Here is a 57,671-nt window from a genome sequence, read left to right as displayed (position 1 = left end):
TGGCCGCATTCGACCATGCGTTTGGCTTTCTCAAGTACGATATTGGCTACTCTTACGTGATTGTCAGCAGGTTCGTCAAAGGTTGAAGAAATCACTTCAGCATTGACGCTCCTCTTCATATCGGTTACCTCTTCCGGACGCTCATCTACCAGTAAAACGATCATATAACATTCCGGATGATTGGCTGAAATGGCATTGGCAATATCCTTGAGCAGGAAGGTCTTTCCTGTTTTAGGTTGTGCGACGATGAGCCCTCTCTGACCCTTACCTATTGGCGTGAAAAGGTCTATCATCCGATTGCCATAATCTTTACCGGATCGATTGATCAATTTGAACTTTTCATTGGGAAATAGAGGAGTCAAAAAGTCGAACGGAATCCGATCTCGGATCATACTAGGATCAAGGCCGTTAATTTTTGACACTTTGAGCAATGCGAAATACTTCTCACCTTCTTTTGGAGGCCGAACAGCACCTTGTACAGTATCTCCGGTTTTCAAGCCAAAAAGTTTGATTTGCGAAGGAGAAACATAAACATCATCCGGTGATGACAAATAATTATAATCTCCGCTGCGGAGGAATCCATATCCTTCTTGCATCATTTCCAGAACTCCCAGTCCCTCAACCAGGCCTTCAAGGTCTACATTAAACAGCGGCACAGCCGGTTTGGCTTCTACTTGTTGCTTGGCTTCCAGTGGTCCTGAAATATCGTTGACAGGTTCGAAAACCTCTTGTTCCTGATTCTGTCTTTTATGATGCTGAACACGCCCTTTTCTTTCATGAATTCTAGGCTTATCAGCTTGATCAGACTCCATTGCCGAATCCTGCGATTCAGTTTCGACAACCGTTTTCTCAACAGCTGGCTCCTTCTCTACCGGACTGCTCTTGTCAAATCGCACCGGTTTTTCTTTGCGTACATGTTTTGGCTGTTTAACATCTTCAGCGGTTTGTTTTTGAGTTTCATCAACCGGGAACAACTCTTTCTTGGTCTCTGCTTGAGCGATCTGAGGTTTTTGTTCCTTGTGATTTGGCTTTTTAGCTACAGGTGCGCTATTGTCTTGCTCTATAACACGTGGTTGTCCAGTCAGGTGGCTGCCTCCTATTTTTTCGGGGGCAGATTTGCGCACGGTTCTTTTCCTTCGGTTGCGCAGATTATTTTCATTTTCCAAAAGCTCGTATTCAGGTTCTGCATCGGCGTCAGAGCCATTGTCAGCATCAGATTTTTTCCCTCCTGCCAAGGCTTGTTGGTCCAGGATTCTGTAGATCAAATCTTGTTTGGAAAGCTTTTGTAAATGTGTTATTCCCAGTTTTTGGGCTATGTCTTTTAGCTCAGGTACAAGCATGTCGTTGAGCTGCAAAATATCATACATAGAGATAATGGATAATCAGATTAGAATTAACAAAAATAGATGGCGAATTCGGTTTTAATGAAATTGCAAATAGATATAAGAAATGAAATATATGTTGTGAAAAGCTCGAGGAGTTGTTAAATCGAAAGAATTCCTCCAACCCTGCAAAGATAAATCTTTTTAATCATATCTCGTCAAGTTTTTTTTCGAAAAAAATGTAGATCTTGCTGTAAAATTGCCGAAAATTTGAGATTATGGTGGAGATGAGAATTTTCAGAAATGAAAAAGACAGAATTGTCACGGGATATCAAAAGAGAAATCTCAGCGATGCTCAGCTGATGAAAGTTGATGAAATATTGACTCTTGACCAATATAGGAAGGAGACACAAAGCTCTTTGGATAACCAACTGGCTTTGATCAACAAACTCTCTAAAGAAGTGGGAGAATACATGAAAAAAGGAGACCAGAGCGGTGGGAACAAGATCAGAGAAGAAGTCCTCAGGTTAAAAGAAGAAGCCAAAATTTCAGAAAGTTCGCTAGCGACAATAGAAGCCAAGATAGAAGATATCTTGCTTCAGCTGCCCAATGTACCACATGAAACTGTGCCGTTTGGAAAAACTGCAGAAGAAAATGAGGTCTTCCGGTATGGATCCATCGCTGCTAAAGATGCAGAAGAGAGCTCATTGCCACACTGGGAATTGGCCAAAAAATATCAATTGTTCGATATGGAGCTTGGTGTCAAAATTACAGGAAGCGGATTCATCTTATATCGTGGTCAAGGCGCCAGACTTCAACGCGCTTTGATCAATTTCTTCCTTGATGAGGCCAATCGGGCAGGCTATGAAGAGATTCAAACTCCCCTGATGGTCAACGAAGCTTCTGGTAGGGCAACCGGGCAAATTCCGGACAAAGAGGGCCAAATGTACTATGTTGAAAAGGATGACCTTTACTTGATCCCAACAGCGGAAGTGCCTGTCACCAATATATATAGAGACGTATTGCTGCGCGAAGACCAACTGCCCATTAAAATGTGTGGTTATACGCCCTGTTTCAGAAGAGAGGCAGGATCATACGGCGCCCACGTCAAAGGTCTCAATCGCGTACACCAATTTGACAAAGTTGAAATCGTGAGGATAGAACATCCTGAGAACTCATACAAAGCCCTACATGGCATGTTGGAACATGTGGCAATGCTTTTGGAAAAGCTGGAATTGCCTTATCGGATACTGCGTTTGTGCGGAGGAGATATGGGATTTGCTTCCGCATTGACCTATGACTTCGAGGTGTATTCCAATGCCCAAAAAAGATGGTTGGAAGTTAGCTCTGTATCCAATTTTGAAACTTTTCAGTCCAATAGAATGAAATTAAGATTCAAAAATGAAAATGGTCAATCAGTTTTGGCGCATACACTCAATGGAAGTGCACTTGCCTTAGCGAGGATAGTTGCAGGTCTCTTGGAAAATCACCAGACTGAGGATGGCATACATATTCCTAAAGCATTACAAGCTTACTTTGGCGCAGAAAAAATTCAATAAAAAATAAACTATTTTTCTCAAAATCGAATTATAAGGTGAAAACTATACGACATGGTACTTAATGCAGATTATATGATTTATTATGGCATCACAATAGTGATGTCGGTTATTGGAATGTTCATTAGTGGAAGATTGCAGAGTAAGTTTAAACACTACTCGACCGTTGGTCTTAGAAATGGAATGAGCGGAAAGGAAATTGCCGAACACATGCTGAGCTATTATAATATACACGATGTACAGGTAGTTCAAGGCCAAGGTTTCCTGTCTGATCATTATAATCCAAGCAACAAGACAGTAAACCTAAGTCCTGACGTTTTCAATGGGAGATCTGTCGCAGCTTCAGCTGTTGCTGCACACGAGTGCGGTCACGCTGTGCAACATGCTACGGCTTATACCATGCTGACATTGAGATCACGCATTGTACCAGTAGTACAAGTAGCCTCAATGGCTCAACAATTTTTATTGATGGCTGCGTTTATGCTCGCAAATACTTTTCCAAGTTTATTGCTTATCACCATCATCGCATTTATGATCACCACCGCATTTAGCGTGATCACCTTGCCTGTAGAATTTGATGCCAGCAAACGAGCATTGGTGTGGTTAGAACAATCAGGTACAACCACAACTGCTGAGCATGAAGGAGCAAAAGATGCTTTGAAATGGGCCGCAATGACTTACGTTTCAGCAGCTCTCTCATCATTGGTAATGCTGATATTTCTTATCTTGCGCTATGTAGGTTTAAACAGAGAGTAATTGTACTAAAGAAATTCACTGGAAAAAAATTAAAATTCAGTACCCATTTATAAAAACTATTCCTGTATGTCGGCAGAACTCGATGCACTGATTAAAAAAGCAAAAGATGACTTTGAAAAAAGCCTGGAGCATTTGCATAAAGAACTACATAAAGTAAGAACAGGTAAGGCCTCTACGTCAATGTTGGAGGGCATCATGGTACCTTACTATGGCTCCCCTGTACCCATTCAGCAAGTGGCCAATATCTCACTCGGCGATACAAAAACCATCATCATACAGCCCTGGGAAAAAAAGATCATTGGTGACATCGAAAAGGCCATCTTTGAATCCAACATTGGACTGACTCCTCAAAATGATGGAGAAATGATCCGATTATTGATACCACCACTTACTGAGGAAAGACGTAAAGAATTTGTAAAGCAGGTCAAACACTACGGAGAAGAAGCTAAAGTAGGAATTCGGTCCATCAGACATAAAATATTGGAGTCCATAAAGAAGGAACAAAAAAATGGATTGGCTGAAGATATCGCTAAGCGTAAAGAAACTGATCTGCAAAATCAGGTGAACGACTATATTTCAAAAATTGAAAAAATAGTTGAACAAAAAGACAAGGAATTGATGACAATTTAAAGTCAACAATAATAATTATCGGCTTTGGTTTTCGTATAAAATTACCCGATGGCGTTCATCACATATGAGTAATTTTTGTCCCATGATAGCAAATGATTGAATAGGCTCTTGTGAATGAAAAATGGCAATAGCTTCATGCTTTTTCAGGTCCCATACAAAGATGTTGATCCCATTGCTCAGATATATGTCATTTCTATCCGTCGTGATCAGTTTTATTTCATGATTTGAATATTCTCCTACTAGATTTAAAAATGAATCAAATATCATCAAACCTTTTCCGGGTATAAGCAAAAAATAATTTTGTTGGCACTGCAATAATTTTACACCTCCTAGATATGTATCTGTGCGTTCAAAGAAAATCGATTGTGATACAATAGGTTCAACTGGTGAAATCTGTTCGATGTGAATTCTCGAATCTTTGAAATACATCAATTCACCACCGGTGTTCACTCCAACCACATCAGACTGAGACATTTCACCGATATTTCTTTCGGTCAACACCGCCAAAAATTTATCCAAAAATTGTATCCTCGAAGCTTCTGGATAATAAATCAATATTTTATAAGGATTGGATGCATCGATAAAAGTGTTTTTTGAAAAATCTCTATTGGTATGGACCACGAGTGGATTGCTCAATTGGTCAACAATACTCAATTTCTTTTCCTTTGCAGAAAATACAAAAATCCGGGATAACTGGTCCATAAAGACCTGGTCTGCCGAGATATGTATTGTGTCTTTAAAGCGCCAACTGTCCTGAATAATTTGAGCTTGCAATGAATTGCTGAAACTAAAGCAAATCCACAGCGATGAATTGATAAATATGTGAATGAAATTCATACGAAATTTAAGAATATATTTTGCCCATCTCATTCTTATAAAATTGAATTTCCATATGATCTCCATCAAAAACTCCAAAGGATCTGAAACTCATCCAGTCTCCCAGATTTATATACCTGCATCTTCCATTGTCCAGAAGGTAATTTATTGGGAGATGTCTGTGACCAAAAACAAAATAATCGACCTCAAGCGTCTGTGATTTTCTCTCAGCGTATTGAATCAGCCATTCTTTATCAGGACCTAAAAAAATCTCTTCATGCGATTGAGCTGCCCTACTCTTATGAGAGAAAAATCCAGCTAATCGTATCCCGATATCGGGATGCAACCAGCGATATGCATACTGGGATAAAGGTGAGCGAAAAAGTCTTTTTAATCGTTTATAACCTTTATCTCCAGGTCCCAATCCATCTCCGTGTCCGATGTAAAATTTTTTTCCAAGCAGCTGAAACACCTGAGGATCAGAATAAATTTTCATTTCAAATTCCTCTTCAAAATAATCTAATAACCAAAGATCGTGATTGCCTTTGAAGTAATGTAGATTTACTCCTTTATCTGCAAGCTTCCTCAGTTTTGAAAACAATAAGGAATATCCTTTAGGAATTACGGTTTTATATTCAAACCAAAAGTCGAAAACATCTCCCAACAAAAATAAATCTGAGGCGTCATCTGCGATTTCATCCATCCAAGCTGCAACATCCTTTTCTCTTTGTTTCGATGTACCAGCAGCATTCACGCCAAGATGAAAATCGGAAGCAAAATATATTTTTTTCAAAAAGTTTTATTTTGCTTCTACAAATCTCGGATCTGTCTCCATGACATGTCCGCAAGATTTACATGTTCTAAACTCTTCAGAATTATAATATTCCTTAAACCTCGGAATAAAATCTTTCTCTATATCCTTGAGAGGAAAAAAGTATTGATGAAGTGGCTCATTGCACTTTTCACAAAACCACATCAATCCATCCGTATCTTGTGGTCTTCTCTTCGCTTCGATAACCAAACCTATCGTATTAGCAGGTCTGATCGGCGAGTGGGGAGTGCGTGAAGGCAACAAAAAAATCTCACCCTCTTTGATCGGCACATCAACGGGTTTTCCATCTTCTTGTATTCGAACGGTAATGTCTCCTTCTATTTGATAAAACCATTCCTCTGTTTCATTGTAATGGTAGTCTTTTCGAGCATTGGGACCTGCAACGATCATCACGATGAAGTCATCAGCTTCCTGAAACAGATTCCTGTTTCCTACAGGAGGTTTCAACTCACTGCGGTGCTCTTCTATCCATTTATGGATATTGAAAGGACGTCGAATTGCCATGTTCAAAATTTTGTACTAAGGTAAGACAATGCCTCTAAATTTCAAATAAGTCTAACGGACATAAAACATTAGTCCCTTGAGATAACTTCCTTCCGGGTGGAACAAACTGACAGGGTGGTCTTGTCCTTGAGACATTTTTCTCAGCAATAATAAATCTCTCCCACTTTCTATCCCGGCAGCAACACAAGTGTGATAAAAAATATCTTCAGTCACTACTTGTGAACAAGAGAAACTCATAAGAATACCACCTCTTTTTATAAGTTGCATTGCCATCAAATTCAATCGTTTATAAGCCTGAATCGCCTGATGCCGATGTTCCTTGTTCTTGGCAAATGCCGGCGGATCTAGAATGATGATATCAAAATAATCTTTTGGCACCTCTTTCCAGAAATCATTGATCTGCATGTGTTTGACTTGGTGTTGGTTTTCATTCTGGAGGTTGAGTTTTATATTCATTCCTAGCATTTCAATAGCCTTGGCAGAAGCGTCGACGGACCAAACTTCTGAGGCCCCGGCATTTCCTGCATAAATGCTGAATCCTCCGGTATAACAAAAGGTGTTGAGGACACGCTTATTTTCGGCTATTTGTGCTAACAACTGTCTATTTTCTCTTTGATCCAGAAACAAGCCGGTCTTTTGACTTTCAAGAATATTTACCTGAAACCTATGACCATTTTCGATCACTTCCAGATAGGTTTTATCTCCGTATAATATCCCATCTCGGACATCTTTAGCAAAATCAGCAGGCAAGCAATCTTTTGACTTCAATATAATATGATGAATAACATCACCTCCCGAAATTTGGAGTAAAGCAGCTTGAATGTGCTGTAGATTTTTGAACATTCCGATAGTATGGCACTGGACCACTGCTAGGTCTGAATAAATATCCACGATCAACCCCGGCAATCCGTCAGCTTCACCATGTATGAGCCTAAAACAGTTCGTTACCTTAGAAACGGTCAATCCCAGAGTTTGACGAAGATTCCAGGCAGCATTGAACTTATCTTCCCAAATGGATTCCTGATATGCTTCAGGACCAAACGAGATCATTTTGACAGCTATGCTCCCTTTGTGGAAGTGTCCATACCCGAGTTGTTGCTTATGTTCATCCAAAACTGTAACCCAATCTCCATCCTGCAAATCTGGATCTCGCCAATGGATCGCGCCACTAAAGATCCAAGGATGCCTTCGCAGGATGGGTTCGAGTTTTTTTCTATGTATCACGGCAGATTTCATGCTCATTATTGGATATAATTCACAAAGATTAAGCTAAATCTACAAACTCAGGCAATGAACTTCATCAAGCAAATATTATTTGTAATCTACACTCTATTAGATGATGTTTAAGAATCCGAATCCTTTGGTTTACCATTGGATTTCTTTGGATTGAGGACATCTTTAGTTGCGTCTTCTACATCTTTTGTAGCAGTAGAAAGCTCATCAAACTTTGATTTTCTTGCATCCGGTCGGGGTGTTTCTAAACCTGTAGAAATTCCATTGAAAGTAAATCCCTTTTGATCCGTATCTACAAGAATTTTATTGTCCTTGACCACCTGACCTGCTAACATGATCTTGGCAAGTTCATTGACGATCTCCTTCTGAATGACTCTTTTTAAGGGTCTTGCCCCAAACTGAGGCTCGTAACCCAAATCAGCCAGCAAGCTCAAAGCACTTTCACTGAATTCTAAATCAATTCCTTGATTGAGCAAATTCTTCTTCAATGATTTTAACTGTAAGGATGCAATTTTCTTGATTTCCATCTTGGTCAGAGGCAAAAACATGATCTTATCATCGATCCTGTTCAGGAATTCCGGCCTCAAGCTTTCTTTTAACTTTTCGAATACCTCTACTTTGGTGGTTTCTATTATTTCTGTACGATGTTTGTCTCCCAAAGCATCCAGATCCTCGAAATTCTCGAGTATAATTTCTGAGCCCATATTGGATGTCATGATGATGATGGTGTTCTTAAAATTTGCCACCCTACCCTTATTATCCGTCAGATGTCCATCGTCCAATACTTGCAATAGAATATTGAAAGTATCCGGATGAGCCTTCTCAATCTCGTCGAGCAAGATAATCGAATAAGGTTTCATCCTGACCGCCTCGGTGAGCTGTCCGCCTTCGTCATAACCCACGTATCCGGGAGGAGCTCCCACAAGTTTAGAAACCGAGTGTGACTCCATAAATTCACTCATGTCGATACGTGTCATTGATTTTTCATCATCAAAGAGAACTTCTGCCAATGCTTTGGCTAATTCGGTCTTTCCCACACCGGTGGGCCCTAGAAAGATAAAAGAACCGATTGGTTTGTTCGGGTCTTGAAGTCCTGCTCTGGATCGTCGCACTGCATCCGAGACTGCCCGAATTGCTTCTTCTTGTCCTATGACTCTTTTTGCTAATTCATCCTCAATGTGGAGAAGCTTGTCCTTCTCAGTTTGCATCATTTTTTGCAAAGGAATACCAGTCCACTTGCTTACCACGGCGGCAATGTCATTGGCGGTTACTGTCTCAGAGGTAAATCTACTTCCTTCTGGTAAAGCAGCTAGTTTGGCTTCGGCTTCTTTGAGTAAGTTTTCCTGCTCTTTGGCATCACCATATCTCAATTTTGCTACGAGACCGAAATCAGATTCCCTTTCAGCCTTCTCTGCTGCAATATTGATCTCATCCAACTTCTTCTTGATGGACTGGATACGATCGACGATTTCCTTTTCAGTTTTCCAGGCAGCTTTGAGTGAATCCAGATTCTGTTTAGTATTTGCAAGATTTTCTTCGATTAACTTGACTTTCAGATTATCTTTTTCACGCATTACAGCTTCTCTTTCTATTTCCAGCTGTCGAACTCTTCGGTCTAACTCATCAATCTTTTCCGGAACGCTATCGAGTTCTAGTCGAAGTTTTGCGGCCGCTTCATCTATCAAGTCAATAGCCTTGTCCGGCAATTGACGATCAGTAATATATCGATGTGACAATTCTGCCGCTGCTATCAAAGCTTCATCTTGAATTGCTATTTTGTGGTAGACTTCATATTTATCCTGAACTCCTCGCAATATCGAAATCGTATCTTCAACACTTGGCTCATCAATCATCACAGGTTGAAATCTCCTTACAAGAGCTTTGTCATTTTCAAAATACTTTTGATATTCATCCAAAGTTGTAGCGCCAATTGTATGGAGTTCACCTCTCGCCAATGCCGGTTTTAAAATGTTGGCTGCATCAATGCTACCACTTCCTCCTCCTGCGCCGATCAATGAGTGAATCTCGTCAATAAAAAGGATGATTTTACCATTAGATTCATTGACCTCTCTGACTACTGCTTTGAGGCGCTCTTCAAACTCGCCTTTGTACTTCGCTCCAGCGATCAATGCTGCCAAATCAAGAGAGAATATTCTCTTGTCCTTCAGATTTTCAGGAACGTCATTTTTTACAATCCTCCAGGCAATTCCTTCAATGATTGCAGTCTTACCTACACCGGCTTCCCCAATTAAAATTGGATTATTCTTCTTCCTTCTTGACAAAATATGGAGTATTCGTCTGATTTCTTCATCACGACCTACAATGGGATCCAACTTGCCACTTTCAGCTGCAAGATTGAGATTGACTGCATATTTGTTGAGCGCGTTGAACTGTTCATCCCCTGAAGCATCGCTCACTTTTTTTCCTTTCCTCAATTCTACAATCGCTTGCTTGACACCTTCAGCTGTAATTTGATTGGACTTGAATATTTTCGTAGTCTGGTCATTCACTTTAAAAAGTGCTAGTAGCATGATCTCAAGAGAAATGTACTCATCACCCATTTCGCTCATTAAGTTCTTGGCATGGATGAGGATCTGATTGGAGTCATTGGAAAGGTATTGTTTTCCTCCAGCAACATCAGATTTCACAGTTGGTAAACTTCTGATTGCTGTTTCCAATTCATGTGATATTTTTCTTGTATTTGCACCCATTTTGGAGAAAATAAACTCCACCAATTTTTCGTCGGTCTCAATGATTGCCTTTGCAAGATGCAGAGGTTCTATTACTTGTTGAGACAAACCGGTTGCAATCTGCTGGGCTTTCAGAATTGCATCTTGGGCTTTTATAGTAAAATTTTCGTATGTCATAATCTAATTTTTGTCCATATGCATCAAAAGCTAAACCATTGCAAGAATACGGACAGATTGTCAGAATAGAATGAATGAGCCTGACATTGTTTACAAAAATTCAATGTCCAACTGTCAAACTTTCAAGTTTGAAGAAAGATCGAAAACATTTCATGTGAATTCAATTCAGGTTCGAATCTTGCGGTATCTTTCGATTCCAAATGGATTCATTAACTCAGATCGTACTTGGAGCTGCTTGCGGCGAACTTGCAGCAGGAAAAAAAATAGGGAATCGCGCCTTATTGTGGGGAGCTATCGGTGGGACAATTCCGGATCTGGATGTGCTCAGCAATTTTTTTATGGAACCAATGGATGCACTGGCGTTTCATAGAGGACCCACTCACTCACTTCTTTTCAATATTCTAGTTCCCTTACAGCTTGCCTGGCTCGTTAGTCAACTGTATCGTACCAGCATGATCCATCAGAAATGGTACAAAATTACCGCAATAAGTTTAGGAAGTATTTTTGTCTTGGCAATCAGTGGATTTTTCAATTTTATTTTACATTTTTTATTAAAAGAATACTCTTGGCCTATTATCGCAATCGTGATTATAGGACTAATATTTTGGTTAACGAGATTGGGAAAGCAATTTCTGAATGAAACCGATAATGATATCCCTAGAATGAATTATTTATCCTGGTATGTATTATTTTTATTGTCAATGGTGACTCATCCATTGTTAGACAATTTTACAACATTCGGGACTCAACTTTTTTGGCCATTCAGCCATCATAGATTTACTCTTTCCAATATCTCAATAGTTGACCCTATTTATACACTGCCATTTTTAGGAACAGTTATTGCTTGTTCACTGCTGGATCGAAATTCTCAAAAAAGAAAAATTTTAAACTGGGCAGGTTTAGTTTGGAGTAGTCTATATTTATGTCTAACATTTATAAATAAAAATGCTGTAGATAGATTATTTGAAAAAAGCTTATCAGCTCAAAAGATTCCGGTCGAAAAATACCTCACATCTCCGATGATATTGAACAATGCGCTTTGGTATTGCATTGCTAAAAGTAACGATCTGTATTATTATGGATATTATTCACTTTTTGATCAGCAAGATACTTTAATACCTTTAAAAGTTACAGTGAAAAATCAATTTCAATGGCCAATTCAACCCGGCGAAAAAAACCTACAAACATTGAGTTGGTTTTCGGACAATTATTATAATATTATCCCCCTTCAGAATGACACCATTCAATTTAATGATTTGAGATATGGCAATTTTAAATTCTCATATGACAATAAAAACGATTATGGATTTCATTTTAAGTTATTATCTCAAGGCAATGGTAATTATAAAATGTTAAATGAATCTCCCAGGCCGAATATTACGGATGAAGATTTAAATAATTATTGGTTAAGAATTCTAGGTAGAATTCAAAATCAATAAGAATGGTTTCACTAAACAGTCTAAAATCAAATTTTAAAGTTAAAGATCGATTAAGCAAGCAAAAGTCTGCAAAAACCGAGTTACAAGAATCTGCACTTATAAAATAATAAATTAATTCCAGTATTCTACTTTGACTTCAACAAACTTATTTGTCTTAACGATGTCGTTAGATCGAATTGTAAAACCTGTGGTCGAAATTTACTAAAATATTTCTCCGTTAAAATGGCATTTATGCTTGATCATATTCTTCTCAATAAAAGGCAAATTTAATTTTGTCCATTCTATTGTTTGAGTCAGTCCGGAATCTAAGTCTACTTCTGCTTTAAATCCCAGTTTCTCTTCTGATTTTGAAGTACTTCCAAATCTCTTTCCACTATTATCCCAACTTCTTTTTGGCAACTGTTCAAAAGCCGAATGGCTTCCCGTTAGTTTCAAAATTTTTTCTGCAAGATCTTTGATTGTGGTTTCTACTCCTGAGGCAATATTGTATGTTTCGCCTGCATCACCTCTAAGGGCACATGCTATCAAACCGCGGCAAATATCATCGACATAAATAAAATCTCTGGAAGCTATTCCTCCATTTTCAAGACTGATCGGAATGCCCTTCAGTGCTTTAAAAACAAATGTAGGAGTTACATTCCTCCAGACAGTAGCAGGAGTTCCCCTCCATCTCCCGGCACCGAGTACTTCGCCCGGTCCATACACATTTTGAAATCTTGCCCGAACAGTGGGTACTTGATGCTGATGATAATAATATACACAATAAAATTCGCCTACAATTTTTGAAATAGAATATGGACTATCATGCTTTATATTCGTCATTTCTACTTCTTGAGTGGCGCTAGCTGTGTCAAACGTTTTTTGTGCTACAGAACAACCTGCTGAAGAGTACACCAGCTTTTTGAGTTTTTTGAAATTTTTTACATGCTCTAAAAGTTTAAGTGTAGTGAGTGTGTTGTTCTCATGATCTACCAGCGGATTCGCAATAGATGATTGATTACCATGAAAAGTGGACAGATGGAAAATATAATCTATGTCATCTTCCAATGTACTTAGAACTGAATCTTCAGATATAGATCCAATGCGAAGCTCTACTTGGGGTACTTGGATTACATTCTCCTTTTCAGCAGACAACAAATTGTCAATCGCAATTACCTGCGATGCTCCGGCATCAACCAAATGTCGCACCAGATTTGCTCCTACAAATCCAGCCCCACCTACTACAACTATTTTAGAACCTTTGATACTCATAATTATTTTTTGTCATCCATTTGCTTCAGATGAGTGAAGGTTTGGGTGATGCCATTTACCTTGTACCAATCGATAGCTTGTTGAATTCCATCCTCCAACTTGGTCATTGCTTTCCAATTAAAATCTTGCTCGGTCTTACTTGGATCAATTAAAATGGTAAATACATCATCAACTCCCCGAGGCCTTACTTCTACATCTTCGTCGAGCTTAATACTTAAAGCTTTTAATGTTGCATCAAACAACTCTTTGATAGAATAATCGCTACCTGTTGAAATATGATAATAACCTTTAGTGCCTTGACCAGATAGGGATTTCAATACTACCTCAACTAGATCTTTAACAAAGATGAAATCTCTTCTGGTATCCATGACAAAACACTTTTTACCTTCAGTCAATCTGTGAAAGAAAGTTGGCAAAGGTCCACTCAGGTTTCTCGGCCCGTAAGCATTGGCTAATCGGAATGATTGGAAGTCTAATCCCGATAATTCAATGTATTGCTCACCACCGGTTTTTGAAATTGCATAGCTGCTGCCAGCACCTTCACTTTTGCCTGAATAAAAAGGATGACCAAGCGTAATAGGCTGTTCAATGGGGCTTAAGCCGTAGCACAAAGATGTTTGGAAATATACTATTCTGCTTACACCTAAGCGTTTGCTCGCACGAACGATGTTTATAGTACCTAGAATATTGGACATAGTATCTTCTTCCCAAGCGTCTGGATCTTTGTAAGAAGCTGCAGCATGAACTACTTTGTCGGGACCAAACTCATCAAAGCATTTATTGACCAATTCAATATCTGCAATAGTACCTTCTACAACTTTGAGATTTGGGTGAGGTTTGTTGTTGTCTCTTCTACCTGTCTGATAATTATCAATGACCAGCACATGATGTCCCTGTGCCAATAAAGCATCGGCGATATGCGAACCCACAAAACCCGCTCCACCAGTGATCAATACTTTCATATTATATTTTATTTTATTTTGATTAATTTAATGAAAACCTTTGTCCATAAATTCCTGATGCCACAACTCTAAGCACAGGAATCCCCATAAGTTCCTCCCAAATTTTGACTCCGAAGCAATTTTACTAAGTACTTTGTCATTATTGACAAACTCTCTTTGTCTGGCTTTTGTTGAATGAAATGTATCCTGAATAAATTCGGCAACAACACCTTTTTTCGACCATTCGACCAAAGGAGTTGGGAAACCCATCTTGTCTTTTCTATTCAAAATTTCCTGAGGAATGTATTTTCGAATGACTTGTTTGAAAATATGCTTCATATCTCCATTTTCAAACTTAATATTCGAAGGAATAGTTGCAGTCAACTCCACCAAGGCGTGGTCCAGTAAAGGCACTCTGGATTCTAAGCCATTTGCCATGCTCATCCTGTCTTCTACTTGCAATAATGCAGGCAACAATGTTTTGAAATCAAAGTGAGTCATGAGATCAAAATAAGACTGCTTGCCTACGTTTGCACCATGAAATATCTGAGAAAATGTCTCGTATGGAGAATAGTCTCCCAGAAGCTCCCAATGGATTGCATCGCCGAGATGCGGAGCCCGATTGATTAAACGAAAATATCTCTTGTCCATTTCTTCAAATAAGCCATCGCTCCAAAATTCTTTCAGCATAGGCTTATAATTTCTCAAAGAAACGAGGTTGGGAATTATTGATTCATAGGTTACAATATATTTTCCGCTTCCTTGCGATCCTTCTATTGCCGCTTTGATACATTGTTCGAAGTATGCAATCAGGTATCTTGTATAGCCTCCAAATATCTCATCACCACCTTGACCCCCTAAAACCACTTTTCGGTGCTTTGCAGCTAACTTGGATACCATAAATTGCGGGAAAGATCCGGGTCCTGCAACAGGATAATCCAAATGATAAATGACATCTCGGATATGGTTGACGAAGTCGTATTCTGTGATATCAATCTGATGTAATGGAAAACCTTTGTTCTCACAGAGCAACTGAGCATAGCGGCTCTCATCATAATCCTGACTAAATCCGAATTTACCCGTGAATCCCATAAAATCTCCGCCCTGAATATTGGATGCGATAGACGCAACCGCACTGGAATCCAATCCACCGCTGACATAAGCTCCTACCGGCACATCACTCCTCAGATGAAATTGAATGGAATCTTCCAACAATCTACTCAGTCTGTCTTCAAAGTACTCTTCAGTATGGTGAAAATCTGTGTGATAATGTACCTCCCAATATTTCTCGATCTTCATATCGAACTGATTGATCTCGAGACGATGAGCCGGCAGCAACTCAAAGATATCTTTGAAAAGAGTTTTACCGGCCAAAGGAAATTGAAAGGCCAGGTAATCTTTGAATCCTTCTCTATTCATCTCCACCTTAGGAAAAAAAGGTAGCAAAGCTTTACACTCAGATGCAAAAAGGAATCTGTCTTTTGATTTAGAGTAATAAAATGGTTTGATTCCGAACCTGTCTCGTGCAGCAAATAAGGTCTGGTTGAGTTCATCCCAAATAACGAAAGCAAACATTCCTCTCAATTTCAGTACACAATCCTTACCCCACTTACGAAATGCAGCTAAGATCACTTCAGTGTCTGATTTAGTGCGAAACACGAACTCAGTAGAAAGTTCATTTCTGAGTTCAATGTAATTATAAATTTCTCCGTTGTAAGTGATGCTGAGATGACCATCTGATGTATGCATAGGTTGCTTACCGGCCTCCGTAGTTTCAATAATAGATAAGCGTTTGTGAGCCAGACCAATGCGATTTTTGCCTCCAAGCCAAAACCCATCCCCATCTGGTCCTCTGTGACGGATCAGCTCATTCATCCGAACCAAATCTCTTTGCATCTGGCCAGAGTCCTGATTTTGCTCACGATAAAGAAAACCGGCTATTCCACACATAAATCAAATCCTTTCAAAACGACGCAAAGATGCGAAATATTTGACTTTTTTATATAAAAAAAAATTTAATATGATAATAACAATGGGAGTTTAAAACTTGAAATTTACTGTTTTCGAACTGGAATATAAGCTAATACATACTTCTCAAATAGCTGATTGAACTCCATTGAAATATTTGCTTTGTACACTAGGAAAACAAAACCAATTGCTACAAAAGCACCCTTTACTAAAAGATCCAATAAAGGATAACCAGTTGAGGGGATGGCAAATCCCAAAACAGAAGTCAATCCAGCTATCAAAAAAATAGTGATTATCTTCCGAGAAAAAGGATGTAAACCGAATTTTAAATAAATAAACACCGACTTTGTAACATTATAAATTGTAGTCGACAAAAATGTAGAAAAAGCTGCTCCTGTAATCCCATATCGTGGAATTAAATAAAAATTCAATCCAATGTTTATTGTTCCCAGAAGCAAAAGAAAGATAAAATCAAAGCGGTAATATTTTGAAAACCCTATGATAGTACCATTGATACTGGTGGCTCCATCCACCACTCTAGCCATAATCAGGAAGGTAAGTACACTTGCAACACCATTTAGTTTTTCACTATTGACCATCAACTCTCTCAGAGGCAGAAAACAAACAAAAAGCCCTGAAGCCAAAAATAAAGTTGGCAATAATATGGCTATACTCGACTTCTTATAATTTTTTTCTAATTCGTACAAATTGTTTTCTGCAAGGTTTTTGGAAATATTAGGAAGCATTGCATTAAGTATCATCGCTCCAGGAACATAACAACTTGCTGCCATAAAAACACCTAATGAGTATTTTCCTGTAGCCTGAGTCCCTAAAAAATTGGTCACCATCAGTGTATCAATTTGCAAAGCAAACAAAGCACCTAAACTTCCAAATATTACAAAAACAGAATACTGTAATATTTGCCTAAATCTGTGACCCTCCGGTATTGTAATTTTATGGCGCCAAAATAAATGACCCAATTTTTTAACATACCAAAGTATAATGCAAAACTGAACCAGAGAAAATCCGACCAACAGATAAAAAAATCCATGGACATCTATCCAATTATTGAGTACCAACAGAAAAAAAACAGGTAATACTATTTTCAATAAATTGGAAACTGCCAATGGAAAAGCAACCCTGTGAAAATTCAGGCAATAATTGCTCAAAATAGCAGATAATGAAAGCAATAATGTCAGAGGTACAATATAAATTAAATAGGATTCAACTCCTTGTTGTTTCGCTTCATAATAAGAAATTAACCAGGGTTGAAATATGAAAAATAAAACTATAAAAATCAGATTTCCAAGAAGACATAATATGAGTGCCAGACTTAAAAGGCCTCCATGTCCTCTCTCTTGATTTTGGAAAACCGGAAAATACCTCACTGCTATAGATCCTGCACCCAAACTGGTAAATGGTGTCAACAGTATGGCAATACCGATAATAAAATTGTACAAACCATACAATTCCAGATCTTTTGGATAAACAAATAGAACTGAAAAGATGCTTACCGCCAATCCAACATAATTGACAATACTTCCTTTAATACTTTGCCTTACAACTACACCCATATATCATTAACAGGTCAAAGATAACCCCAATATGCCAACAAAAATCCTCACATTGCAACACAATATAAAAGTGCAGGAACTTGTGATCACAATACCCATACCCGAATCATATACTATCAAATCAAAGCAAGGTGGAGTTTGAAGATCTTATTTAACGATGAATAACTTCTTGGTGCTAGTCCCTAAACGCAGAAAATACATCCCGGGAATCCAGTTGCTTGTTTCAATTTTTTGTGAACCTTTGATGCGGAATTTACTGCAGGCATTGCCAAACAGGTCTGATATTTCCAATTCTTGTTCTATGGTCTCCTTTGTTTGGATGACTACCCATTGTTTTGCCGGATTTGGAAAAACTTTCCAATCTGATTGTGAAGCGAAATCTCCTGTAGCACTTGGGTCGTTGGATTTGTCGAATGTTGCTTTCTGAACTACAAAAGCTCCAGTTCCATTTGGTAATCTAGCAAAAGCAAGGTCGGTTTGCTGTTCACCAAAACTCATTTCATCTACAATGTGTAATGTACTATCCAACAGATAAAGATTCTCTCCACTTGCAGATAATTTGAAATTTGCGTGAAATCCATTCTGCTTTCCGTCTTCATCTGCCCAAACAATCAAGTATTCCTTTGCATGTAATATTGTACCATCCGGAATTCTATATTTTTCAAAATTATCAGAATTATCAGATAAGTACCAACCGCTGAGATCTACATCTTGATCAGATTTATTATAAAGTTCAATCCAATCATCAAACTCTCCATCTTGATCTGCGACTACACTTTCATTTGAAGCCATGATTTCATTCATGACTATATTGTCGACTTGTGATTCAGCTGTCCTCACTCTATAAATGTAAACATCATGTTCAGCTCCTACTGGGTTGAATGAAACTGTTCCTGCAGAATTTGCAGACGCAGCTTCGATATAATATCTGACAAACGCTCCTTCTCCAAATGCAGGAATAAAAGCTGAGTAAATCCCATCTCCGGCAATTGCATCTCCATCGATTCCTTTATCATTCATAGTTATCCTCTCGAAATATCCATCCAATCCCTCTGCAAAGTATAATTTTACATTTCCAACACCTTGCGCATTGGAAACGGCAGCTGTTACAAGTACTTGTTCGTCAGATTTGGGTGAATTGTTTTCCAAACTACCGGAAAAATGTTTTACTTCAGTTATGTTCGGACCGGTCATCTGAAATTCTGAATTAGAATTGTACAAACTTTTTCTACTAGCGGCATAATTTTTCAACTCGGTTGCACCTGATTTAAATTGAGCATATGTATAAAATTTTTTCGAGTCCACATTTACAAAAGAATCAATCAATGAATTAAACTTGTCTATTCTCGATGCAAACGTCGCCGGATTATAATACTCATTGACCAAAACTCTTGCATGAGCAAGATATCTTTGTCTCAGTTCTGGTATTTTAAATAATCTAGATGCCAGTGGAAATTTCGTATCATTTTCTTTGAGAAAAAGCGACCATGTAGCTGAATTACCTGACATGCAACTATTTCCATCATACTCCACAGGTACCAATCGTCCTGTTTCTTTATCCCAATAGACGTAATAATCCATCCCGCCTTTGTTGATGTAAGAATCATCATCTCCAAATAATATTTCACTCCCTACAAACCATAAGGCGCGATCGATGTCCATTACCTTCCTTAAGGTATCATAAACACTGGTGAGATCAGGTACATTAAGAGCTTGTGCTGCCACCATAAGATCTTGCCAAGGGTAAGACCCTTTACTTGATTTCAACGTATAGTTTGGTTTGTATAAGCTTGTATCTGTACCTAGAAAATTCAAAGAAGAGGTTCCTGCTCCAAACGGATTTTGACCGCCACCACCTATACCTGAAACCCTTTCGGCTCTCCAGCGTGTACCTTCGTCACTGAGGAACCATTCTTCAATAAAATCTCCATTTAAACCCTGAACTAGAGCATACGATCCCCAATAAACTCCATTGATATACAATGCAGCGAAAGCTCCTCTTGCTGCAGGTATGTGTTCTCGGATAAAGCTGAGATAAGTTATCTCTCGTATCATTGAAGGATCCTCGAAGCAATTGTTTAAATTGAAAGTCTCATAACCTTGATGGTCCTGATTAGGACGAAATGCATCCATTGATATATTGAAAGATTTCTTCTGAGAGCTTCCTGCTTTTGAGTAAGAAGTCTGTCCTTTAAATCTGACACCAACACTGTCATAACTGACACCGTCAATTGTCAATTTTGCAACAATGTCTTTTTTACTTTGATAATTATTTGTCAACTGATTCCAATAGTCAGATTGACTAAATGTGAGTTCAAATTTATGTACATAATTATCTTCAAACACATTTTTTGATGCTACTCCACCAGTTTTCAGTCTCGTGTGATCATCATTGAAATTCATAAAATAAGGTAGATTCTGAGCGACCATTTTGAGATGCCCAAAAAACAATAAGGTCGAAATAGTAAATATTTTGATTTTCATAAAACTTGGAAAATATATTCTAAATTATTTGAGTAAAGTCACTTCGCCAGAAAATTCCAAACTGACGTCATCCAAAAAAACAACCTCAGCCCGCCATACAAACACAGCAGGATTTAATTTCTCACCCCGGAATGTCCCATCCCAACCTTGTCCATAGACATTTGGAATCAGCTCTTTTCCGGAATAAATTAATTCACCCCACCTGGAATAAACTTCAAGTTTTTTAATTGATTTTACTTCATTACTTCCGACCAAAGTAAAATAATCATTGACAAGATCCCCATTTGGACTAAAGACATTTGGTGCCCATACGCCTCTATTTGTTATAACTTTGATAAAAACTATTAGGGAATCCGGACAACCATCTTTACTTGTGGTATTTAAGGTGTATTTGGAATCTTTTAAAGGTTTAGCAATAGGATAAGGACAGTCGGCACAGGAAAGCCAATCAGGTGGAGTCCAATTGAGGTTCTTCAATTGACCTGAATAATAGAGGTCCAATAGTACAGAATCACCTAAACCAATTTCATAATATTCTTTTCCTGATAAATTATTCTTCTCCGGAGCAATTAAATCAATTCGTTTAGTGCTTAAACATCCAATACTATCGCGGACATAAACGGTATATTTCCCATCGGACAGGGAGTCAAATTTAACCTTGTCACTATAAGTCCGGCCATCAATTGAAAATTGATATTGCGGGATACCACCAGAAATTGAACTTAAGCTGATGGTTCCAGATGATTCATTATAACAATCCGGATTGTTTAATGCTGTTTGAAATTGTATTGGTTCGGGTTGCTTTATGCTAAAATCAAGAATCAATTCACATTGATTCTGATCTTGCACTTTTACAGTATAACTTCCAATGTCAAGATTTGAAATTCTATTTGAATTCCATCCATTGTTCCAAACGTATTTATAATTCGGAGTACCACCATTTGCATTCACTTCTATAAAAGCATTTGCATCTCCATTACAACGGATTTGATAAACGCTATCACCGGATATTTTGGATTGGACCTGAAGTGGTAATGGCTGTTTTACTTCAGTATAAATGACTTTCTCATTGCCATAGCTATCTTTAATATTAATTTGATACATTCCTGCCGGCAATTTATTGATTACAACAGAATCGTTTAAATTTTGGATAATTCCTTGTTGTATTAACAAATTTCCCGGAAAAGTGCTTAGCATGTAAACGAATGGCGCATTCCCCAAGTCAATTTTAATAATTACTGATCCGTTCTGATCATTAAAACATTTGATATGATTCACATCCACCACCGCAGGAATATTACATAAAATGGTTTTGATGTGAACAATTACAATACTATCACAATTTTGATAACTTATTAAGTTGTCAACATAATCGCCAGCTTTAAAATATGCAGATTGATTGACCCACAATGTATCCCCTTCACAGAGTGTATAATTTGCTTCAGCTCGAGAGTCAGGAATCATCTTCACATTGACCGTCAATATACTATCACAATTTTTATATGATTTCAATTTTTGGCTGAAAGTTCCTACAGAATTATATGGAATACCATTCACCCAATTAGTATCTCCCTCACACAGGGTGAGTTCATTTGAGCCAAAAGATTTGGAAATTGCAGAAATTTCAATATAAACTGTACTATCACATAATTGGCTGGAAAGATACTTTTGTGTATAGATACCAGCAGCACTATAAAACTGATTGCCCACAAGCAAACTGTCTCCTTCGCAAACATCAAATTGAAGTGTAGATTTGGATTCCGGAATCAATCTTAAATTAAGATCAATGATGCTGTCACAACCTACATTGTTCTTCAAATTTACTTTATACTTTCCACTGGTACAAAATATCGAATCCCCAACTTGCATACAATCTCCTGTGCAAATTTGTCTGTCCAGATGTATTGAGTCACCCTGAAGCAAAATTACATTCTTGCATGTCACAGCTGCTGTATCACAAACATTGGATGCTTGTACACAAAGTGTAAAATCAGCTTTTGGTTGGACATTAACGGATAGTGCATTAGCCAAAGGTTTACCATCAAGGGTCCATTTATAAAAAATACCACCTATCACAGGCGTAGTAGTGTACTTTACAACATCGGAATTACAAATTGTATCAGGGCCCAGAATAGGTCCACTTTGATCGAGCGGCCATACCGCAGTTGTCCCATCCAAAACATCTATTTTGTAGCTACAGACATCATCCATGTTCCCATCCATGACAACATAATAATATTGCCCGATGACCAGAGGTTTTGTCATTTTCAAAATGGTACTTGTGTTTTCAGCCACGTCTCCATCACAATTTGAAATTTTTGTAAAATTTTTGCAATCAGAACTCTCAAATATTCCAATTTCAAGACCTGCACCGGTCCTACATTTAAATACTGAAAATTTCAAAGTCAAATTTGTAGAACCTGCCATAAATGCAATCCACTGGGCATTGTGTTTTACAGTAGTACAAAAATCGATTGGTAATTGTCCTACTCCGCCGTCTCCCGTTTTGCCTGTAAAGCCGTTAATATCGCAGATAAGACATGCCTGTAAACAAGTTGGAGTCATGGTCTCAGGCTTTTGGCAAATCATGGGTTGTGCAGAAAGCTGAACTAGTGTCAAAAAGAAAATAAATAGTCCCGATATTTTCATTTCCAGGAATTAACCAGATTAAGTTCAGAAATAGGAAGTAATTATTTATTCACAATTACACACCTATCAATGATCACGTCACCCAGTATTCCTGTGACTAATCCCTTCAATATAATAGATGAACCGGCTTGGTAATTTCCGCTTAACTGCTCCTTTTTATCTAGCGTACAAGAGACTGAGGAAATGGGATTTCCTGAATCTAAGAAAATAATCGTCTGCTCCCCCTCTTTCTTTATCTCTGAAATTGTCCCTTCTATTTGAGTGACTAGCATTTTGTCAGCTGTGCCAACATACTTGATCATGGCGTTTTCTTCACTATTTGTGAATTCTTCTACCAATGATGCAGCATTGACTTTCATGTTGGGTTCGCCTAAAGTAGCATGGGGTTTATTGTACTGATAATACATATAAATTCCAGCACCAATAAAAGCCAAAATGAGTAGATATAAGATTTTTCTAAGCATATCCGGAGAATTTACATAAAGTTAAGACTCCTGACATTGATTTGTACTATAAAAACCCGAATTAATTTGGAATTTCTTCCAAATCAAAAAATATACCCAGATTAAATCGTGGAAGCAAAATCATCAAATACTACCGGAATCCATTTATACACTATATACGCGAAGGTATCTACCATCTGTACTGAGTGTAGTTTTATAGATGGTCAAACCTTTACGACCATTGCTATTTAATCCATTGCCTGCAAGATCAAATTGCGCTCCATGTGCAGTGCAATAAAACTGGTCTCCACTTGAATCATACAAAACTTCCTTTCTTTGTTCATGCGAACATATCACCGTCGCTGCAACGTAATCACCATTGATGGTTTTTGCCACTACACAACTGTTCGTCACTAAATACTCACCGTTTGTTTTCAGTTTTGCATTTGCCGGAAGGTCCAGATCAAGAGTAAAATCTATTGGGCCAATCACTTCCTTTGCACAGGATTGAAAACAACTTGTTGTCAGCACAAATGCTGCACCTATCCCAATTCTTTGGAGAAAATCTTTTCTTGTCATTTGTTGTGTATGATTAGTTTTTGTCTTTGCGATTTACCAGAGTAAATACTCTGGAGACATTGAATCCAAATCGGATTCCTGAATCTGTCCACTTCCCAGTAGTTTCAGTGACAAATCCATATTCAGACATGGATGTTGAATTTGTAAAATGCAATTGAAATATGTGTCCACCAGTTTCTATATCAATGCCCACTGAGAGTGAATTTTTATAATCCGGTGCAAGCTGGTCGGGTAAAACGTATATATATTCTCCTGTTAATGCCAGCCTTCTTGTAAGTCTTAATCTACCTCCAATACCGCAGGCAAATACATCAAATTTTTCTTGATCTGTAAGCACTACGTTTCGTCTGACATGAGTAGGAACCAATTCCAAACTGAGCCAATCAGAAAACTTACGCCCAATAATCAGCTGATTACAATAAGCGAGCCTTGTAGCCTTTGAATACCTTGGATCCGTAAACTTAATGGTCTTTACAGCCGCACTAGTCAATAATGCAAGGGTAACTGGCATATTTACCTTTCCCTTACTCTGCTTTAATAATTTATACTTAATAAATCCATCATAAGCTTTATCGACGCTATTTCTATTGAAACCAACACAAAGCCTATCAGTTATACCGTAATCCAATCCAATCCTTTGTGTAGCAGCATCAATACCAAACAAATCATAAAATCCTTGATCAATAGTCCCAAATCTATGAGAGATTTTAAAATCTAAAACTCCGCCTGCTGTATTTTCCAGCGAATGCAAATTGATGACTCTATTTGTTTTGAAGCTCGCCGTAGCATAGTCAGTCTCTGAATCCAATAAAAGATCTGCATCAGACTGAGTATCTTGACACTTTGCTTCATAACTGAATAATACGCAAAAAATTAACAGGCTTGATAAAAAACGGGACAGTAGGTTCATATGGTTTGAATTATTTGACTAACGGCTCTAAATCAGTTTTGATTTGAAGTGAAACTGTTTTGTTGACTTTATCATTTACAAGGCTTGGAATTTTAATTCCGTAATCGTCCAGCGAAATGTTAAATGAACATTCCGCTTTTACGATCTTTCCTGACTTGATTGTAAGTTTAGCAGGAGCTGTAATATTTTTACTAATACCATGAATTGTGAGATCCCCTTTGACTTTTACTTCTGTTACACCTTCTTTGTTGATATCGAATCCACTTCCAGTTTCAAAAGTACCTTTAAAAACACCCTTAGGAAACTTATCGGACTCCATATAATTTTCATTAAAATGTTCCTCCATTAATGCTTTGTCAAAATGGAAGGTTTTTACCAACATGGACACATCTATTTTCTTGGCAGCTAGATCAACAATGGTAGCTGCTTTTGCTGTACTACCGGAAATTTTTTCAGGAGAAGTTTTGGTAGTTGCGTCGAAAACAATATTTGTATTCTTAGAATAAAACTTGGTGGCCTGAGCATCCAATTTAATCTGAGCAATCAAGAAAAGGCCAAAAAATAAAAGCGAAATGGTTTTCATTATTTTTTTTACCTAATAACATGTAAAGCTATTCACTTATGATTTTAACAAAGCTAATTCTTTGTTAAAATTACAGAATACTTCTCAACAGGGTAGACTTCCCTAACTTATTTTTGACTTCAAACAATACTACTCCTGAAGGGATAGCTTCTAGTTTGAATACAAAGTCAATTTGGTGGTCTGCTTTTTCATATTTTAAAAGCTTTCCATTCAAATCCAAAGCTCTTATTTCATCGATGCCTTCAGCATCAGTTATTTTATAAGCCCCTTGTCCCAAACTGCAAACCGCAGCTTTTTTGGAATTTGAAAGATCACTAGATGCAGTGGTTGTTTTGAGTACAACTTTTTTCTTTCCGACTAAAGCATTGTCTCCTCTTTCTCCATTCACTCCGTTAGCTGCGAGGCTTACGAAATAAAACACTATAGAATCTGCCTGAGTTACTGTTGCAGGAGACGTCCAGTTAAAAGTCCATGAGGAGCTACCAGAGGACAGTCTAACAGCATTTGATTGTCTGATATACTGTTTGCCCAACAGATTTCCGATGTTGCTTCCGGATCCGGCGGTTAAATTTCCAGCTTTTTTAATAGCACCATCCAAGACTGTGAGTTCAAAACCGGAGGTGACAGCATTGCTCTTTTGTGTTAGGGTAATGGCATAACTGGTACTCGGCAAAACCGTATCCGGTACACCTGAAATAGAAACTGTGCCCACAAAAGCTCCTCCACTATGACAACCCGCACTTTCACATGTGGTTTCCCCGGGAGCCCCTGTTCGTCCAAGGTCCGGATTTCTTGGCTCCGGGACGCCTTGAATAAAAGCAAAAGCTACTAAAAATAAGAGTCCAAGCGTTATGTGTTTTGAGATCATATTTTTAAATTTTGGCAGCAAAGGTAATCAGAAAGAATATTTTTCATTAATATGTTTTCTTCATATAATTTTCATGTAAAGTCAAGGCGAGTGTGCCTGTACTCAATTTTTTGAAAGATTTTAAAAATATGTAATGCTCAGGCAGCATTTTAAATCTTTTAGAATATTTATATTGAAAAAGTTGTCGTCAACAGTTTTATTGTTAGGAACTTGGTCTGTTCAATGCAGATATACAATGACTTGTTTCTTCTAAAATTTGGAAGCAGGAATTGTGAAAGATCATTATTGTGGCATTTAAACCGGAAAGCAGAGTGGGATGAAAGAGCTTCAGCAATTCTTGCTCCCACTCATTTTTTTAATCATGGATCAAGACCTAGACTCTTCAAATATCATTTGCATTTTTACCATAATTTCTCTAAATACATACTCCCACCCATTCCAATCTTCAGCCCAGTCAAATGAACTATTGTGCCAAATTATGTGAGCGTGACCTTTAAATTTTTTTACCTGTTCAAAGGCCAATGTCGCAGTATCAATCGCCTCTCCCGGATCCAATTTTAAATAATCTTTCAAGGTCCGATCCATCAAACAAAAAGGTATAATCCAAAGCTCTGATACCCTTTCCTGTCTTACATCATACCACTTGTGAATCCTGCAAGTTCCTGTACGAAAACCAATTTGATCCGCAAATCCCATAGAATAGTCTCGCTCTATTCCAGCTCCCTCTAAAAACCTGTAGGAATCGGGCAGTTTAAGTCGCAAATAATGGAACCTATTTGAGATAATTTTAGACCTGGTTATAGATGCCAATTTGTTGATTTGTGCTTTTAACAGCTCATTTGATTCCAGATAGTCGTATGATGGATGGACACCGACCAAGTGTTGTTCTGAAAGGGTTTTGATTAAAGTATCAAACTGTTCCAATGTACTGTACACAGGTCCGTCGTACTTGTTTGTTTTTCCCGCCAGCACAAAATAAATTAGCCGATTATACTCAAAGTTCCACTGCTTTATGTCTGAATATACATCGTAAGGATCTTTTGAACTTCCTGTCAGGTAAAACAATCTTTGAACCCATTTCTTCATCCTGAGAATCAGAAAATCACGAAAAAAACCAGCAAATATTTTCCAGGAAGCTTTTCCTCTGTATTTCCATGCATTGTCGATATCAATACCCACAGACCAAGATTTCTGTTCGGGTTTTCTGGACAATTTAAATCCAAATTTTAAGGCCATCGCATTTGCCCATTCATCCACCCATTCATCCACAAGAGGTTTAACAGGCTTCCATTCCCGACTTAGTAAGGAATTTGACCATAGAAATCTACCATGTTGATCTTTTATAATTGAAGTATATTCTTCTACCCTTGCTAGCATCCAAAATACCGCTGCAGGTAAATCAAACTGCCCGCCACCGAATCTTAAGATTTGTGAATCTCCTACCTGCTGTAAAGAAGGGAGGGGCCATCTTTCCGGAGTTAAGTCCAAAACTTTGGTTTGATTCCAAACAATGGATTGTGAAGGGAAATGATCAAGATTATTATGATAAACTACGAAGACCTCATTGATATTGTTATCCGAAGTCTTCTCAGCAAATTCAAAAACTAGCTCATCAAAGCAGGATTCAATAAAACCGACTACAAACTTCAGTCTGGAGCTGTTGGCTTTATCTGTTATAATGATGACTTTAGGCATAAACTTCAAAAATAAGTCCATAGTACCATTATTTGAGCTTAAATTTGGACTTGTGAGTAAATTTCGATACACATACCTTATTCAATCATTCATCCTCGTTGCGACTTCAGTGGTGCTTAGTTCCAAGGTGCATTCTCAGGTTGAGATACAAACTGTAAGAAAAGGTGTAATCTTTAAAAAAGAATACGCGGCAGAATTTGGAATGCACACGAATGGATATTTGCTGTCATATACCCAGTCTCGAATCCGCAATTATTACAGTACGAATGGAATGTTTGCCACATTCAGTTACGTCAGAGATCCTCGAGAATCGAAGAATGAAAGCCAGGTGGGAAGCAATCATGGTGAGTTCCGTAACTACACTTACGGCAAACAAAATTCATTTTTTGCTCTGCGAACAGGTCTTTTTGGATTGCGGTATTTTTCTGAAAAAGCTAGAGATCGTGGTGTCGCAGTAGCACTTGTCTGGCGTTACGGCATGTCAGCAGGTATCCTCAAACCTTATTATTTAAAAATTCTGGACAACCATGACGGTGAGAATCTTCAGGTACTTGTCAGGTATGAGGAAGATAATAAAGACGAATTTTGGATCCGGACCATATATTAGGAAAGGGTAGTTTTTTCAAAGGCATAACCGAGTTGAGCATAATCCCGGGTGCTTATGGCCAGCTTGGCTTGCGAATTGATCCAGGAGCTTATGAAAAATATGTCAGGTCATTGGAAATAGGGATCCAATCAGATCTGTATATCAAAAAAGTACCCATTTTGGTCACAGAAAAAAACAAGTCATTTTTTCTCAACTTTTACCTCAGTCTCCAGTTAGGAAAAAGGCGCTAATTCAATTAAATGTTAGATCTTCCTATTGTCAATCAAACTCAAGATACCAGGGCCAAAAAGCCTGAATGGTTGCGTGTAAAGTTACCAATAGGTGAAAACTATCGGCATGTCAGAGCTTTGGTTGACCAATATAAACTACATACGATTTGCCAAAGTGGCAATTGTCCAAATATGGGAGAATGCTGGGGGGCCGGAACTGCCACCTTTATGATACTTGGTAACATATGTACAAGATCTTGTGGGTTTTGTGCAGTAAAAACAGGCAGACCCAATGAATACGATGAAGATGAACCGAAACGGGTAGCTCAAGCCATTCGCTTGATGCAGGTAAAACATGCAGTGATCACTTCAGTCAATCGAGATGAGCTTGCTGACAAGGGAGCTGAAATCTGGTATCAAACTGTAAGAGAAATCAAAACTTCATCACCTGCGACAACGATTGAAACGCTCATTCCTGATGTAAAAGCTCAATGGTCTGCTTTGGTCCGGATGATAGAAGCCGGGCAAGAGGTTGTATCCCACAATATGGAAACTGTAGAGGAGCTATATCGCATGGTCAGACCCCAAGCCAAATACAATAGAAGTCTAGAACAAATCAAAAGAACCAAAGAGTTTGGCAAGCGCACAAAATCTGGTATTATGCTTGGTATCGGTGAAACCAAAGACCAAGTTTATAAAGCTATGGATGATCTGGCTGAGCATAGATGCGATGTGCTGACTTTGGGCCAATATCTTCAACCAACAAAAAATCATCTTCCGGTTATTGAGTTTATCCATCCGGATCTTTTTCTACACTACAAGGAAGAAGGCCTCAAGAGAGGAATCCAATTGGTGGAAAGTGGGCCTCTGGTAAGGTCAAGCTACCATGCTGAAAGGCATTTATAAATTTAAGGCTTTTTGATCTTCAGATAGAAGTCGTTCTATAAATAAATATTGGGGCTTATTAAAAAAGACGAATCAAGTGAATAAATCTGTCAAAATCAGGAATAACCCTTAAATAATTTGACCAAAATGTACCAAATTTGCAAAAAAGCGGGGAAAGGAAATATGAAAGGCTTAATTACAGGATTTTTGATGCTCATCTTTTGCCTGGGGGTTGATGCGCAAACGATTTATACTGTCAATTCTACTAATGACATAGATGATGGTGCTTGCGATGGGATTCATTGTAGCCTAAGAGAAGCCATTCGCTTGTCAAATGCAGACAATGTAAATAGTGAAATTCATTTTAACATACCAGGTCCGGGCATTCACACAGAGATACCAAATGGCCCTTTGCCCACGATTACTGCTCCCAATCTATTTATTAAAGGTGATACTCAAAATGGTGGCTTATTAGGCAGTTATGTGATTAACTTGCAAAACAGAAATTTTGGAGGTAATTCCTATTTGAAAATTGAAGCTTCAAATGTAACGATTAGCGGTATAATGTTTCAATCTATGGCCTATACTTCTATAGATGATCATATCATCCATATAGAAGGATCGTCAACCCTTACAGATTGCTTTATCTTAAATTGTGCATTTATAGGGGAGTTTAATTTGGGTGGTGTATCAAGTCCATCTGCTGTTTTAGTAGGAAACGTTAATGGCTTTGTTTTTGGAAATAATATTTATGGATCTGATTATCAAAAGACAAATGCCAGCCAGTGCCTTAGTCATCTACACTTCAAACCACAAAGCAACTCAAATATTGCTGTTATTTCACAAAACATTTTCGCAAATGAAGATGTAGCCATTGTTACTGATGATGGCGATTTTTTAATTGAAAATAACATCTTTAACGGATTAGATACTTTTGGTGCAATATTCGGACGTACAAACAGCAAAGCAATTGTACATGCGAATGGTTGCAAAACAAAAATACGCAATAACTTCTTCTTTGGAACAGTAGATGGAAGTATTCATCTCATCAGCGCGGGAAATGCACTTGTCGAGAATAACAAATTCTTGAAAAGTAATATTGCGGTTAATATGAATGGGGGAATATTTTCAGACTATACTATTAACAATAACCGAGCCTACGATGGTGATATTTTTGTGGATGCCAACATCACAGGCAGCAAGATTAGAATCGACAGCAACATAGTGGAAAGGTTCAACAAATTTTATGAGACAAATCTTTTCCCGCCGATTAGTCAATCTTCATTTATAGCAAATACTATAAATTGTATAAATACAAAAGTCGTCAATAATGTTAATCAAGGAGCTGTGTATCCTATTCCGCCGACGATAACGGCAATAAATAGAGACGCTATCTATGGTACTGCACTGCCTAACCACAATGTCGTGGTTTACACCAATGCAAAAAAAACATGCCCAAATGCTGTCTGTCAGGGAGGAACCCAACTTGGCGTTGCACTGTCAGATAACGCTGGAAACTGGGTGCTCAACACTACATATCCAAATCGCACAAATATTTCTGCATATCAATACACGGCCAACAGTTCTGCGCCACAACTGTATTCAGAATTTTCGCAATGTTATACTTGTCCCGGAATCGTTCAATTAAAATTGAACCCATTTCTATGCTCCGGTCAAACTTTTCCGTTTAGAAATAAAATTTACGATGCAGTCAATAATTATGATAGTCTTGTGATACCAGGAGACAATCTCAGTATCTGTGATTCTGTTATCGTCATAAAACTAGATTTTGGATCCGGAACTCGAAGTACACAAAATGTAAATTTTTGTTATAATCAATCTACAACAATAGGTGGAATAACTATAGACAAAAATAATCCTGTGGATTCATTTACAGTCACTGCTTCCAATGGTTGCGACAGCACAATTGTACTGTTTGGAACAGAAAGAGGTTTTTTTCAACTCAACAGAACGATCTGTTCTAATGACTTCATTACTGTGGGCACTACAAGATTTGACATAAATAATCCTCAAGGAATAGTAGTACTTGCGAACCAATCTGTCTTTGGCTGTGATAGCACGGTGCAGGTCAGTTTAACCATAAAAGATTATTCAGAAAGTGACTTCGTAAAAACAATTTGTGAAACACAGACTATTACAGTTGGTAATCAAACATTTGACAAAAATAACTTGTCCGGAAAAGTTACACTGCCGGGACAAAGTTATACAGGTTGTGATAGCGTAGTAAATGTAAACTTAACTCTTGCAAACACAAAAGGCATTAAAGTTCAATCACTTTGCAAGGGAGACAGTGTTTTCATTATTGATAGATTTTTCAGTGACCGAAATCCTACCGGTCAAATCATGCTCACCTCATACTTAGGCTGTGACAGCACATTAGATGTAAGGATAGATATTCTTCCTACGGCTCTTGGCTTTTACCGAGCTGATATTTGCCGTGGGGATACATTGAGGTTTCCTGATCATCCCGGACAGTTTTTCACATCAGGTAGGACTACCGGCACGTTGCGAAACGTCAATGGATCGGTCAATGGTTGTGATAGCTTAACTGAAGTTGACCTTACTGTGTTACCCGATGCAATTGGAAGTTTTGACAAAAAGATATGTGCCAATGACAGTGTTGATATTTATGGTCAAGTGTATTCAATTCAAAAACCTCGTGGCACTCAAAAACTTCCGATCAAATCCTACAGAAACTGCGATACGTTTCTTACTGTAAATCTTACTTTTAATCCAATAAGCACAGGATCATTCAGAGATACAATATGTAGTTCAAAAAACATCGTCATTGGAAATCGAACTTTCGACATAAACAATCCTAGTGGATCTATATTGTTGCCAAGCTCAAATTCGAATGGATGTGACAGTACACTTCAAGTCGACATTTCATTTTATTCACCTATTACACTTTCTTATAATAAAATGGATTTAGAATGTAATTTTCCTAATACAGGAGAGTTTGTATTAAACTCACTGACAGGAGGGTCTGGTATTTATAAAATAAAAATAGATAATCAGGCAGCTATAAACTTTACAGGTACATTTACAGCGCAACAATTATCCCTTGGAATACATCAAATCCAAATACAAGACATCGAGGGCTGCGACACCAGTTTTCAGTTTCAAATAGATGGAGCAAATCTAGGAGTAATTCGCTTGCCAAATGATACAACTATCAAAGAAGGCAACTCAGTTATCATACAGTCTGTTATTCCTTTTAATCCATCAACTATAAGTTGGGATCCTACTACAAGTTTGTCATGTGACGATTGTGCGAATCCAGTTGCGACACCAAGTAACACTACGACGTATACTCTTACTGTCACTGACGAAAATGGATGCATATTTTCTGATGTGATGACAATTACCGTTTTACTGGATCAATCTGAAATATATGTACCCACTATTTTTTCCCCTAATGGTGACCAACTAAACGAAAAATTTTATCCTGTATTTAAGTTCCCACTAAAGACCAGAATTTTAAATTTCGCTGTATTTGACAGATGGGGTGAGCAAATGTTTGCAGTTGAAAATCTGGGATATAATGCAAATGGTGATATTTATGGTTGGGATGGTACGTTCCGCGGCACAAAACTAAATCCGGGTGTATATGCTTATTATATCATTTATCAAGCTGATAATGAAGGAAAGAAAATAAAAACCGGAGACGTCACTTTGATTAAGTAAGTAAAGGCCAAAACTTCCATTTCATAATATTAGAAGATTAGTATGTTGAAATGATATGATGTTCAAATCTTGACTACTTATTACTTAGCTACAGTGTCTATGAATTATTTTTGAGTAAGTGGGAATGGATTATATGAAAGTAATAAAATGCTCATTTAAATAGATTTTAAAGTTGGGTCTAAACTCAATTCCCACCTATTCCGAACATACACCAAACCAGACTAAAAAGTAAAGCTCCAAGGTTTACTCCATGTCAATTTAGAATTGTCACCTGTAAGGATATAAGCAGCCCAATAATATGGATGCATATACAATGGGTCAGCATTTTTCAAATAATAAAGCTTTGCGTCTCTTAATGCCTCATCTTTAAATTTACCTTCAGAGAGTTTTATATAAAACATATCTGTTATATGTGATGAGATAGCATCATTTACTTTCCATAAACTTGACATCACCGATTTAGCCCCTGATTGAAAAAATGCAGTAGCCATACTATGCACGCCTCCCTGCAAGTCAACATTTCCAAGACCAGTCTCACAACCATTTAGTACAACCAATTCTGCCGGAATGTTTAAATAACTCAAGTCATTATAAAATAGTGGTTCTGACATCTTATGGTTTGAAATATCACCAAATGAGATAAATGAAAACTTATTATTTGCATGATCAACAGATGCATGAGTAGAAAAATGTAAAATTGACCCAGAAAAATTTTGATTTTTCATTTGGTCCAAACAAGGCAAGTTATACACATACTTTTTCTTGTACAAAAAATGTTCGGACACCAAATTTACTTCAGCAATATTATGAAGCAAAGTTGAAGACACTGAAGAGTTCCCTTCAAAAATGGGTGCGAAAAAATATGCCTGTCTGATACTGACGGGAACAGCGCTCCTTCCAAAATGCGTCAACGCTTCAGGATTGAAATAGCTTATATCATAATCATTAATTAAAAACTCTTGCTTGTTATTACTTTTATTCATTACTTCAAATGGCACAAGACTCATGTTTCCATGTGTAGAAAAAACTAATTTTTTTACTCCAGGCTGGATGATTTTATCCATAGATAACTGATAGTACAAAAAGTGACCTAGTTCTCTCCAATGCTGATCTGAAGGAATGTGGACACTTTTTAAGAAGGATTGAATACTATCTTCAAATCCTCTAATTTTATCAACCTGATAAATTTTGATGTTTACTTTACCAAGACACAACAGAGAAATTCTTTCCTGACAAATAATAATCTGGATAAACTGCTCATCAATGGCTAGTTTCTGCTGGATCAAATCGGACAAAAGCACATCTGGTTCCCGATGAAATTCCATATCTAGTCTATATTTGAGTAAAAGTTCTTTCTTTTGTTGACGAAGTTGCAGTAGTTTATCGGTGAAAAAATCAATTTCCTTCTTATTCTTATTAAAATACAGTTGTTTCTCCAACTCTGAAATAAAGAATTCAAGATTCTTCAGCCTCTGGAAACTCAAACTAATGCTATCCATGGAATTGATTTTTGGTTCCAATATTGATTGCATTTTAACCGTTTCCAAATTGACAAAATCAAAAATTTGTTTATCTGTGTAAAGTGCAGTGGATTTATTTAATGTAACAAGCCAGTCCTTTAATGGAAGCAAAGCTTCCAACAAATATTCTTTGTCTTTTTCTGAGTACTTATTTAGGAACACTTTTTTCGCCAATTGAAAAGCATTGGCAAGGTTTCTTTGTGCCTCTATCCAATTCTTTTGTTCAAATGAGCATTTTGACAACTGAATAAAATTTTGCATCAAACTCTGAATTTTTGGGTTGAGCATGTTCACCTCATTGATAAACTGGACGAGATCATCAAAAGGATATATTAACAAATTTTGTACTAGATCAAAATGTTTTGCAGCCTGGGACAGACGGTTCATTTCCAAATACAATTCACCAAGTTTAGTATTCAACTTAATTTCCAAATCAAGATTCTTTTGATCATTGAGAGATGCTCTAAAGTTGTCCCATAATTGTATTGCCTTTACATTATCTCCTAACTTCTGATAAATTAGTGACTTTATTTCAGTATAATCATACAGTTCTACCTGAGTGTTGCTTGAAAACTTTTTTGCACATTCCACCTCATCATGAGCTTGTTTATAATCACCAGACAAATAAGCCACATTTGCCCTCTTAAGATGGAGTTCGAAATATGCGAGTTTGAGTAATTTTATCCTTTCAGGAAAATTTTTCTTTTTCGCATTCAAATCCTCTTCTGCGAGACATAACTGGTGTGTTGCACCGGCGAGATCATGATTGTGAATCATAATGTCGGACAATTTCAGATATGAGGTATAAACGTCCATGTCAAATTCAAAACAAGCCTGATTCTTTTTTTGAACATTGATAGACTGTTTTAAATATTGAATAGCATCTTCCGGATTCTTCAATGCATAGTTCATCGTCGCTAGATTGAGCAATGCCTTTGCTTGATAAGAAAGCAACCACTCTGTTTCGCAAGGAAATACACTAATTGAATCCAATGCCTTGCGAAACATCGCGTAAGCTTCCTTATAATTACCAAGCAATAAGTTATACTCTCCTCTCCTATTCCAAAGATCCGCCTTTTTCAACAAGCTGGTCTCCGGTAAAAATGATGAATTCATGATATCAAGAAGTTTTTCAGCCGCGATCAAAGAGCCATTCATTGACTCATAATCACTCCAAAACTTCGCACAATAAATACTCCACAGTGTGGCAGTATATTTATCTTCATAGAACTTATGCTTGTCCGCAAGCTTGAATACTAGATCCAGTTGTCTGTTAAATTCGTTGAAATCTTTATAGCAAAAATTGGAAAATAACTCCACTGCTTTACTGTTCAACCAAAGTGAGTCTTTGGTACGATCATCCTGAGCATGAAGCCATGTACAAACGCTCAAGCTATATGCTACAATGATTACTCTAGATAGTCGCACATAATTTTATATAACTACCTTACCGGAATCATAAATATCTGACTATTCTGAGAATTATTTCTCTTGATTTCGACTTTGTAAGTTTTTCCGTTCCCTTCTGACTGACCAGCCACGAGTGTAAGCTTTTTGATTTCTGGAGGAAAATTTGAGCTGGTATTGAATATCCCAACCGGATTTCCGGCGGAATCGATCAAACTAGCCCCAAGAAACTGAAAACTAGCCGGGTTTAGATCATTATAAAAAGTTGTACTTTGAGGGCAAGTTTGTGAGCTTGGATTACAGGCAGGAGGGCAATATGGATGTCCTGGGCAAACAATTGTCAATAAACCATAACTACTATCTCTGGTATTTACAAAATCTGTGCTATCACCATTTTGCATATTGGAGGACATCAGCAACATTTCCGATAGTAAAAACATTCGTCTCATGGTATCCTGCACCGATACGAAATTGGAATCTGCATTCACTATAAGGATTTGAGCGGATCCGGCTTTAATGGCCATTTGAGCTACACCTTGTTGAACAGACTTATTTGGGTTATTTGAACAGGAGCTAAATAACATTAAGCACCCAACTAATGCAGAAAATGGAAGGAAGTAGAAAAAAATTTTCATAATTAGGCGTAATTGTGGTTTTGTACTGATTAGTGTCTTGAGCTATCAGAATGTTACCATATTTTCTAAGCCAAACTAAAAAAGTTTGAAATATGTACTATAATAGCCATCACAATGTTTTCCAGTTATTAAGTAAAGGTAAAAAAAAAGGCTCCGAAAAGGAGCCTTTTTCCTAGTTTTTTGAAAACTTGGCAAATTTCTTATTGAATTTATCGATTCTACCTGCAGTATCGACAAACTTCATTTTTCCTGTAAAGAACGGGTGGGATTTACTGGAAATCTCCAATCGGATCAAAGGATACTCTTTTCCATCTTCCCATGTAATCGTTTCCTTAGAAGCCGTACAAGACTGCGTCAGGAAAGCCTCATTACATGAAAAGTCCTTGAAAACAACCATTCGATAATTGCCAGGATGAATATCTTTTTTCATGAATTCAAATTTTTCAATAGTTCTTAAGACTTGTTTATTTCCTTAAATTGGCTGACAAGTACTTTCATTATTCTAACTGCACCAAAAGCCAATTTGGGACCGCAAATTTAATAAAAACAAAACACATTGCTTTCTTAAATTCTTAAAATTCACATTGAATTAAATATATTATATTTTATCATATTTATATAGGATTGAAATATAATATTTTAATAATTATTTTTCGATTATTGACAACGAAGTCACCGCTGCTAATAATTATCCAAAACCACCCTAAAACACCAAGTCTTTTGCTTCAAAAACAAAAAAAGCCATATCGTGGATATAGCTTTTTTGGTACCTCGTAGGGGAATCGAACCCCTGTTACCAGAATGAAAATCTGATGTCCTAACCCCTAGACGAACGAGGCCTCTTTGAAAAGAGAGGCAAATATAATTCATTTTTTATATCTCCAAATAAACTTTTGAACGATTTCACTTTTTATATCCTCATTGTTTTACTTGCACGATATGAAAAAAAGAGTAGCTATAAATGGGTTTGGCAGGATCGGAAGGTTGGCAGCCAGAAATTTAATTCATCACCCGAAACTAGAGTTGGTAGCAGTCAATGATCTGACGGACATCCAAACACTTGCCCATCTTTTTCAATATGATACAGCACATAGGAAATATCAAGGGTCTGTTCATATTGAAGGAGATAACATTTTGGTAAATGGAAAGCAAATCAAGGCTTTTGCAAATGCTGAAACTCAGATCCTACCTTGGAAAGAGTTAGATATTGATATTATCTTAGAATGTACCGGTGTTTTCCTTACTCGCGATAAATGCAAATTACATCTGGATGCAGGAGCGAAACGAGTTATCATTTCCGCACCTGCAAAGGAAGAAGACATTCCTACCTATGTCCTAGGTGTCAATGAAATGGAATTATCATCTGATATTGAAATTATTAGCAATGCTTCATGCACAACAAATTGTTTGGCTCCCATTTTAAAACTGATCCATACTAACTTTGGGATTATAAATGCTAATATGAATACTATCCATGCTTACACCCAAGACCAAAGATTGCAAGATGCACCACACAAAGATCTACGTCGTGCAAGAGCAGCAGGTATGAACATCATACCAACTACCACTGGGGCCGCAAAAGCAGTAGAACGAGTTTATCCTCAAATTAAGGGCAAACTCATGGCTTCATCTTATAGAGTGCCGGTTATCACAGGTTCCCTTATAGAATTATATTGTACGGTATCACAAGAGGTCAATGTAGACAAAGTGAATCAGTGTTTTCACAATGCTTCTCAAGTAGATTTAAAAGGTATACTTGAATATTCCATAGATCCGCTTGTATCAACAGATATTATAGATAATACCCACAGTTCAGTCTTTGATTCCAGCCTCACAGAGGCTTCTGGCAACCAAATGAAGATCGTAGCCTGGTATGACAACGAAGCAGGATATGCAGCCCGACTGACAGACATTTGTGAACTTCTTGGATCTAAACTGTAAGCCAAATTCAATGAAAAACTGGAATGTAAAAGGGCGAAAAGTCATCGTAAGAGTGGACTTCAATGTGCCTATCAAAAATGGAATTATTACAGATTCCACTAGAATCATTAAGTCATTAGAGACACTAAAATTTTTATTGGACAAAGGTGCAAGATGTATCATCATGTCGCATCTTGGCAGACCCTTAAAGGAAAGACTGCCTGATGGCTCGATAGATTTTGGCAAATTTTCCTTGAAACCGGTGGCTGAAAAATTGTCAGAATTGCTTGGATCTAAAATATATTTTGCCCCAGACTGTGGCGGCTCAGATACCTTAAAAATCATTTCAGAGTTGAAGGACGGCGAAGCTGTCCTTTGCGAAAACACAAGATTTCAAACTGAAGAAGAAAAAGGTGATGCCAATTGGGCAGAACTGCTTTCTGGTTTGGGAGATTATTTTGTTAATGATGCTTTTGGTGCTGCGCATAGGGAACATGCAACGACAGCAACAATTGCTCGTTTTTTTGACAAGGATCACAGGTCTTTTGGTTTTTTAATGGAAGCTGAAGTAGAAAATGGACTCAGGGTATTGCGCGGAGCAGAAAAACCTTTTACTGCAATATTAGGAGGGGCTAAAGTCAGTGACAAGATTCTCCTCATCGAAAATTTGATGAGTACCGCAAATCAAATCATTATTGGTGGAGGTATGGCTTATACATTTCTTGCTGCTCAAGGTTTTAAAATTGGAAATTCACTATGTGAAACTGAAAAATTAGATTTGGCCCTTGAGCTTTTAGTTAGGGCACAGTCACGTTCAGTAGACATTGTGCTGCCCGTTGATTCTGTCGCTGCTGATGCATTTAATGCTGAAGCAAATACCATAATTACTGATGATCAGAATATCCCGAATAATTATTTGGGTCTGGACATCGGCCCCAAATCCAGGCAGCTTTTTGCTGAAAAAATCAAAAATTCAAAAACAATTATTTGGAATGGTCCGATGGGTGTCTTTGAATTCGATCGATTTGCAGAAGGAACCAAAGCTGTTGCTCAAGCGACTCTGGAAGCAACAAGGAATGGAGCATTTTCATTGATTGGAGGCGGTGATTCTGCAGCTGCAGCCAACAAATTTGGATTAGCTGATCAATTCAGTTTTGTATCCACGGGCGGTGGCGCTATGTTGGAATTGCTGGAAGGTAAAATTTTACCTGGAGTTGAAGCTATTATGAGTTGAGAACCTCGCCTCTCCGGAAACTAATTTTTTTTATAATCTATCCAACAACAAAATCAGAGAAATGATCGTAGTTGCTTGAGCCAAAACGTCTGCTGTCACTTTTGCCCAATCTATATCTTTTTTCTCTTTATTCAGCTGTTCTATTTTCTTTTGTTCTTTAGCTCCTACGTTGATGACGGACCCTTTGGAAACTGTGGGATAAATTGTAGCAAACAAAATGCTCCTTGGACGTTCGATTCTACCATTCGCATGTTGGACGGTTATCTTTTTGGGATCACCAAATTTAGAAACGCCTGCAGCAAAATGATTCACATAAAACTTAGCGCTTTTTCCTTCATAATAAGCCACAGTTATCGCGTTTTCACTATCCAAAAATTTATCTGGATATAATTCGCGCGCATTTGTGGCTCCTTTGATCTTTACGAGATCTTTTTGCTTTGGAATTTCAATGCGATCTCCATCTTTTAGTATATAATCGTATCTCGAATTTGGTTTTCGCAATGCTTGATCCAATTCCATTACAACATAGCCTGTATTTTCTTCTGTTCTATACAAACTCGCTCCGCCTTCAAAAGCTTCTGGCGTAAGTCCACCAGCTCGTTCAATGATTTCGGATAACCTTTCGTTTGCTTTGATCAACGCATATGGACCTGGATATTTCACTTCACCTCCTAATGTTACGATTTGTTGAAACTCAAACTCTGGTTGACTTCTAATTACAATGATATCAAATGGTTCTAACTCTACAATTGATCCTTCGTTTTCGTATCTCAAATCACGCTTCACTTCAAATCTCTTGACTACAGTTTGAGTAGGTTCATTTTCCTTAATGATAATTCTAAAAATCTCTACTCGATTTGTAGCAGCTTCATATTGAAAACCTCCAGCCATTGAGATGGCATCCATAATTTGCATACCATCACCAAATTTGTACATTCCCGGAGATTTTACAGAACCTCTCACATCAATAAATAAATTTTCAGAAAAATCCTTCTCTGATAAAAACACCAAACTATCAAATGGTTCCAGTAAAATATTTTGATCTGAGGCGTCATCAGCCATAGCTTTTGTGATGGCTACTCTGATAACCTGCACATCCTTTTGATTTCCCTGTTTTGATCGAAAAATATATGCATTTGGCCAAGCATCTGGTTTCAATCCTCCTGCAAGTAACACAACGTCTTTGACCCTTAGATCTTTGTTTGGGTCAATAAAATATTTACCTGTCTTTCTTGTGGTACCACTTACACTAACGTATCCTTTTTCGGTGTAATCAGATAACTTAAAAATGGTCAACTCATCCATTGGTTGCAGTTCCTTATCCCCATTTATCTTTCCCGCAAGTAAATCTTTCAAATTGATTCGCAGCAAACTAATCGTCTGATCAGGATTTGTTCTTTTGATAAATGCATTGTCCAGGTTGGACTGAGGAGTAAATTGGACGTTTTTAATCAATTCCGACACTTTTAGCCCTTCCTTATACTGGGACTTTACCTCTGCCCTTACTTCTCCTTTTACAAAGACATAGTCTTCAGATTTAGTCTTGATACCGGAAATAAAAATTTCATCTCCTTTTATTAATTCAAAATCAGTTTTCTTTTCAAGAAGGTCAGCATATCGCACTGTGAGTACAATTTTTTTATCTTTTTGAATACGTGTCACCTGGATGGTACTTTTGATCGCATCTGGTTTTAAGCCTCCTGCAAAATGAATTAATTTATTCAAATTTTCCCCATCAATGAGTTCATACCTCATTGGTCTATTGATATATCCCTCAATGGCGACCACACGTTCAGCAACCGGTACCTGAATGATATCATTATTTTCAAGATAATAGTCCTTCTGGATAGAAGGGTCTGCCATGAACTTGTAAATATCAATATTACTTTCTTTTCCGTTGCGGATGAGTTTGATTTTTCTCACGGAACCCAAATTGGTCGGTCCACCTGTTGCAATTAATGCATTGAAAGCAGTGTTGATTGCCGGCAAAGTATAACCACCGGCTTGGAATACTTCCCCAAAAATATTAATATTAATTGTCCTTGAATAATTAACAGAAACTTGAAATTCGTTAGGATTAAATCTATAAAATTTTCTAAAATAATTTTTAAGTATTTCCCGAGCTCTGTTCATCGTTGCGCCTTTGAGAAAGATTCTCGGCATCCTTGTCGGAGTTATGTATCCATCTGTATTTATTTCATATATTTCGTTGAGCTGACTCTGGCCCCAAATCGTTACAGTGATCTGATCTCCCACTCCGAGTACATAGGAATCCGGAGGCTTAATGTTGTCGGCATCTTTATATACATCCAAGCTTTGGTTCCGAAATATTTCTTGTCCCCAAATCGCAGCAGGTGGCATTGAATCTAACAATATATTTTTGTCAGGCATCGTGTCATTTACTGACATTCTTTTAGTTGATTCCAAATACCTCGAGCGTGGATCAAGATTAGAATTATTTTTCTTACTTGTGTTATTGTTTGTTTGAGATTTCTTTTCTTTATTTGTAGTAGTCTCTTTAACTTTGGATGAAGAACTGTCAGTATGGGATTTCTCAGCTTGTATTTCTTGAATAGCTGTTTCGATTTCAGCTTGCATCTGGATCACCTGATTTGGATCCATGTTTTTTAAATTATCTACATCTATTCCCTTTTCCAATAATTTTGTCCTCAGTTCATCCTCTGTTACGCCCCTGGCTTCCAGCTCATCCTTCGCTTTTTTTTCAAAATTCTGAGTTTGCTGCGCATTAACCTGAGAGACAAATCCATGTATAAAAGCACAAAATAAAAATATACTTAAGATCCTAAGATTGAAGTAACGAATCATTCCTTTTCAAATAATGTTGTTCATAATACGATTTATATTGACCGGAAGTCACCTCTTTCAACCAAGATTCATGTGACAAATACCAATCTACAGTTTGTTCAAGTCCAGATGGGAATTTAACTTTCGGTGCCCAATTCAAATCTTTTTTTATTTTGGATGCATCAATAGCATACCTGAGATCATGTCCAGGCCTATCACTGACATAAGTAATCAAACTTGAACTCTCACCAGATTTTCGTTCAAGTTTTTTGTCCATAATATCGCAAAGCAAATGCACGACTTCGATATTCTTCAATTCTGAATTTCCACCTATATTGTAAGTTTGGCCCAAAACTCCTTTATGAAAAATCAAATCAATTGCAGTTACATGATCTCCTACCCATAACCAATCTCTCACATTCAATCCAAGTCCATAAACCGGAAGATTTTTATTGTGCAGTATGTTATGAATCATCAATGGTATCAGCTTCTCAGGAAATTGATAAGGACCATAATTATTTGAGCAATTGGATATTTTTATCGGAAAATGATAAGTATGAAAAAATGATCTGACGATATGATCAGAGGCTGCTTTGGAAGCTGAATATGGACTTCGAGGGTCATAGGAAGTAGTTTCTGTAAACCACCCTGCATCTCCCAAGCTGCCATAAACTTCATCTGTGCTAACATGATAAAATACATGATCATCGCTATTCCAATTTTCCTTTGCAGCAACGAGGAGATTTGTTGTACCCAATACATTGGTCTGAACAAAAGCTGTTGGATTTGAGATTGATCTGTCAACGTGTGATTCTGCAGCCAAATGAACGATGTCGGAAATCTTATGTTTTGCTATAATTTCTCGAACATTTTCCAAAGAGGTGATATCTAATTTTTCGAATGCATAATTCTCCAAATTCTCGATATCCTCCAAATTCTTAAGATTGCCTGCATATGTCAGTGCATCTCCATTAACAATAAAATAATTGGGATAATTTTTTACAAATTTCCTGACTACATGGCTCCCGATAAAACCTGCACCACCTGTGATGAGAATATGCTTATTGTATGTTTTCAATCTATTGGAACTATTTTTTTAAAATATTCATATGTCAATGTCAATCCTTCTGATCTGTCAAACTTAGGCTCCCAGTGTAACATTTTTTTAGCCAAGGTAATATCAGGCTTTCTTTGTTTGGGGTCATCAACCGGCAAGGGCCTGAATCCTATTCTGGCATTTGGATTTCCTACCAACTCTATAATTTCTTTAGCAAATTCATAAACAGAAATTTCCTGAGGATTTCCCAGATTCACCGGTAAGGAGTAATCAGAAAATAACAATCTATAAATCCCTTCCACCAGATCATCCACATAACAAAATGCCCGGGTCTGACTTCCGTCCCCAAAAATTGTCAATTCTTCACCTCGGATAGCTTGGGAAAAAAATGCCGGCAAAACCCGTCCATCCTCTCGTCTCATCCTTGGCCCATATGTATTAAATATCCTCACAATGCGAGTTTCCAATCCATGATAGCGATTATAAGCCATGGTAATGGCTTCCTGAAATCTTTTTGCTTCATCATAAACGCCTCTTGGGCCTATGGGATTTACATTTCCCCAGTAAGACTCTGACTGCGGATGCTCCAACGGGTCACCATAAACTTCAGAAGTGGATGCGATCATGAACCTTGCTTTTTTCTCTTTAGCAAGTCCAAGAAGATTGTGGGTGCCAAGTGACCCAACCTTCAGCGTTTGGATGGGCATTTTGAGATAGTCAATCGGCGACGCCGGAGAAGCAAAATGCAAAATATAATCCAGCTTTCCAGGAACGTGAACGAACTTACTCACATCGTGGTGATAAAAAGTAAACTGTTTGTCGTGAAAAAGATGCTCGATATTAGCTAAGCTGCCTGTCAGAAGATTGTCCATCGCATGAACACTAAAGCCTTCAGACAGAAAACGCTCACAGAGATGAGAGCCGATAAAGCCGGCAGCTCCGGTAATCAGTACAGATTGGCTTTTCATATTGTGCAAAAATACAATATTTTATTGATATATATAAATGTTGATAATCAAACACAAATATATATTGATTTTTTTTCTATGCAAATTTTTAATCTGTTGATTTTATTCATAATCAATGTTTTATATATGCAATTTATTTTAGGATAAAAACACATTAAAAATGATCCTGTCAATTACGAAAAGCCGTTTATTTTCGTTGTCTAATAATATTGTCACCGAGTTTCAAAATGGAATCATTCAATAGCGATTCTAAAACTTTACTTGGGACCTGTTATAGTTATACCTAGTTTACAACGTACTGCTTTTCAATTACTTGCATAAAGAAATACAATTTGATGATAAAAAAAATAAACACACTCCTGAGCTTTGTCATTTTCATCCAGCTCAGCATTCAAGCTCAAGAACTTAAGATACCCAAAGCTCCGGCAGGTATTCTGGTGGATCTACATTATCTAGCGGGTGTGCCGGTTGGTATATTGGCAGACAGGTTTGGAAATCATCTTGGTGTGGGAGGTGGTGTTTCGTACATAGGCGCAGGAAAATCAATCGAAATCGGAGTTAAATACAGTTACCTTTTTGGGTCCAGGGTTAAAGAAGATGTAATGGGTATTTTTAGAACGAACTATGAAGGATTACTTATAGGGAGCGACCAATTTCTTGCTGAAATGAAACTTAGAGAAAGAGGATTTAATACACAAATATTTTTTGGAGGGATTATCGGTAAGGCAAGCGCTAAGTCAAGGTATGGTTTGAAATGGCAACTCGGCTTAGGCTTATTGGAGCATCATATTCGATTTCAAGACGAGGCTAGGGCACTGACACAATTTACTACAGATCTTCGAAAAGGATTGGATAGAAAAACAGCAGGCTTTAGCATCAGTCCTTACGTTGGCTATCAATTTATTCAACATCAAGGGCATATTGCATTTGCTGCGGGTATTGAACCTGTCATCGCTTACACAGAGACTTTGCGAAGTTGGAATTATGACACAAATCAATCTGATTATGGAAAAAAAAGGTGGGATGTAATGTTTAACTTTAAACTCTGTTGGTATTTTCCCTTCTTTATCAAACACTCCGAAGAAATAGAATATTGATGTCCTTAGTTTTGTATCGGTTGGGAATCTGGACATATTTTCATTTGATCAAAGCCCTGTCCCCTGTATTACCCGCTGCAAAAAAATGGACCGAAGGCAGAAAGAATCTCGACAATGAATTGGCCAGCGTAGAAGCAAAACGTGAAGGATCCAAAACAATATGGATACACTGTTCCTCTCTAGGGGAATTCGAACAAGGACGTCCGGTCATTGAACGTATCAAATCTGAACATCCTGATGAAAAAATTTGTCTCAGCTTCTTTTCACCTTCAGGCTATGAAATAAGAAGAAATTATGAATTGGCAGATTTCGTAGTTTACTTTCCTTCAGATATACCGTCTGAAATTAACTATTTCCTCAATAAAATTGAACCGAAGCTTACTCTATTTGTAAAATATGATTTCTGGTGGAACACATTAGCTGAGTTACAAAATCGAAAAATACCAACATATTTTTTTTCATGCATAATCCGTGACAAGCATTGGATTACAAAATGGTATTCAGGATTTGCTAGAAATATTTTAAAAGGTGTAACTGCAATATTTACTCAGGATAAAGAGTCCTGTGAAAGACTGAAAAAAATTGGTTTAACCCGAGCACAATTTGCCGGAGATACAAGAATAGACAGAGTATTGGAGATAGCTTCAAAGCCCATCAAAAGACCGGAAATTGAAAAATTCTGCGGTGACGATCATATTATAATTTGTGGAAGTACCTGGCCACAAGACCATAGGATTATATTTCAGAGCATCGATTGGTCTATCAGTAAGGGATGGAAATGGATTATCGCACCGCATCAAATGTCAGAAAAAGAGTTTTTGATCCTGGAAGAAAAATTTCAGAACCATATCATCAGATATTCTGCTTTGGAAAAGCAATCTCATGTTTCGCCACAGGTCAAAGTGCTTTTGGTTGATAGAATAGGAATGCTGAATACTTTGTACTATTATGCTGATGCCGTATATATCGGAGGAGGATTTGGTAAAGGTATCCATAACACATTGGAACCTCTGAGCTTCCTTAAACCACTTGCATTTGGCCCTAAATACGAAAATTTTTCTGAAGCAGTCAGAGCAGTGAATAAAAAATATGCAAAAGTGATACACAACGCTGCAGATATGTTAGCTTTCATGGAAGAACAAAAGGTTATTGAAAATTCGAACCAAGAAGAAACAAGAAGAATTATTGAAGGCGATTTACTTCGGTATTCAGGGGCTACAGAAATTGTTTATAAGGCAATCAAATCACATTTTTCATGAATTTTTAGACTACAAAATAAAATGATCAAATATTTTCCCTGTTTTTAATTAATCACACTTGATGATAATATCAGGGATGGTTACTGTATTGCTGACATGTCCTGCCCTATCCCGGATGAAAACGTCAAAATCTACAGTATCCGTCGGAAAACGCGTATCCGAAAAACATGGAGGAATACCTTCAATCAAACAACATGTGGTAAAAATCAGGATCTTGAGTTCACCATCAATTTGCTTTTCACCTGAAATTTGAAAATCGGGCAATTTATATCTGTCATGTAAAAAGCCCGTCCGGCGATCAATGATAGTGACATCTCTGGTGGTGTCAGTCGCCGGGTAGCTGATATCTCCATCGCCATCTTCAAATTTCAAAAATAACCACAAAGAATCTTCGTTGAGGGCACTTTGTTTCATGGCGTTTTTGCTATGTCCCGTTAAACTGATATGTGGTACTTCAGAAACATCACGATCTGTAATACAAGCATAGTTTACACACAAAATCCAAAGGATATATATTAAAACTACCGGATTATTTGTTTGATTTGTCATATTTAAAATGCCAAATAACAAATATAAGATATTATTAAAGAAAGGCTAATTCAATGATTAAAAATTAAGTTAGAATACGATGCTCTACCCCTTGGAAAAATAACACCTTCCACTGTACGAGAATAAGCCTCGCATAAAGTCACTTGAAAAAATGCTTGAGGGAAGTTAAAAAACTAACTGTGATTGCATCAGCCTGCAATAGGAGCAGAATTGCAATAAAAAAAATAGTCCCGATCTAGCAATCGGGACTGAATAAACCAATCTCATGAAAAGGTATGAAAAGACGAAGCATCTTTAGTCAACATTGTCGTGAAGAAAGGAATTTCCTTCCTTCAATTCAGGCTTGTTGTCCTCATCCATGTAAATTCTCATCCTAGACATTGCGTTTTCTGACGAAGGATTTATCTGATCCAACCTGATATTCTTTCGTTCAAACGCAGGAGTATTTTCGGATTCGATTAAATTTTTTCCATCTGATAAAGGTCGTCTTGTTTGAAAATTTCTAGTTTCAAACAGGCTTGCGTCGATGGGTTTTCTTTCTTCCCTAGCAGTTACAGCTTGACCGTTAACTTCTGTTTGCCGAGTGGATTTTGAAATAAATTCAGAATCCAATTCAACTACAGATGACGAAGGAGAGTTAATGGGTTCAGAGGATTGAAGATCATCATCGTCGAGATCAATCACTACTCTGCTTTCCTTCTGGTCATTTCTGCTTTTATAACCCTGGCCAAAACCAGTTGCAATCAGTGTAACACTAATCGCATCGCCAAGGTCATCATCGACGCAACTTCCCCAGATAATATCGGTATTGGATCCGGCCTCTTGCTGTATATATTCTGTTATTTCACCGACTTCATCCATTGTGATTTCTGGATTTCGTCCTGTGGTTATGTTTAGTAAAATGTGTTTAGCACCCCGAATATCATTGTCTTCGAGCAATGGTGAATTTAAAGCCAGTTCTATGACTTGACGAGCTCTTCCTTCCCCCGCAGCCTGAGCTGAGCCCATGATAGCTACTCCGCTGTTCTTCATCACGAAATTCACGTCTTCGAAATCAACATTGATATACCCAGGTACTGTTATGATTTCCGCTATACCTTTTGCTGCGGTAGTTAATATATTGTCCGCATAATTAAATGCACTTGACATGGCAAGATTGCCATACATTTCCCTCAACTTATTGTTGGAAATCACAATCAATGCATCGACATTTTCTTTTAAAGCCTCTATCCCTTCAGATGCCAGGCGTGCGCGCCTTGGACCTTCAAACTGAAATGGAAGCGTGACAATGCCAACCGTCAAAATTTCCAGCTCTTGTGCCAACTTTGCAATTATTGGAGCTGCACCTGTTCCTGTACCGCCACCCATACCTGCTGTCACAAAAAGCATCTTTGTATCAGGTTCCAAAAATCTTCTCAAATCTTCTATGGATTCTATGCAGGATTGCTTTCCTACTTCAGGGTTATTCCCTGCTCCACGTCCAACTGTTAGAAGTGGTCCCAGTTGAATTTTATTGGGCACTGAACTAATGTCGAGACTTTGATGATCTGTATTACAGACAGCAAAATCCACTGCACGAATTCCCATGCTAAACATGTGGGTAACAGCGTTGGTCCCGCCACCACCGACCCCTATCACTTTTATTATGGAGGATTGACTCATGTAAAATTTTTCGTATCTGTTTTACGGTGTAAAGGTAAGTATTATATATTACAAAAAAAAATAAATTATAATTTTTTTTTATATATAATAAAAAAATATGTTTTTAGAACTCTGAATCCGGATTTGCCTCAAAGAACTTCCTCACGGATTTGTATCCGTTGTTAACCATTCGATTGAACCAACCTTCTTCATTTTTTTCATCAGCATAGACCAACTCCCTTACTTCTTCCATCACCGGAATATCCCGATCTTCAAGGTCAAACACTTTATTTGCCGCATTCCTCTTGTCTGGTGCAGGCAACTCTACACTTTTCATCCCTTCCATAAGTAAACCAAGACTCGTAGCATAAATTGGAGATGAAAGCTCATCTGAATAATAGGAGCTCAAATATTCGGCTGGGTTGCCAATACGAGCAGCTAGACCCGTCTGGTATTCTGCCAACAGATCAATATTCTTCAATAATGAACCTCCTCCTGTCAACACTATACCTCCTACCAACTTATTTTCAAAACCTGATCTGTGAATATCCCACATCACATAGTCAAATATCTCTTGTACTCGTGCCTGAATGATCCTGGCAAGATTTTTTTCTGAAATTTCTTTAGGCTCTCTCCCCATCAAGCCCGGAATGGTGATGATTCGATTGTCAATGATTTCTTCGCTCAGTGCTGAGCCAAATCTCACTTTAAGTTTTTCTGCTTGATCCAGTGTGACAGAACATCCCGACTTAATATCCTTAGTGATAATATTACCTCCTAAAGGAATCACAGATGTGTACCTGATAATACCTTCATGATAAATAGTCACATCTGTAGTACCTCCACCTATATCAACCAATACCACTCCTGCTTCTTTTTCATCACTTGACAAAACGGATTGTGCAGATGCCAGAGGCTCTAACATCATTCCCGAAACGGTTACTCCGGCTTTCTCCAGACATTTTGTGATATTGGATGCTGCTGAAATATTTCCTGTGATAATATGAAAATTGGATTGCAATCTGGACCCTGTCATGCCTATAGGATCTGTCACACCTTCTTCTTCATCCACCATGAATTCCTGAGGAATGACGTGTAGTATCTGATCTCCAGGTGGTAATGCTATTTTGTACATATCCTGAATCAACTTATCGACATCTTCCCTTGTAATTTCCTTCTGGGGCTCGCTTCGATATAAAACACCCTGGTGCATGATACTGCGGATATGCTGCCCGGCGATTCCGACATAAACAGTTTGAATTTCCTGACGACTCGTTTTTTCTGCCTGATCAATTGCGTCTGCCACCGCTTTTGCCGTCTTATCGATATTGGAGACAACGCCACGTATGACCCCGTCTGAAATAACTTTGCCATAACCGATGACTTCAATATTACCAAGAATATTCTTCCTTCCAACCACAGCAGAAACTTTTGTAGTACCTATGTCTAAAGCTACCACAATGTCAGCTTGTTGTATTGCCGGTGATTGCATGTTTTCTGATTGGTGAGTTTGTGAATTTTGATTCATATTGCAAAGATTTTCAGGTTTCGTGATTATATTTTTTACAAACAACTTGATTGTCGTTTTTTAAGTCAATAGTTTCATAAACATTCCATCCCTGGTACGGTAATCCTTGTGAATAAAAAAAACTCAGTTTCTCAAGTTTCTCCTTCACTTTATCCATACCGCCCAGATTAATTTTTTCCATACCAACTTTTGGAATCAGATAAAATTCACCGCTGGGATCAAGATCGATTTGCTCAATGAGAGCTGATACAAAACTATTCTGCGAAATTTCCAAGGCCACCTTGTATACCGATTGATATAAAAGATTCTTTTTGTCCCAGATATAATTCCCTTGCATGGTCACAGGAAGTCCAGTCACTACCGGGACTCTCGCAGAGAAATAATTATTTGTCGAAATTCTGTATCCGTCCTTGTCCACATAATACTGATTACCATTGTTATCTACAATGCGCATCAAAGGATCGCGTTGATAAATATCGATATGTATATTATTTTTAGAATCAGTATAAATATCTGCATGGTGTACGACTTGCAGTTTTTCAAAATAGTCTTCAAGTTCTTTGGCTTTGATAGCATACTGTCGAATTTTTCGATAATCTTTCTTAAAAAATTTCTTAGTATGGGCTAATACTGCCTCTTTCGTAATCAAAGTATTCTCCGGATTTGGCTTAATAATGGCGATTTCCAATTGATTAGAATACTCATTTCTTTGAGTGCGAATACTCCAGATCCATACCAAACCTATAGCAAGCAATATCAGAATATGCATACTGATCCAAATCAAACCTTTGAGTTCTTTCTTCATTGCTTTTCTTCTATTGCTTTTTTAATCTGTTCACGCATCACATCAAGATCACCTGCACCCATCATCAATACTACATCAGTTTCCAATGTCTTCAGTAATTCCAATAATTCTTTTTTTGTAGTCAAATACTTTTTCTTGTTTTTCAATTTATCGTAAATGCTTTGAGAACTGATTCCTTCAATCGGCAATTCTCTGGCCGGATATAATTCTACCAATATTATCTGATCCAATCCATCCAAAACTTCTGCAAACTCGTTCAAAAAATCCTTTGTTCTGCTATACAGATGAGGCTGAAATATACCTGTCACTTTTCTGCCTTTATAAGCCAACTTGCAGGTATGTATTGCTGACTTCAGTTCCTCGGGATGGTGAGCATAATCATCGATTAAAACTGCATTTGAACTTCTGAGCAAAATCTCGAATCTCCTATAAATTCCACTAAAATTTGCTAAAGCTTTTGAGATTTTTTCAGGTGCAATCTTCAATATTCTTGAAATACGAATAGCTGCGATCGCATTCCTGATATTGTGTTCTCCAGGTAGTCGCATCTGTAAGTTGGGAATGACGACCTGACTGTTTTCGGTATAATGGAAACGCACTTTTCCCTCAGAGTGTTCCACAACAACGCATGAATTTTCAAAATTATTCAAGCCAAATATTTCGACCCTTACATTTGATGAAACGGATTGCTTCGCGCTAATTATATCTTCAACAGCAATGGTATCAGATAATAGAAGTACGCCTTCCTCTTTTACTTGGCTTGCGAACTGTAAATAAGACCGTACCATACTGGTGCGATCACCATATATATCGAGATGATCTGCATCAAGCGAACCTATTGCTGCAATATCAGGAGTTAAATGCAAAAAAGAACGATCGTATTCATCAGCTTCTAAAACAAACCAATCTTCTCCTGTCTGCAGAAAATTGTTATTGTAGTTGGAAGCAATGCCTCCCAACAAAGCAGTCAACGGTACTCCCGTATCATATAAAATGTGCGCCACTAACAGACTCGTTGTTGTTTTTCCATGTGTTCCTGCAATGGCTATATTTTTTTGGTTACGAGACAAGGACCCTAGCACTTCCGATCTTTTCAAAAATGGAATTGGTCTGGACTTCAAATCTAAATATAGCGACAGTGATTGCGGAATAGCAGGAGTATAAATCACCATGTCTATCCCATCAGTCAATGCACTCACGTCATCTCGGTAAATTATATGAATTCCCTCGTTCACCAAATTACGCGTCAATTCAGTTTCTGTTTTATCATATCCTGAAATCTCCTCACCACAGCTTTTGAAATATCTGGCCAATGCACTCATACCTATCCCACCGATGCCAAGGAAAAAGATATGTTTATTATTGACCATTTTTAATTTCAGTTTTATAAATTATTGAGCTTTATTCAATACTTTTAATATTTCACTTACAATATTTTTCGAAGCGTCAGGTTTAGCCAAATTCCTGCAAGCTTGCTTTACCAAGTTGAGTTGCGCAGTTTGACCGAGCAGGCTTTCCATCAATGGGAACAGTTCAGTATCAACATTTTGATCCAAAACCATCCATGCTGCCTTTTTGCTGACTACATATTCTGCATTTTTTCTTTGATGATCTTCTGCCACATTAGGAGAAGGTACGAGTATGGAAGGCTTTGCCATAACAAATAATTCAGCTAATGTCAATGCTCCTGCCCGGCATATTACTAAGTCAGCGATTGTATAAGCAGACTCCATATCTTGAATAAAAGCAAGCATTTTTACATTGGCTAATTTGCTTATACTTTTACAATTATACTCTTCCTCATATATTTTACCTACCTGCCATAATATTTGTATTTCAGACATCATTCGCAAATTTGGCTCTTGATGCTCCATCCATCGATTTAACGTTCTTGCCCCAAGACTTCCACCGAAAACACAAATAGTTTTCTTGAGTGGATCCAATCCAAACTTTTTATAATCATCCTCAATACGCTGTCTCTCACAAAGTGTGGACCTAACCGGATTTCCTGTCATCACGATTTTATCAGGCGAGAAAAATTTCTCCATTCCCTCTGATGCAACAAATATTTTCTTTGCATATCGAGCCACAAATTTATTTGTCCATCCAGGATAGGAATTTTGTTCCTGAATAAAAATTGGAATCCCCTTCCAACCTGCCACCTGAAGCACCGCTCCACTGGCATATCCTCCTACTCCAATCACTGCATCTGGTTTCACTTCACTTAAGATACCAGAAGCCACCCACAAACTTTTGATCAGCTTCCCAAGCAATTTTATATTTTGCAAACTGAACTTCCTTTGAAATCCAGTAATATCTAAACCAATTATCCGGTAACCCGCTTCCGGAACTTTTTGCATTTCCAATTTTCCGATGGCGCCAACAAACCTGATTTCAGCGTTCGGTAGTTTCTCCTTAATTGCATCAGCTATCGCTATTGCAGGAAAAACATGTCCTCCCGTTCCGCCACCACTAATTATGAATTTCATCATTGCTCGTTCGATTCATCCATGCTTTCTTCTGAATCCGGTTCGAGTTTCAATTCGTTAATATGCTTACTCACGCTGAGTATCATACCAAATGAAATGCATGTAAACAATAGCGATGACCCACCCATACTCACCATTGGAAGAGTCTGACCTGTCACAGGCACCAATTCGAGGGATACAGCAATATTTGCAAATGCCTGGACAACTATATTCAGACCAATTCCTATTGCCAACATTGCTCCGAATGTTTTTGGCATCATGGTTACAATCCTTGTACATTGAAAAAGTAGAGCAACGTATAATAAAATAATTACAATACCACCTAATATTAAACCACCTTCCTCACATATAATCGCATAAATAAAATCAGCATAAGAGTAAGGTATAAAATTGCGTAGCATACTTAATCCAGGTCCTACACCAAATAATCCACCCTGAGCGATAGCTATTTTAGCTTGTTGCACTTGATATCCGCCTCCGTCTGCGCTTAGATATTCCTCGACACGATTGATCCAGATTCCCATTCGCACTGCTCCTGGAATTAATGTATCCACAAGATATAAGACCCCAAATAATGCGATTCCAAGGCCGACCAATCCAACTAAAGAAGTTATAGAAACTCTTCCGACATACAACATGAGAAAACAGGTACCAAAAAGTAATGCGGCTGTACTAAAGTTGGAAGGCGCTATCAGTCCGCATACAATGATTACAGGCAATAACAAAGGGACAAAAGCAGATTTAAAATCTTTAATATAATCTTGTTTGACAGAGATCGATCGTGCTAAATATGCTACTAATGCAATTTTTGCATAGTCAGAAACTTGAAATGTTATATCAGTAAAAGGAACATACAACCATCTTTTCGCCTGGTTGATATTCACTCCAAAAAATAAAGTGATGACCAATAAAACAATGGCTAGTATTAATAAATAAGGAGCCAAGCGATTGAATTCATTATAATGTATTTTACTGGTTGCCCAGGTTGTGGTTATACCCAATACAATAAAAGGTACGTGCTTCATCATAAAATACAGAGTTGTGTCAGTCTTAAATCTAGTAATGCTATTTGACGCACTAAATACTGCTAATAATGAAAAAGCACTCAATAATAATATAATCGTCCAAAGAACACGATCTGCTTTAAAACTCTCCTTAAGCTGTTGAATTCCGGGTAAACTGGTCATGAACTTTGAATTTGTTTTTTAATTTGATCTTTAAAACTATTTCCCCTGTGTTCATAATTTTGAAATAAATCAAAGCTGGCACAAGCAGGTGATAATAAAACAGTGTCTTGAAATTCTGCTATTTCTTTTACAATCTTTATAGCTGACTCCATATCATGTGTATCATATACTCTCGCTACTACATCACGAAAAGCGGTCAGTATCGTCTCGTTCTTTTTGCCCAACGCAACCATCGCCTTCACTTTAGTTCTCACCAGATCCTGTATTGCGGTATAATCATTTCCTTTGTCCAGTCCCCCTGCAATCCAAATTATATTACCGGATAAAGAATCTAAAGCCCAGTAAACTGAATCTACATTTGTGGCCTTGCTGTCATTTATCCAACGAACACCATCATGTTCGAATACCAACTCCATCCGATGTGGATCGTTTACAAATGATGTGATCGCTTCCTGAATGGATGAGGATTCCAGGCCCAATATTTGAGCAGCTCTGATGGCACATGCGGCATTAACTGCATTATGTTGCCCTCTTAAAGAAGAATCACTTAAATTGACCAAATACTCCTGATGATCCTTCAATATTTGCAACGCATTCAGACTAGCATCGATTTGAATTTCATTTGCTGCCAAATTCTGTGACGATAGGGTTTCGGCAAGCACTTTATCTTTTGTATTTACAATGGCATAATCTTCAGATAACTGATTCCTAAAAATTCTCCATTTAGACCTTATATATATTTCAAAATCATTGTCGTATCTATCTAAGTGGTCTGGGGTAATATTCAGTAATATTCCAATATTTGGTCTAAAATGAACAATCCCATCTAACTGAAAACTACTTAACTCAATCACGTAAAAACTGTGATCACGTTCAGCCACTGCTCTAGCAAAAGAATAACCCACATTTCCGCATTTGGCCACATCTTTACCAGCCGAATGGAGTAAATGATACATTAAATTCGTGGTCGTGGTTTTACCATTGCTCCCCGTGATACCAATTAATATTCCATTGACGTAACGAAAAGCAAACTCTATTTCAGAAATGATTTCAATACTCTGATCCTTAAAATATTTAACTGCTTCTGCCTGATCTAAGATTCCTGGGCTTTTGACTACCAATTCAGGAGTAAGGTCAAAAATAAAATCATGCCCCTCTTGTTCAAAATCAATTTCTGCTTCTACCAACTCATTGACAAAATGGTCCTGAATCTTTCCGTTATCCGATACAAAAACCGGAAGTCCTCTCTTCTTAGCCAGAAGAGCTGCTCCGATTCCACTTTCACCGCCACCGAGTATCACTATCATCTATCTGATTTTTAGGGTGATGATTGTGAGTGCAGCCAGAAATATGGTGACGATCCAAAATCTTACGGCGATATGGGCTTCATGTACACCTTTTTTTTGAAAATGATGATGTATAGGCGACATTAAAAATATCCTTTTGCCTTCACCTGTACGTCTTTTTGTATATTTAAAATAAGCCACTTGTATGACCACAGACAATGTCTCAACAAAGAATGCACCACATAGTAATGGGATCAATAATTCCTTCCGCAACAAAATGGCAAGAGTTGCAATTATCCCACCAAGTGTCAAACTTCCAGTGTCTCCCATAAATACTTTCGCAGGATAAGAATTGTACCATAAGAATCCAATACATGCTCCTAAAAATGCAGCAGAAAATATCACAAGTTCTCCTGAGAAAGGTAGATAAAATATATTCAAATAATCAGCTACTATCGTATTACCGGAAACATATGCGAGAATAGCGAGCGTCGCAGCAATAATTGCTGAGATGCCTGTGGCCAATCCATCTAATCCATCAGTAAGATTAGCCGCATTGCTTACTGCAGTAACAATAAATATCATCAATGGAATATAAATCATCCAAATGAAAGTCCCTGAATTATCACCCATGAAATTAATGACCCAAGTGTAATCGAATCGATTACCTTTCAAAAAAGGGACGTTTGTCAATGCTGTTTTAACATAGACAAACTCTGTCAATTTTTCTTTACCCGGGTCCGCAATGGAAATGGTTTGTTCAATCGGATAATTATATCTCAATGCTTCTGATTTCGGCATGCGTACCAATACATCATCATGATACAACATCACTATAGCAATAACCAATCCCAATACAAACTGCCCAGAAATTTTAAAAATGGCTTTTAATCCGGCTTTATCTTTTAAAAATACTTTGATATAATCGTCGGCGAATCCAATCAAGCCCATCCATAGTGTGGCAAACAACATCAA

The 57,671-nt window shown here is 37.6% G+C and carries 45 protein-coding genes and 1 tRNA gene (2 of these 46 running past the window's edge); 12 read left to right on the top strand and 34 right to left on the bottom strand.

Annotation, left to right across the window (positions count from 1 at the left end; genetic code table 11):
• Positions 1–1,367: the 5' portion of a transcription termination factor Rho gene (rho, locus tag IPI99_09060; protein ID MBK7340662.1), read on the bottom strand. The gene continues 484 nt to the left of window position 1, outside the view; the window shows 1,367 of its 1,851 coding nt (coding positions 1–1,367); it begins with the start codon at positions 1,365–1,367; its stop codon lies off the left edge, out of view.
• Positions 1,368–1,600: 233 nt separating this feature from the next.
• On the opposite strand from rho, the gene serS reads away from it, so the two are divergent.
• The 3 genes from serS (at position 1,601) to frr (ending at position 4,264) form a co-directional block, all read left to right on the top strand.
• Complete coding sequence (serS, locus tag IPI99_09055) at positions 1,601–2,881, top strand: serine--tRNA ligase (protein ID MBK7340661.1); 1,281 nt, start codon at positions 1,601–1,603, stop codon at positions 2,879–2,881.
• 72 nt (positions 2,882–2,953) lie between these two features.
• The gene (locus IPI99_09050; protein MBK7340660.1) at positions 2,954–3,634 is read left to right on the top strand and encodes a zinc metallopeptidase; all 681 of its coding nucleotides are present in this window, start codon (positions 2,954–2,956) and stop codon (positions 3,632–3,634) included.
• Positions 3,635–3,700: 66 nt separating this feature from the next.
• The gene (gene frr / locus IPI99_09045) at positions 3,701–4,264 is read left to right on the top strand and encodes a ribosome recycling factor (protein ID MBK7340659.1); all 564 of its coding nucleotides are present in this window, start codon (positions 3,701–3,703) and stop codon (positions 4,262–4,264) included.
• A gap of 15 nt (positions 4,265–4,279) precedes the next feature.
• Here the strand turns inward: frr and IPI99_09040 are convergent, their stop codons facing one another.
• From IPI99_09040 to clpB, 5 genes are all read right to left on the bottom strand, one after another.
• The gene (locus IPI99_09040; GenBank protein MBK7340658.1) at positions 4,280–5,101 is read right to left on the bottom strand and encodes a hypothetical protein; all 822 of its coding nucleotides are present in this window, start codon (positions 5,099–5,101) and stop codon (positions 4,280–4,282) included.
• 7 nt (positions 5,102–5,108) lie between these two features.
• Complete coding sequence (locus IPI99_09035) at positions 5,109–5,873, bottom strand: UDP-2,3-diacylglucosamine diphosphatase (protein MBK7340657.1); 765 nt, start codon at positions 5,871–5,873, stop codon at positions 5,109–5,111.
• 6 nt (positions 5,874–5,879) lie between these two features.
• Positions 5,880–6,416 (bottom strand): 3-hydroxyanthranilate 3,4-dioxygenase, encoded by a 537-nt coding sequence (locus tag IPI99_09030; GenBank protein MBK7340656.1) that lies wholly within the window; start codon positions 6,414–6,416, stop codon positions 5,880–5,882.
• A 51-nt stretch (positions 6,417–6,467) separates the two neighbouring features.
• Positions 6,468–7,652, bottom strand: coding sequence for a class I SAM-dependent rRNA methyltransferase (locus tag IPI99_09025; protein ID MBK7340655.1), 1,185 nt, complete (start codon positions 7,650–7,652; stop codon positions 6,468–6,470).
• A 107-nt stretch (positions 7,653–7,759) separates the two neighbouring features.
• Positions 7,760–10,516 (bottom strand): ATP-dependent chaperone ClpB, encoded by a 2,757-nt coding sequence (clpB, locus tag IPI99_09020; GenBank protein ID MBK7340654.1) that lies wholly within the window; start codon positions 10,514–10,516, stop codon positions 7,760–7,762.
• 200 nt (positions 10,517–10,716) lie between these two features.
• Here clpB and IPI99_09015 point away from each other — a divergent pair, with 200 nt between their 5' ends.
• Positions 10,717–11,955 carry a metal-dependent hydrolase gene (locus IPI99_09015; GenBank protein ID MBK7340653.1) on the top strand — a complete coding sequence of 413 codons (1,239 nt, stop codon included), beginning with the start codon at positions 10,717–10,719 and terminating at the stop codon, positions 11,953–11,955.
• Between the two features lie 201 nt (positions 11,956–12,156).
• Here IPI99_09015 and IPI99_09010 read toward each other — a convergent pair whose 3' ends face one another.
• The 12 genes from IPI99_09010 to IPI99_08955 form a co-directional block, all read right to left on the bottom strand.
• On the bottom strand, positions 12,157–13,206 hold the full coding sequence (locus IPI99_09010) for an NAD-dependent epimerase/dehydratase family protein (protein MBK7340652.1): 1,050 nt from the start codon (positions 13,204–13,206) through the stop codon (positions 12,157–12,159).
• 2 nt (positions 13,207–13,208) lie between these two features.
• Positions 13,209–14,168 (bottom strand): NAD-dependent epimerase/dehydratase family protein, encoded by a 960-nt coding sequence (locus IPI99_09005; protein MBK7340651.1) that lies wholly within the window; start codon positions 14,166–14,168, stop codon positions 13,209–13,211.
• A gap of 27 nt (positions 14,169–14,195) precedes the next feature.
• Entirely contained in the window at positions 14,196–16,097 is a 1,902-nt protein-coding gene (gene asnB, locus IPI99_09000) for an asparagine synthase (glutamine-hydrolyzing) (protein MBK7340650.1), read from the bottom strand.
• A 104-nt stretch (positions 16,098–16,201) separates the two neighbouring features.
• Positions 16,202–17,689, bottom strand: coding sequence for an oligosaccharide flippase family protein (locus IPI99_08995; protein ID MBK7340649.1), 1,488 nt, complete (start codon positions 17,687–17,689; stop codon positions 16,202–16,204).
• Between the two features lie 147 nt (positions 17,690–17,836).
• Positions 17,837–20,173 carry a CotH kinase family protein gene (locus tag IPI99_08990; protein MBK7340648.1) on the bottom strand — a complete coding sequence of 779 codons (2,337 nt, stop codon included), beginning with the start codon at positions 20,171–20,173 and terminating at the stop codon, positions 17,837–17,839.
• 24 nt (positions 20,174–20,197) lie between these two features.
• Positions 20,198–22,738 carry a gliding motility-associated C-terminal domain-containing protein gene (locus IPI99_08985; protein ID MBK7340647.1) on the bottom strand — a complete coding sequence of 847 codons (2,541 nt, stop codon included), beginning with the start codon at positions 22,736–22,738 and terminating at the stop codon, positions 20,198–20,200.
• A gap of 125 nt (positions 22,739–22,863) precedes the next feature.
• Positions 22,864–23,286, bottom strand: coding sequence for a hypothetical protein (locus tag IPI99_08980; GenBank protein ID MBK7340646.1), 423 nt, complete (start codon positions 23,284–23,286; stop codon positions 22,864–22,866).
• A 144-nt stretch (positions 23,287–23,430) separates the two neighbouring features.
• Positions 23,431–23,844 (bottom strand): Rieske 2Fe-2S domain-containing protein, encoded by a 414-nt coding sequence (locus IPI99_08975; protein MBK7340645.1) that lies wholly within the window; start codon positions 23,842–23,844, stop codon positions 23,431–23,433.
• A gap of 13 nt (positions 23,845–23,857) precedes the next feature.
• Positions 23,858–24,754 carry a hypothetical protein gene (locus tag IPI99_08970; GenBank protein ID MBK7340644.1) on the bottom strand — a complete coding sequence of 299 codons (897 nt, stop codon included), beginning with the start codon at positions 24,752–24,754 and terminating at the stop codon, positions 23,858–23,860.
• 10 nt (positions 24,755–24,764) lie between these two features.
• Positions 24,765–25,337, bottom strand: coding sequence for a YceI family protein (locus IPI99_08965; GenBank protein ID MBK7340643.1), 573 nt, complete (start codon positions 25,335–25,337; stop codon positions 24,765–24,767).
• A 70-nt stretch (positions 25,338–25,407) separates the two neighbouring features.
• Entirely contained in the window at positions 25,408–26,205 is a 798-nt protein-coding gene (locus IPI99_08960) for a hypothetical protein (protein ID MBK7340642.1), read from the bottom strand.
• Between the two features lie 366 nt (positions 26,206–26,571).
• Positions 26,572–27,921 carry a polysaccharide deacetylase family protein gene (locus IPI99_08955; GenBank protein ID MBK7340641.1) on the bottom strand — a complete coding sequence of 450 codons (1,350 nt, stop codon included), beginning with the start codon at positions 27,919–27,921 and terminating at the stop codon, positions 26,572–26,574.
• Positions 27,922–27,952: 31 nt separating this feature from the next.
• Here IPI99_08955 and IPI99_08950 point away from each other — a divergent pair, with 31 nt between their 5' ends.
• The 4 genes from IPI99_08950 (at position 27,953) to IPI99_08935 (ending at position 33,309) form a co-directional block, all read left to right on the top strand.
• The gene (locus tag IPI99_08950; GenBank protein MBK7340640.1) at positions 27,953–28,507 is read left to right on the top strand and encodes a hypothetical protein; all 555 of its coding nucleotides are present in this window, start codon (positions 27,953–27,955) and stop codon (positions 28,505–28,507) included.
• Positions 28,486–28,737 (top strand): hypothetical protein, encoded by a 252-nt coding sequence (locus IPI99_08945; protein ID MBK7340639.1) that lies wholly within the window; start codon positions 28,486–28,488, stop codon positions 28,735–28,737. The genes IPI99_08950 and IPI99_08945 overlap by 22 nt, the downstream gene beginning before the upstream one ends.
• 9 nt (positions 28,738–28,746) lie before the next feature.
• Entirely contained in the window at positions 28,747–29,622 is an 876-nt protein-coding gene (gene lipA, locus IPI99_08940) for a lipoyl synthase (protein MBK7340638.1), read from the top strand.
• A 162-nt stretch (positions 29,623–29,784) separates the two neighbouring features.
• Complete coding sequence (locus tag IPI99_08935) at positions 29,785–33,309, top strand: gliding motility-associated C-terminal domain-containing protein (GenBank protein ID MBK7340637.1); 3,525 nt, start codon at positions 29,785–29,787, stop codon at positions 33,307–33,309.
• A gap of 221 nt (positions 33,310–33,530) precedes the next feature.
• On the opposite strand, the gene IPI99_08930 is transcribed toward IPI99_08935, so the two are convergent.
• The 4 genes from IPI99_08930 to IPI99_08915 all read right to left on the bottom strand — a co-directional run bounded on the left by IPI99_08930 (position 33,531) and on the right by IPI99_08915 (position 37,710).
• Positions 33,531–36,257: a CHAT domain-containing protein gene (locus IPI99_08930; GenBank protein MBK7340636.1), complete on the bottom strand. Its 2,727-nt coding sequence runs from the start codon at positions 36,255–36,257 to the stop codon at positions 33,531–33,533.
• 14 nt (positions 36,258–36,271) lie between these two features.
• A complete protein-coding gene (locus tag IPI99_08925; protein ID MBK7340635.1) occupies positions 36,272–36,871 on the bottom strand; it encodes a hypothetical protein in 600 nt (199 codons plus the stop codon).
• Between the two features lie 172 nt (positions 36,872–37,043).
• Positions 37,044–37,301 (bottom strand): type B 50S ribosomal protein L31, encoded by a 258-nt coding sequence (locus IPI99_08920; GenBank protein MBK7340634.1) that lies wholly within the window; start codon positions 37,299–37,301, stop codon positions 37,044–37,046.
• 334 nt (positions 37,302–37,635) lie between these two features.
• Positions 37,636–37,710 (bottom strand) — tRNA-Glu (locus IPI99_08915).
• Between the two features lie 100 nt (positions 37,711–37,810).
• Here IPI99_08915 and gap point away from each other — a divergent pair.
• Positions 37,811–38,812 carry a type I glyceraldehyde-3-phosphate dehydrogenase gene (gap, locus tag IPI99_08910; GenBank protein MBK7340633.1) on the top strand — a complete coding sequence of 334 codons (1,002 nt, stop codon included), beginning with the start codon at positions 37,811–37,813 and terminating at the stop codon, positions 38,810–38,812.
• A gap of 10 nt (positions 38,813–38,822) precedes the next feature.
• Positions 38,823–40,025: a phosphoglycerate kinase gene (locus IPI99_08905; protein MBK7340632.1), complete on the top strand. Its 1,203-nt coding sequence runs from the start codon at positions 38,823–38,825 to the stop codon at positions 40,023–40,025.
• A 30-nt stretch (positions 40,026–40,055) separates the two neighbouring features.
• On the opposite strand, the gene IPI99_08900 is transcribed toward IPI99_08905, so the two are convergent.
• The 3 genes from IPI99_08900 to IPI99_08890 are packed head-to-tail and all read right to left on the bottom strand — an operon-like array spanning position 40,056 to position 44,855.
• On the bottom strand, positions 40,056–42,851 hold the full coding sequence (locus IPI99_08900; protein MBK7340631.1) for an SLBB domain-containing protein: 2,796 nt from the start codon (positions 42,849–42,851) through the stop codon (positions 40,056–40,058).
• Complete coding sequence (gene rfbB / locus IPI99_08895; GenBank protein ID MBK7340630.1) at positions 42,829–43,908, bottom strand: dTDP-glucose 4,6-dehydratase; 1,080 nt, start codon at positions 43,906–43,908, stop codon at positions 42,829–42,831. Before rfbB ends, IPI99_08900 begins: the two co-directional genes overlap by 23 nt.
• Positions 43,905–44,855 carry an SDR family oxidoreductase gene (locus tag IPI99_08890; protein MBK7340629.1) on the bottom strand — a complete coding sequence of 317 codons (951 nt, stop codon included), beginning with the start codon at positions 44,853–44,855 and terminating at the stop codon, positions 43,905–43,907. The genes rfbB and IPI99_08890 overlap by 4 nt, the downstream gene beginning before the upstream one ends.
• Positions 44,856–45,190: 335 nt before the next feature.
• On the opposite strand from IPI99_08890, the gene IPI99_08885 reads away from it, so the two are divergent.
• Positions 45,191–45,952, top strand: coding sequence for a hypothetical protein (locus IPI99_08885; protein MBK7340628.1), 762 nt, complete (start codon positions 45,191–45,193; stop codon positions 45,950–45,952).
• Positions 45,952–47,211, top strand: a complete 1,260-nt coding sequence (locus tag IPI99_08880) for a 3-deoxy-D-manno-octulosonic acid transferase (GenBank protein MBK7340627.1) — start codon at positions 45,952–45,954, stop codon at positions 47,209–47,211. Before IPI99_08885 ends, IPI99_08880 begins: the two co-directional genes overlap by 1 nt.
• 48 nt (positions 47,212–47,259) lie before the next feature.
• Here IPI99_08880 and IPI99_08875 read toward each other — a convergent pair whose 3' ends face one another.
• From IPI99_08875 to IPI99_08835, 9 genes are all read right to left on the bottom strand, one after another.
• Positions 47,260–47,760: a hypothetical protein gene (locus IPI99_08875; GenBank protein ID MBK7340626.1), complete on the bottom strand. Its 501-nt coding sequence runs from the start codon at positions 47,758–47,760 to the stop codon at positions 47,260–47,262.
• Between the two features lie 294 nt (positions 47,761–48,054).
• Positions 48,055–49,422, bottom strand: a complete 1,368-nt coding sequence (gene ftsZ / locus IPI99_08870) for a cell division protein FtsZ (GenBank protein ID MBK7340625.1) — start codon at positions 49,420–49,422, stop codon at positions 48,055–48,057.
• A 103-nt stretch (positions 49,423–49,525) separates the two neighbouring features.
• Entirely contained in the window at positions 49,526–50,893 is a 1,368-nt protein-coding gene (gene ftsA, locus IPI99_08865) for a cell division protein FtsA (protein ID MBK7340624.1), read from the bottom strand.
• Positions 50,894–50,942: 49 nt separating this feature from the next.
• A complete protein-coding gene (locus IPI99_08860) occupies positions 50,943–51,734 on the bottom strand; it encodes a hypothetical protein (protein ID MBK7340623.1) in 792 nt (263 codons plus the stop codon).
• Entirely contained in the window at positions 51,731–53,104 is a 1,374-nt protein-coding gene (locus IPI99_08855; protein ID MBK7340622.1) for a UDP-N-acetylmuramate--L-alanine ligase, read from the bottom strand. Before IPI99_08855 ends, IPI99_08860 begins: the two co-directional genes overlap by 4 nt.
• Positions 53,105–53,125: 21 nt before the next feature.
• The gene (murG, locus tag IPI99_08850; GenBank protein MBK7340621.1) at positions 53,126–54,226 is read right to left on the bottom strand and encodes an undecaprenyldiphospho-muramoylpentapeptide beta-N-acetylglucosaminyltransferase; all 1,101 of its coding nucleotides are present in this window, start codon (positions 54,224–54,226) and stop codon (positions 53,126–53,128) included.
• Entirely contained in the window at positions 54,223–55,410 is a 1,188-nt protein-coding gene (locus IPI99_08845; GenBank protein MBK7340620.1) for an FtsW/RodA/SpoVE family cell cycle protein, read from the bottom strand. The genes murG and IPI99_08845 overlap by 4 nt, the downstream gene beginning before the upstream one ends.
• Positions 55,407–56,717, bottom strand: a complete 1,311-nt coding sequence (gene murD / locus IPI99_08840; GenBank protein ID MBK7340619.1) for a UDP-N-acetylmuramoyl-L-alanine--D-glutamate ligase — start codon at positions 56,715–56,717, stop codon at positions 55,407–55,409. The genes IPI99_08845 and murD overlap by 4 nt, the downstream gene beginning before the upstream one ends.
• On the bottom strand, positions 56,718–57,671 hold the 3' portion of the coding sequence (locus IPI99_08835) for a phospho-N-acetylmuramoyl-pentapeptide-transferase (protein ID MBK7340618.1). The gene runs 303 nt beyond the window's last position; 954 of the gene's 1,257 nt are visible here — the last part of the coding sequence; its start codon lies off the right edge, out of view; its stop codon occupies positions 56,718–56,720. It lies immediately after the preceding gene.

Source organism: Saprospiraceae bacterium (genome assembly GCA_016710235.1).
Classification (GTDB): domain Bacteria; phylum Bacteroidota; class Bacteroidia; order Chitinophagales; family Saprospiraceae; genus Vicinibacter.
The sequence above is the reverse complement of the archived record's forward strand: the minus strand, read 5'-3'. Positions and strand labels throughout refer to the sequence as shown.

Bases quoted from the DNA above. Each gene is read 5' to 3' on its own strand.
- serS (MBK7340661.1), top strand. From the start codon at position 1,601: ATGGTGGAGATGAGAATTTTCAGAAATGAAAAAGACAGAATTGTCACG.
- IPI99_09050 (MBK7340660.1), top strand. From the start codon at position 2,954: ATGATTTATTATGGCATCACAATAGTGATGTCGGTTATTGGAATGTTC.
- frr (MBK7340659.1), top strand. From the start codon at position 3,701: ATGTCGGCAGAACTCGATGCACTGATTAAAAAAGCAAAAGATGACTTT.
- IPI99_09040 (MBK7340658.1), bottom strand. From the start codon at position 5,101: ATGAATTTCATTCACATATTTATCAATTCATCGCTGTGGATTTGCTTT.
- IPI99_09030 (MBK7340656.1), bottom strand. From the start codon at position 6,416: ATGGCAATTCGACGTCCTTTCAATATCCATAAATGGATAGAAGAGCAC.
- IPI99_09025 (MBK7340655.1), bottom strand. From the start codon at position 7,652: ATGAAATCTGCCGTGATACATAGAAAAAAACTCGAACCCATCCTGCGA.
- clpB (MBK7340654.1), bottom strand. From the start codon at position 10,516: ATGACATACGAAAATTTTACTATAAAAGCCCAAGATGCAATTCTGAAA.
- IPI99_09015 (MBK7340653.1), top strand. From the start codon at position 10,717: ATGGATTCATTAACTCAGATCGTACTTGGAGCTGCTTGCGGCGAACTT.
- IPI99_09010 (MBK7340652.1), bottom strand. From the start codon at position 13,206: ATGAGTATCAAAGGTTCTAAAATAGTTGTAGTAGGTGGGGCTGGATTT.
- IPI99_09005 (MBK7340651.1), bottom strand. From the start codon at position 14,168: ATGAAAGTATTGATCACTGGTGGAGCGGGTTTTGTGGGTTCGCATATC.
- asnB (MBK7340650.1), bottom strand. From the start codon at position 16,097: ATGTGTGGAATAGCCGGTTTTCTTTATCGTGAGCAAAATCAGGACTCT.
- IPI99_08995 (MBK7340649.1), bottom strand. From the start codon at position 17,689: ATGGGTGTAGTTGTAAGGCAAAGTATTAAAGGAAGTATTGTCAATTAT.
- IPI99_08990 (MBK7340648.1), bottom strand. From the start codon at position 20,173: ATGAAAATCAAAATATTTACTATTTCGACCTTATTGTTTTTTGGGCAT.
- IPI99_08985 (MBK7340647.1), bottom strand. From the start codon at position 22,738: ATGACTCCAACTTGTTTACAGGCATGTCTTATCTGCGATATTAACGGC.
- IPI99_08980 (MBK7340646.1), bottom strand. From the start codon at position 23,286: ATGCTTAGAAAAATCTTATATCTACTCATTTTGGCTTTTATTGGTGCT.
- IPI99_08975 (MBK7340645.1), bottom strand. From the start codon at position 23,844: ATGACAAGAAAAGATTTTCTCCAAAGAATTGGGATAGGTGCAGCATTT.
- IPI99_08970 (MBK7340644.1), bottom strand. From the start codon at position 24,754: ATGAACCTACTGTCCCGTTTTTTATCAAGCCTGTTAATTTTTTGCGTA.
- IPI99_08965 (MBK7340643.1), bottom strand. From the start codon at position 25,337: ATGAAAACCATTTCGCTTTTATTTTTTGGCCTTTTCTTGATTGCTCAG.
- IPI99_08960 (MBK7340642.1), bottom strand. From the start codon at position 26,205: ATGATCTCAAAACACATAACGCTTGGACTCTTATTTTTAGTAGCTTTT.
- IPI99_08955 (MBK7340641.1), bottom strand. From the start codon at position 27,921: ATGGACTTATTTTTGAAGTTTATGCCTAAAGTCATCATTATAACAGAT.
- lipA (MBK7340638.1), top strand. From the start codon at position 28,747: ATGTTAGATCTTCCTATTGTCAATCAAACTCAAGATACCAGGGCCAAA.
- IPI99_08935 (MBK7340637.1), top strand. From the start codon at position 29,785: ATGAAAGGCTTAATTACAGGATTTTTGATGCTCATCTTTTGCCTGGGG.
- IPI99_08925 (MBK7340635.1), bottom strand. From the start codon at position 36,871: ATGAAAATTTTTTTCTACTTCCTTCCATTTTCTGCATTAGTTGGGTGC.
- IPI99_08920 (MBK7340634.1), bottom strand. From the start codon at position 37,301: ATGAAAAAAGATATTCATCCTGGCAATTATCGAATGGTTGTTTTCAAG.
- gap (MBK7340633.1), top strand. From the start codon at position 37,811: ATGAAAAAAAGAGTAGCTATAAATGGGTTTGGCAGGATCGGAAGGTTG.
- IPI99_08905 (MBK7340632.1), top strand. From the start codon at position 38,823: ATGAAAAACTGGAATGTAAAAGGGCGAAAAGTCATCGTAAGAGTGGAC.
- IPI99_08900 (MBK7340631.1), bottom strand. From the start codon at position 42,851: ATGATTCGTTACTTCAATCTTAGGATCTTAAGTATATTTTTATTTTGT.
- IPI99_08890 (MBK7340629.1), bottom strand. From the start codon at position 44,855: ATGAAAAGCCAATCTGTACTGATTACCGGAGCTGCCGGCTTTATCGGC.
- IPI99_08885 (MBK7340628.1), top strand. From the start codon at position 45,191: ATGATAAAAAAAATAAACACACTCCTGAGCTTTGTCATTTTCATCCAG.
- IPI99_08880 (MBK7340627.1), top strand. From the start codon at position 45,952: ATGTCCTTAGTTTTGTATCGGTTGGGAATCTGGACATATTTTCATTTG.
- IPI99_08875 (MBK7340626.1), bottom strand. From the start codon at position 47,760: ATGACAAATCAAACAAATAATCCGGTAGTTTTAATATATATCCTTTGG.
- ftsZ (MBK7340625.1), bottom strand. From the start codon at position 49,422: ATGAGTCAATCCTCCATAATAAAAGTGATAGGGGTCGGTGGTGGCGGG.
- ftsA (MBK7340624.1), bottom strand. From the start codon at position 50,893: ATGCAATCACCGGCAATACAACAAGCTGACATTGTGGTAGCTTTAGAC.
- IPI99_08860 (MBK7340623.1), bottom strand. From the start codon at position 51,734: ATGAAGAAAGAACTCAAAGGTTTGATTTGGATCAGTATGCATATTCTG.
- IPI99_08855 (MBK7340622.1), bottom strand. From the start codon at position 53,104: ATGGTCAATAATAAACATATCTTTTTCCTTGGCATCGGTGGGATAGGT.
- murG (MBK7340621.1), bottom strand. From the start codon at position 54,226: ATGATGAAATTCATAATTAGTGGTGGCGGAACGGGAGGACATGTTTTT.
- IPI99_08845 (MBK7340620.1), bottom strand. From the start codon at position 55,410: ATGACCAGTTTACCCGGAATTCAACAGCTTAAGGAGAGTTTTAAAGCA.
- murD (MBK7340619.1), bottom strand. From the start codon at position 56,717: ATGATAGTGATACTCGGTGGCGGTGAAAGTGGAATCGGAGCAGCTCTT.